Source organism: Modicisalibacter radicis (assembly GCF_900961225.1).
Classification (GTDB): domain Bacteria; phylum Pseudomonadota; class Gammaproteobacteria; order Pseudomonadales; family Halomonadaceae; genus Modicisalibacter.
Genome location: NZ_CAAHFN010000044.1, coordinates 57,415 through 113,528, shown reverse-complemented (window position 1 = coordinate 113,528; position 56,114 = coordinate 57,415). Strand labels below are relative to the sequence as shown.

Below are 56,114 nucleotides of genomic sequence, written 5' to 3'. Positions count from 1 at the left end.
AGCCGCAGCGCGGCGACGTGATGGTGTTCCGCTTCCCTGAAGACCCTTCGATCAACTTCATCAAGCGTGTGGTGGGGCTGCCGGGCGATCGCATTCGCTACGAAGGCAAGCAGCTCTACGTCAATGGCGAGGCGGTGCCCAAGGAACTGATCGACGAAAACCCCGAGAGCGCCCCCGGGGAGACCGAGTTCCGTGAATGGCTGGGTGAGCACGAACACTCGCTATACAACAACCCGCGCGATCCGGGCCCGCAGATGCGCGAGGTCGAGGTGCCGCCGGGCCATTATTTCATGATGGGCGACAATCGCGACCATTCCAACGATAGCCGTTACTGGGGCTTCGTGCCGGAGACCAACATCGTCGGCAGGGCTTTCGCCGTGTGGATGCACTGGGATGGTGGCCTGCCGAGTTTCGGCTCGGTCCGGCTGATCCATTGAACGGTCGCGTCGCAACGCCTTACAGTCCAACCGAGAGCAGCAGTTTCGTGAGCACTTCCCACAATGCCTTCAGTCGCCGCATCGGCTATCGTTTCCGCGATGCGAGCCTGCTGGAGCTGGCCCTGACCCATCGCAGCTACGGCGGGGACAACAACGAGCGCCTGGAATTCCTGGGCGATTCGATCGTCAACTTCGTCATCGGCGAGGCGCTGTTTCAGCGCTTTCCCCAGGCCCGCGAAGGTCAGCTCTCGCGGCTGCGGGCACGCCTGGTCAAGGGCCAGACGCTGGCCGAGCTGGCCCGCGAATTCGAGGTCGGTGAACAGCTCCGGCTGGGATCCGGCGAGATGAAGAGCGGCGGTTTTCGGCGCGAATCGATACTCGCCGACGCCATGGAGGCAGTGATCGGTGCCATCTATCTGGACGCCGGCATGGATGCGGTCAAGGCGCGGATTCTCGCCTGGTACGGCACCCGCCTGGAGTCGATCGATCTGCTCGACACCCAGAAGGATCCCAAGACACGCTTGCAGGAATTCCTGCAGTCGCGTCAGGCACCGCTGCCACGCTATGACGTGATCTCCGTGGAGGGCGAGGCGCATGCCCAGACCTTCACCGTGGAGTGTCACATCGACATGCTCGACGACCACACCCTGGGCGTGGGGTCGAGCCGACGCCATGCCGAGCAGGAAGCCGCGCAGAAAGCGCTGGCCCTGCTCGACCCGCGAGGAGGCCGATCATGAGCCAGCAGACCTGTGGATTCGTCGCCATCGTCGGCCGTCCCAATGTCGGCAAGTCGACACTGATGAACCGCATTCTCGGCCAGAAGATATCGATCACCTCGCGGCGCCCGCAGACCACGCGCCACCAGGTGATGGGCATCAAGACCGAGAACGATGCGCAGTTCATCTATGTCGATACGCCCGGCATGCATATCCAGTCCAGAGACCGCAACAAGGCCATCAACCGCTTCATGAATCAGGCGGCGACCCAGGCGTTGCGTGACGTCGACTGCGTGGTCTTCCTGATCGATCGCACTCGCTGGACGGAAGAGGACGACGTGGTGCTGGACAAGCTCACCCACGTCAAGGCGCCGGTGGTCCTGGCGGTCAACAAGGTCGACCGCATGGACGACAAGAGCGACCTGCTGCCCTGGCTCGAGAAACTGCAGGCCAAGCGCGAGTTCGCCGCGATCCTGCCGTTGTCGGCCAAGCACGGCAGTAACGTGCCCGAGCTGGAGAACGAGGTCGCCAAGTACCTGCCGGAAAGCATCCATTACTTCCCCGAAGACCAGATCACCGATCGCAGCCAGCGTTTCCTGGCCGCCGAGCTGGTGCGCGAAAAGGTCATGCGCCAACTCGGCGATGAGTTGCCGTACCAGATGACCGTCGAGATCGAGGAGTTTCGCGATGAGCAGCGCGTCATCCACATCAGTGCACTGATGCTGGTCGAGCGCCCGGGGCAGAAGAAGATCCTGATCGGCGAGAACGGCGAGCGCATCAAGAACATCGGCCGCGAGGCGCGCCTGGAGATGGAGCGGGCCTTCGGTGCCAAGGTGATGCTCAACCTGTGGGTCAAGGTCAAGCGCGGCTGGTCGGATGACGATCGGGCGCTCAAGAGCCTGGGCTACAATCTGGATTGAGCATGCAGCCCCAGCCGGCGTATCTGCTGCACAAGCGTCCCTACCGCGAGACCAGTGCGCTGGTCGATCTGCTCACCCTGGAACACGGCCGCGTGCGAGCCGTGGCCCAGGGCGTCCAGCGCGCCGGCAGCAAGAGCCGCTCGCGGCTGCAACCGTTCGCGCCGCTACATGTGACCTGGAGCGGCGACAACGAACTCAAGCGACTGCGATTGATGGAGTCGGGCGGCTCGGCCAGCCTGCTGGCCGGCGAGGGGCTGTTGTGCGGCCTCTACGCCAACGAGCTGTTGACCCGCCTGCTGCCGCCGCTGCTGCCCGTCGCCGAGGTGTTTGCCTTCTACACGGCCCTGCTCGGCGAACTGCCGGTACCTGCACGGCGTGCGGCGGCGCTGCGTCGGCTCGAGGTCACGCTGCTCGAGTCGCTCGACGCCGAGCCGATCTTCCGCGATCTGGATGAGCGCGAACTGGATCCTCAGGCGCGCTATGTCTACCGAGCCTCGCAACGCCACTTCCAGCGTGCCGGTGACGAGACCGGCATCGACGGCCGCACCCTGCGGCTGCTCGCCCAGGGCGACTGGGCGAGCCCGGGGCTGGCGGGCGTCGCCAAGGCGTTGACGCGGGCGGCGCTGGCGCCTCTGCTGGGGGCGAAGCCGCTACGCTCGCGGGAATTGATGCGACAGCTGGCGGCGCGTCGGCGACACTGAACGCAGACCTTCATGATCAATTCCACCAAGGAGACAAGCATGCTGCCCCCGCGGATCCTGCTCGGCGTCAACATCGATCACATCGCCACTCTTCGTCAGGCGCGCGGTACGCGCTATCCCGACCCGGTCCAGGCCGCGCTGCTCGCCGAACAGGCCGGTGCCGATGGAATCACCCTGCACCTTCGCGAGGACCGGCGTCATATCCAGGACGCCGACGTGGTGCGTCTGGCCGAGATGCTCAATACCCGCATGAACCTGGAGATGGCGGTCACCGAGGAAATGATCGCTTTCGCCGAGCGCGTACGCCCTGCGCACGTCTGCCTGGTACCCGAGAAGCGTGAGGAGTTGACCACCGAAGGCGGGCTGGACGTCGTCGGCTCCCGCGGGACGATCGCCGCCGCCTGCGAGCGGTTGACCGCCGCCGGCTGCGAAGTGTCGCTGTTCATCGATCCCGAACCGGAACAGATTCGCGCCGCGTACGAGGTCGGCGCGCCGGTGGTCGAGCTGCACACCGGCGCCTATGCCGAAGCCCGTGGCGAGACCGCGCGCATCGAGCATGCCCGTGTCGCGGCGGCCGCCGAGCTGGCCCTGGAGCTGGGCCTGGTGGTCAATGCCGGGCATGGCCTCGATTATCACAATGTCGAGGCGATCGCCGCGATACCCGGTCTCAACGAACTCAACATCGGCCATGCGATCATCGCCCGGGCGCTGTTCGTGGGTCTCAAGGAGGCCGTGGTCGAGATGAAGCGTTTGGCCATCGCCGGCTACGAGGCCGGGTTCGTGGCGTCGCTGGACGACGGCCATGAGCACGACCACGGCGAAACCCGCTAGCAAAAGCCGATCCGGGAGCCAGGCCGCGTTAGGCCGGCGTGGTTCGGCTGGCGCGCCAGTCGCGCAGGCGTTGCATCGCCTGCAACAGGGTCATGAACACGTCATCCACCGCGCCGATGCCCTGAGCGCGCAGGCGCGATTCCAGGGTTTCGGCGACCAGCGCCAGTTGCGGCACCCCGCAGTAGCGGCAGGCGCCGTTGAGATGATGCACGGCATCGAGAAAGGCCGTCGTGTCGCCGCTGGCGTAACTCTGCCGCAGTTCGGCCTCGCTGGCGTCGAGGCTCTCGAGCAACCCTTCCAGCATGCGCTCGGCCAATTCCCGGCGGCCGCCGGCGAGAGTCACGCCCAGCTCTTCATCGACCGCGGGAAGCTCGTCGTCGATGTCGGGCGTGGTGACGTCGGGCCTCGGCTGTGCCGGCAACGTCAGGCCCAGGTAATCGGTCAGCAAGTCCTCCAGGGCATCGGTATCCAGCGGTTTGGTAAGCACCTCCTGCATGCCGGCGGCGATCAGTTCCTGCGAGTCGTTGGGCATGGCGTGAGCGGTCAGCGCGACGAACGGGCAGTGGCTCCAGGCGCCGCCCAGGCGGCGTAGCGCCGCCATCGTTTCCAGTCCGCTCATGCCCGGCATGCGGATGTCCATCAACACCAGGTCGAAGCGTTGTCCGCTGGCCAGCGCCAGCGCCTCCTCGCCGCTTTCGGCGAGTACGCTGTCAACGCCGAGCTGGGCCAGCAGCTCGCCGACCAGCAGGCGGTTGGTTTCGATGTCGTCGACCGCCAATACGCGGGGCGCGTCGTGCTGCTGATCGCACGGCGCATGGGGCAGCAGGGCGGCAGGCGCATCGCCGAGCAGCGGCTTGAGCGCCTGGGCCAGGCGAGACCGGGTCAGCGGCTTGTAGAACAACCGGACGCCCTCGGGCAGGATGAGCGCTTCATCGCTGGTCTGCGGCTCGCCGTTGACCAGCAACAGCAGGCGACAGCAGGGCAAGCCGGCTAGCTTCTGGCGCAGCCGCAGTACCTGGGAGGTCAGCTCGCCGTGGCGGAGTGCCACGATGACCAGTCGGGTATCCGTGGCGAGTCCCTCGTCGGCGGGGTGGGCGGTCAGCACATCCACCTCGGCGCCCCAGCCCTGCAGCAGGTGGGCGAGGGCCTGGCGTGTCAGGGCGTGCGGCTCGTGGATAGCGATGCGCAGGCCCGCCAGGTTGATGGCCGGCGGGCGCTGCACCGCGCGCGGGGCGATCCGCAGGGGCAGCGAGACGGTAAAGGTCGTGCCCTGTTCCGGTTGCGTGGCGACCTCGATGGCGCCCCCCATCTGCTCGACCAGCTGCTTGCAGATCATCAGGCCCAGGCCGGTGCCACCGACCTGGCCGGGGCTGGCGGTCGAACTCTGGGTGAATGGCTGGAACAGCTGCTGACGGACATCGTCGGCCAGGCCGGGGCCGGTGTCGCTGATCTTGAAGCTGAGCGTGGCTTCATTGCCGCGCAATTCATCGACCTGGACGCGCACGATCACTTCGCCACGCGCGGTGAATTTCACCGCGTTGTGAACCAGGTTGGTGAGTACCTGCTTGATGCGCAGCGGATCGCCGAGCAGGGCCCGGGGCACATCGTCATAGACCAGGCTCAATAGCTGCAGGTCCTTCTGCTGGGCGTCGGGGGCCTGCAGGATGAGCACCTCGTCGACCAGGTCGGGCATGTCGAGCTCGACCGAGGCGAGCCGTAGCTTGCCGGCCTCGATCTTGGAGAAGTCGAGGATGTCGTTGATCAGTGACAGCAGGTTGGTCGAGGCCATTTCGATGTGCTTGAGCCATTCGCGCTGGTGGTCGTCGAGTTGGCTGCGCCCCAGCAGCCGGCAAAAGCCGATGATGCCGTTCAGCGGGGTGCGGATCTCGTGGCTCATGTTGGCGAGGAACTGGGACTTGACGCGGTTGGCCTCCAGCGCCCGGCGACGCGCGCCATCGAGCTCGATGTTCTGGATCTCGATGGTATCCATCGACTCGCGCAGGTCGGCGGTGGCCTGTTCGACCTGTTGGCGCATCTCCTCCTGGGCGGCCTGAAGATGCTCGCCGAGTGCGTTGATCGCGGCGCTGGTCGTCTTCAGTTCCCGTGGGCCGCCGGGCCGCAGCCGGAACGCGTAGTCGCCGGCATAGAGGCGTTGCAGGGCATCGCGCTGGTCGTCCAGGGTGGCGAACAGGCGCCCGTAGAGCCGGTAGCAGAGCCCGCCAAGCAGCAATGCCGCCGCCAGCCAGGCGAGGATGAACTGCGTCAACTGGCGGTAATAGGGCAGGGCGAGCACGCTGTCGCGTAGTGTCAAATCGAGCCACAGGGGCGACTGGGCCCCACCGCGTATCGCCAGCGGCAGTTGAAGATGCCAATGCTCGGCGCGCTGGGCGAGGCCCGCCTGCGTGGGCGTCGTCGGCGCCGGCCGCCCGGTGCCGAAATGCTGGAGTGCCCGGCCATCGTTCGTCCGAAGGGTAGCCCCGCGGACTTCGTCGAGGCTCAGCAGACCCGCTGCCAGCCTGTCGCCTTCGTTCATCGGATCCGCCGCCGCGGGGTCGCGCAGCAGGGCCAGGCTATCGGTCAGTCGCGTTGTCAGGGCAGTGCGGCGTTGTTCGGCGTCCTGCTGCAACTGCCAGGCGCCGAACAGCAAGAGCAGCAGCAGCGGCGCGACCAGCAGGGCGAGACACAGACGAAGACGCAGGGACATGGGGCTTCTCGCTGACGACATGATGCGCAGAGTATGCCACAGCGAGGCGGTCTGCCTGTCCAGTGCCGGATGGCAAGGATATAATGCAGGTAATTTTTATCGCTGAGGTCCGGGGGCGACGACTGCGCGCCCGCTGGCGATGGGCTTAAAGGAAGCGTTGATGCAATTTCCCACTCTCGAAGATACGGTCGGCAACACGCCGCTGGTGCGTCTGCAGCGCATCACCGCCGGTCGCAACAACACCCTGCTGGCCAAGCTGGAGGGCGACAATCCGGCGGGATCGGTCAAGGACCGCCCGGCATTGTCGATGATCCGCGAGGCCGAAGCCCGCGGCGAGATCCGCCCCGGCGACACGCTGATCGAGGCGACCTCGGGCAACACCGGTATCGCCCTGGCCATGGCGGCGGCGATCAAGGGCTACCGGATGGTGCTGATCATGCCCGACAACGCCTCCAGCGAGCGCAAGCAGGCGATGGCCGCCTACGGCGCCGAGCTGATCACGGTGACCAGGCAGCAGGGCATGGAGGGCGCCCGGGATCTGGCCGACAGCATGGTCGCCAAGGGCGAGGGCAAGCCGCTCGACCAGTTCGCCAATCCCGACAACCCGTTGGCGCACTATCGCGGTACCGGCCCCGAGCTGTGGCGTCAGACCGAAGGCACGCTGACCCATTTCATCAGTTCGATGGGCACCACCGGGACCATCATGGGCGTGTCGCGCTATCTCAAGGAGGTCGCCCCGCAGGTCCGGATCGTCGGCCTGCAGCCCTCCGACGGCGCGAGCATCGCCGGCATAAGGCGCTGGCCCGAGGCCTATCTGCCGAGCATTTTCGAGGCCTCGCGGGTCGACAGCGTGCTGGATATCGGCCAGCGCGAGGCCGAGGAGCACATGCGCCGCCTGGCGCGCGAGGAGGGCATCTTCGCCGGCGTCTCGTCGGGCGGCGCGCTGGCCGGGGCGCTGCGCATCGCCGAACGCCTCGAGAATGCCGTGATCGCGTTCATCGTCTGCGACCGGGGCGATCGCTACCTGTCGACGGGCCTGTTCGCGCCCGGCGTCTAGCCATGGCCATGCTGGGCAAGAAACGACCCGCGCGCGCGGCGCGGTCGCCATCGCCGAGTGTCGCCACGCCCTCCGGTGCCGGCGCCTCTGCCGAGGAGGGCGTGGTCATCGAGCGCCTTTCACACGAAGGGCGTGGCGTGGCGCATGCCGCCGACGGCAAGACGCTGTTCGTCACGGGCGCGTTGCCGGGTGAGCGCGTGGAGATCGCCGTGCATCGCCGTCGCAAGCGCTTCGACGAGGCCCATGTGCGCCGCTGGCACGAGCGCTCGCCCGAACGCGCCTCGCCGCCATGCCCGCATTATGCGCAGTGCGGCGGCTGCGATCTGCAGCATCTGGCGCTGTCGGCGCAGCGCCGACACAAGCGCGAGGTGCTCATCGAGCAGTTGGCTAGCCAGGGGATCGAGCTTGCCGAGCCACCCGCGCTGCTGGCGGGCGCCGCCCTCGGTTATCGGCGACGGGCGCGGCTCGGTGTCAAGCTCGACAGCGATGGCGGGGTGCATCTGGGGTTTCGCGCTCGGGCCAGCCATCATCTGGTGGATATCGGACGCTGTCCTATTCTGGAGGGGCGGCTCGACGCGCTGATCGCGCCGCTGCGCGAGCGGCTCGCCAGCCTCGACGCGCCGCGTCACGTCGGCCACCTAGAGCTGCTGGCCGGCGATCGGCAGCGTGTCGTGGTGGTGCGCCAGTTGCGCGACAATCCGGCCGACGCCCACGCCTGGCAGGCCTGGGGGCGGGCCCACGACGTGCACGTCGCCTGGCTGGTGGGACGCGAGGCGCCCGTCTGGCGCTGGCTCGGCGAACCGGCCGAGCTGGGTTATGGCTTGACCTGTGGCGAGCGCCGGCTAAGCCTGAATTATGCCGCTGGCGATTTCCTGCAGGTCAATGCCGAGGTCAATCGCCTGATGGTCGATACGGCGCTCGACTGGCTCGACTTGAGCGGCGAGGAGCGCGTACTCGACCTGTTCGCCGGGGTGGGCAACTTTTCGCTGCCGCTGGCCCTGCATGCCGCCGAGGTGACCGCCGTGGAGGGCAGCCCGGCGATGGTCGAGCGGCTTGCCGACAACGCCCGCCGCAATGAATTGACGAATGTCGAGGCTCGCCGGGCCGATCTGGCCGCGCCGCCGCGCTTCGAGCCGAGCCCGGACGTGGTGGTTCTCGACCCGCCGCGCGAAGGCGCCGAGGCGGTATGTCGCGCGTTGGCGGCCAGTGGCGTGGCGCGGGTACTGTACGTAGCCTGCGATCCGGCCACGCTGGCGCGCGATGCGGCGCGCCTAGTGCAGGCCGGCTACCGCATCAGTCGTGCGGCGGTCGCCGACATGTTCGTGCAGACGGCGCATCTCGAGTCGCTGGTGCTCTTCGAACGTGGCGACCGGCGCGATACGCAGCGCTAGCCGCGGCGGCACGCTGCAATAGAACAACGACGGGAGGGACCCGAGGCGATGGTCAAGGTTCGTGAAGACCAGCCGTTGACTGGTCAGGGAGGCGTGGATATCGCGCTTTGGCTGGAGCGACTGCAGGACGACGTGGCCCTGCGCGACGTCGACGACATGAAGGCGGCCTGCGAGCTGGCCGACCGACTCGCCCGGGAGGCCGAGAAACCGCACAAGGCCTGGCTCGAGGATGGTTCGAGCTTTCGCACCGGGCTCGAGATGGCCGACATCCTCGGCGAGCTGCGACTCGACCAGGAAGTGCTCGAGGCGGCCGTCCTGTACCGCGCGGTGCGCGAGGGGCTGATCGCCCTGGAGGCGATCGAGAAGCGCTTCGGGGCCGACGTCGCCAGGCTGATCGACGGCGTGCTCAACATGGCGGCGATCAGTCAGCAGCAGACGCCCAGCCAGGGGCTCTCGCAGCACAATCAGCAGGAAAACCTGCGCAAGATGCTGGTGACCATGATCGACGACGTGCGCGTCGCGCTGATCAAGATCGCCGAGCGCACCTGCGCGCTGCGTCAGGTCAAGGATGCCCCCCGCGACAAGCAGCTGCGCGTGGCCCGCGAGGTGTTCGACATCTACGCGCCGCTGGCGCACCGGCTGGGTATCGGCCATCTCAAGTGGGAGCTCGAGGACCTGTCGTTCCGCTACCTGCACGAGGTGGACTACAAGGCGATCGCCAAGCTTCTCGCCGAGAAGCGCGTCGATCGCGATCACTACATCCAGGACGTGGTCGGCACGCTCAAGTCGCTGCTCGATCAGCACGGTATCGCCCGCTACGACGTCACCGGCCGGGCCAAGCACATCTATTCGATCTGGCGCAAGATGCAGCGCAAGCACATCGACTTCTCGGAAGTCTACGACGTGCGCGCGGTGCGCATCCTGGTGCCCGAAGTCGCCGATTGCTATACCGCGCTGGGGATCGTCCACTCGCGCTGGCACCACGTGCCCAACGAGTTCGACGACTACATCGCCAACCCCAAGAAGAACGGCTACCAGTCGTTGCATACCGCGCTGATCGGCCCGCAGAACAAGGTGCTGGAGATCCAGATTCGCACCTTTGCCATGCACGAGGAGGCCGAGCTTGGCGTCTGCGCGCACTGGCGCTACAAGGGCCATGACGTCGACGGCAAGAGCCGCAGCTACGAGGAGAAGATCGCCTGGCTGCGCCAGGTGCTCGAGTGGCAGGACGAGGTCGGCGATATCGGCGATCTGCGCGAGGGGCTGTCGAGCGACGTGGCGCCGGATCGCATCTACGTGTTCACGCCGGACGGGCACGTCATCGACCTGCCGCGGGTGGCCACGCCGATCGACTTCGCCTACCGCGTGCACACCGAGATCGGCCATCGCTGTCGCGGCGCCAAGGTCAACGGGCGGATCGTGCCGTTGACCTACCGGCTCAAGACCGGCCAGCAGGTCGAGATACTCAACGCCACCAAGGGCGGGCCGAGCCGCGACTGGATCAACCCCAACCTGGGGTTCGTCAAGACCTCGCGGGCGCGCGCCAAGATCCAGTCGTGGTTCAAGCATCAGGCCCGCGACCAGAATCTCGACGAGGGTCGGGCGATCTTCGAGAAGGAGTTTCGGCGCCTCGACCTCGAGGGGTTCGACCTGCCAACCCTGGCCAAGGCGGTCAACTACCAGACGCCGGAGGACATGTACGCGGCGATCGGCGCCGGCGATCTGCGCATCGGCCAGGTATTGCACCAGGCGCAGCAACTGTTCGGCGATACCGACGACGAGGAACAGCTCGACCGGCTGCTGGCCAAGCCCAAGCGTTCGGCCAAGGCGCCGGGCGAGGGCATCACCGTGCTCGGCGTGGGCAACCTCAAGACCACCATGGCCAACTGCTGCCATCCGGTGCCGGGTGAGCAGATCATCGGTTACATCACCCAGGGGCGCGGGGTGACCATCCATCGCCAGGACTGCCCGAACATTCTGCAGTTGCGCAACGAGGAACCGGGACGCATCGTCGATGTGGAATGGGGCGACCAGGCGCGGACCCAGTATCCGGTGGTGATGCAGATCGAGGCCTGGGACCGTTCCGGTCTGCTGCGCGACGTGACCAATGTGCTGAGCAACGACAAGGTCAATGTGATGGGCGTCAACACCGCCACGGACAAGGACGACAATGTCGCCCGGATGACCATCAACCTGGAAGTCGATGGCCTCGAATCGCTGGGGCGGATCTTCTCGCGCATCCAGCAGTTGCCCAATGTCATCGACGTCAAGCGTCTGCGCAGCGGCGCTCGAGGAGCCAGGCGATGAGCCAGCGCACGCCGCCGCGTCCGCGCCATACGCTCGACGATCTGCTAGAGCTGATGGCGGTGTTGCGCGACCCGCAGTACGGCTGCCCGTGGGACGTCGCGCAGGATTGGCGGAGCATCGTCCCGCACACCCTCGAGGAAGCCTACGAGGTCGCCGACGCCATCGAGCGCCGTGCCTTCGACGAGTTGCCCGGCGAACTCGGCGATCTGTTGTTCCAGGTGGTCTATTACAGCCGTTTCGGCGTTGAAGAGGGGCGTTTCGACTTCCACGACGTGGTCGATACGCTGACCGCCAAGATGCTCGCCCGCCATCCGCATGTGTTTCCCGATGGCACCCTGGCTTCGCGGCGCAGCGGGGTGAGCGCGGCCGAGGTCGAGACCCGTCAGGTCAAGGCCAGCTGGGAAGCGCGCAAGGCCACCGAGCGCGAAGATCGAGACGCCGTCTCGGCACTGGACGACGTGCCGCTCGCATTGCCGGCGCTGTCCCGTGCCAACAAGCTGTCCAAGCGTGCGGCCCGAGTCGGCTTCGATTGGCCGGATACCCGGGGAGCGATCGCCAAGATCCGCGAGGAACTCGCCGAGGTCGAGGCGGCGATGACCGCGAACGATGACGATCACACCCGTGAAGAGGTCGGCGATCTGCTGTTCGCGGTGGTCAACCTGTCCCGCCGGCTCAAGGCCGACCCCGAGCACTCGCTGCGCGCCACCAACCGTAAATTCGAGCGGCGTTTCCGGCATGTCGAGCGCCGGCTGAGCGAGGATGGCCACGCGCCCGGCAGTGCCTCGCTGGATGAGATGAACCGGCACTGGGAAGACGCCAAACGCCGCGAAAAGAACCCGACCGAGGAGAGCCTCAATGAGTGACGACCTGCACGAATCGCTGCGCGACAACGTTCGCGTGCTGGGCGACTGTCTGGGGCATACCATCGCCGACGATCTGGGACCCGGCTTCGTCGACAAGATCGAGGCCATCCGTGGCCTGGCCAAGGGCGGCCGTCAGGGCGAGGGCGGCTCGCAGCGCGAGTTGATCGAATACCTGCGGGCATTGCCCGAGCACGACCTGCTGCCGGTGACCCGGGCCTTCAACCAGTTCCTCAATCTGGCCAACATCGCCGAGCAGCACTATCGTGCGCGGTTTCGTCGCGTCGAGGACTACAAGCCGGGCTCGCAGCCGGTGCTCGGCGAGCTGCTCGGCCGCGCCAACCGGGCCGGGTACGGCCCGCGCCAGCTGGTCGAGACGCTCGCCGGCATGCGTGTCGAGCTGGTGCTGACCGCGCACCCTACCGAGGTCATCCGGCGCACGCTGATCCAGAAATACGACGCCATCGATGGCTGTCTGACCTCGATGGAGGGAGCCATCGATTACCCCGAGAAGGCCTCGCGGATTCGCAGCCGCCTGCAGGAACTGATCAGCCAGGCCTGGCACACCGACGAGATCCGTCACGAACGGCCCACGCCGGTGGACGAGGCCAAGTGGGGCTTCGCGGTGATCGAGAACTCGCTGTGGCAGGCGGTGCCCGATTTCCACCGCGATCTCGACAACCTGCTGCTCGAATCCGCCGGCGAACGCCTGCCGCTGGATGCCGCGCCACTGCGTTTCGCCTCCTGGATGGGCGGCGATCGCGACGGCAACCCCAACGTCACTGCCAAGGTCACTCGCGAGGTGTTGCTGCTGGGACGCTGGATGGCCGCCGACCTGTACCTGCGCGATCTCGAGCAGCTGAAGGCCGAGCTGTCGATGTGGAAGGCCAACAGCGCACTCAAGGCCGAGGTCGGCGACGAGCCCGAGCCCTATCGAGCGCTGCTCAAACGGCTCACCGCCCGGGTCGAGGCGACTCGCGACTGGGCCCAGGCGTGCCTCGACGGCGTGCCCTACGACGGTGGGCCGATCATCGAGACCCGCGACCAGCTCTACGCACCGCTTTTGACCTGCTACCGCTCGCTGTGCGATGTCGGCCTCGATACCATCGCCAACGGCGTGTTGCTGGATACCCTGCGCCGCGTCGCGGTGTTCGGCGTGTCGTTGACCAAGCTCGATATCCGCCAGGAGTCGACGCGTCACTCGCAGGTCTTCGACGAGTTGACCGACTATCTGGGCCTGGGGCGCTATCAGGAGTGGGATGAGCCCCGTCGCCAGGAGTTCCTGCTCGAGGAACTGATGTCGCCGCGCCCGCTGATTCCGCGGCGCTGGGATTGCTCCGGCGAGGCCCGCGAAGTGATCGATACCTTTCGCGTGGTCGCCAACGAGCACCGCGAGGCGCTGGGTACCTATGTCATCTCGATGGCCGGCCATCCCTCCGACGTGCTGAGCGTGGCGCTGCTGATGAAGGAGGTCGGCGGTGACGTGCGCCTGCCGATCGCGCCGCTGTTCGAGACCCTCGACGACTTGAACCGTGCCGGTGAGGTCATCGACCAGCTGTTGTCGCTGCCCGGCTACCGCAGGCTCGCCGGCGACAGCCAGGAAGTCATGATCGGCTATTCCGACTCGGCCAAGGACGCCGGTCAGTTGGCCGCCGCCTGGGCCCAGTACCGCGCGCAGGAAACGCTGGTCACGGTCTGCCGTCGTCATGGCGTCGACCTGACGCTGTTCCATGGCCGCGGCGGCACCGTGGGCCGGGGTGGCGGCCCGGCTCACGCGGCGATCCTGTCGCAGCCACCCGGCTCGGTGAATGGCAGCCTGCGCGTCACCGAACAGGGCGAGATGATCCGTTTCAAGTTCGGCCAGCCCGACATCGCGCTGCGTTCGATGGAGATCTACGCCTGTGCCGTGCTCGAGGCGACACTGCTGCCGCCGCCGGACCCGCAACCGGAATGGCGCGAGGAGATGGACCGCCTGGCGGGCATCGCCCACGGCGCCTATGTCGGCGTGGTACGCGAGGATCCCGATTTCGTGCCCTATTTCCGCGCGGTCACTCCGGAAGGCGCGCTGGGCCGGCTGCCGCTGGGCTCGCGGCCGGCCAAGCGCCGTCAGGAAGGTGGTGTCGAGTCGCTGCGGGCGATTCCGTGGATCTTCGCCTGGACCCAGACCCGCTTGATGCTGCCGGCCTGGCTGGGCAGTGGCGAGGCCTTCGCGACCCGGCTCGAGGAGCCCGACGGCCTGGCCCGGTTGCGCGAGATGCGCGAGAACTGGCCGTTCTTCGGGACCTATCTGGACATGCTCGAGATGCTGCTCGCCAAGGCCGACCTGAACATCGCCGAATACTACGAACACCGCCTGGTCGACGAGCCGGCCCTTCAGGCACTGGGCGGGTCGTTGCGCGACCGGCTGCGGCGGCTGCATGGCGTATTGCTGTCGGTGCTCGACCAGGACGAGCTGCTCGAGGGTACGCCGCTGATCCGTCAGGCGATCGAAGTGCGCAACCCCTATATCGATCCGCTGCACGGCCTTCAGGCCGAGTTGCTGCAGCGTAATCGCGATGCCGACGGCGCGATCAGCCCGGCGCTGTCGCGGGCGCTGATGGTGACAATGGCGGGGATCGCCGCCGGCCTGCGCAACACCGGTTAGGGCGGGCTGCGAGCTACGGGCTTCGGGCGATCAGCCCGGCGTGTGGCGGTAGAGTTCCGTGAGTACCGGCACGTCTAGCCCGTGGCGTGTCGCGGCGTCGAGCAGCGGGGCGAGAATCGCCTCGCGCTCGGTGGGCCGCCCGGCGAGCACGTCCTGCAGCATCGAGGCGCGGTTGCCGGCCGTCGCCTCGATCACCCGCCAGACCATCGTCGCCCAGCCCGCTTCGGGGGGCGCGATTCCTTCCGCATCCATGATCGTCGCCACTTCGGCAATCACCGCTTCGACCCGTGGCCGATAAATGGGATCGCGTAGCTCGCCATTGCGAACCCGGTGGATCGACACCAGTGGATTGATCGCGGCGTTGACTGCCAGCTTGTGCCACAGGCGGCGGCGAATGTCGCCGCTCGCCTCGCAGGCCAGTCCGGCGCTGTCGAGAACGCTGGCAACCTGCGAGGCCAAGGCGCTGTGCTCGCCATCGAGATGGCCGATGAAGGTGTGGCCGTGTCCGGCGTGCACCACGCCGTCGGCGCCGTCGGTATACGCGCCTTCGCTGGTGGTGGCACAGAGTACCGGACCCGGCCAGCGTCGGGTCAGGGGCTGCTGGACCCGGTAGCCGTTCTGCCACAGCACCAGCGGGGTTGTGGCAGCGACATGCGGTGCCAGTTCGCGCAGCGCCGGCTCGACGGCATGACTCTTGGTGGTGATGTGCACCATCGCCGGCGTCGATGGCGCCTGATCGAGGCGCAGCCGGGCAATGGATTGGGCGCTCTGTGCGCCGGCCGGGTCGGTCAGCAGTAACGGCGCCGTGCTGGCCTGGCGGCCGAGCAGTGCCAGTTGGACATGACCCGCCAGCCGGCACGCCAGCAGTCGGCCCAGGGAACCGGCGCCGAGGATAAGCCAGGGAGCGGCGTTCATGACTTGCTGCGCGAGGCCGGCTTGCGCGCGGGGCGGCGTTTGCCGGTCGACCTGGCGGTGCCCGAGCCCCGGCGCCGCTTGGGCGGTGCGCCGGCGAAGCCTTCGGCGCTGCCCAGCGCCTGGCGCATGCGCTGGGCATCGGCGGCCGTCAGCAGTTGACGCACATCGTTCACCAGGGCATCGATGAACGGCGCGGGCTGGTCGTCACCCTCGGCGATCGCCCGCAGTCGCTGTTCCCAAAGCGCGGTACGTTCGGGGCGCGTGGCGGCCTCGGGCAGCGCAGCGATCAATGCCTGGCCGGTGCGGGTGGCGCGCAGCGCGCCGGCCTGACGCACCAGGTAGCCGCGGGTCAGCAGCGTCTCGATGATCCCGGCACGGGTCGCTTCGGTGCCCAGCCCGTCGGTATCGCGCAGGGTGCGCTTGACCGCCGGGTCGTCGACGTAGCGGGCGATGTTCATCATCGCCTTGATCAGACTGGCGTCGGTGAATGGCTCGGGCGGTCGGGTCAGCTTGTCGTCGATGCCCGCCTCGTCGACCGTGGTCGGCTCGCCTTCGGTGAGAGGCGGCAGCGGGGGCGCCTCGTCGCGGGTGGTGAACAGCGGCTTCCAGCCGGCGACGCGGATCTCGCGGCCCTGGGCGCGGAAGCGTTCGTCGAGCACCCGGAAGGTCGCCTTGACCTCGCGGGTCTCGAGTGCGGGATAGAACTGGGCCAGCACGTTGCGGGCGATCAAGCGGAAGACATTCGCCTCGGCGCTCGACAGCCGTGCCAGATCGGCCGGCTTGCCGGTGGGCGCCAGCGCATGGTGGGCGCCGACCTGCTTGTCGTTGAAGGCCCTGGAGCGACGGCCGAAATCGGCGCCGGCCAGCCATCCGCGCAGCGTGTCGTCGTTCTGGCAGGCGCTGCTCAAGGTGCGCCTGGCCTCGGCCCAGTGCGCCTCGGGCAGGTGGCGACAGTCGGAACGCGGGTAGGTGATCAACTGGTGACGCTCGTAGAGCGCCTGGCAGGTGTCCAGCACCTGCTTGGCGGACAACCGGTGGCGACGCGCGGCGTCGACCTGCAGCGCCGACAGCGAATAGGGCAGTGGCGCCGCCTGGCGCTTGTCCTGGCTCTCCAGGCTGTCGAGCCGGCCCGGCGCGCCGGGCAGCTTGGCTAGCAGCGCCTCGGCCGGTGAGCGCTCGAGCAGCCGGCCCTGGTCGTCGAGCGGATGATCTTCGCCGGGCTGCCACCAGCCGCGGACGGTGCCGGCGGCGACGCGGAAATCCGCCCACAGCACATGGAAGGGGCGCGGTTCGAAGGCGGCGATCTCCAGGTCGCGACGCGCCACCAGGCCGAGTACCGGGGTCTGCACCCGGCCCACCGAGAGCACCCCGTCGTGGCCGGCCTGGCGCCCGGTCAGCGTCCAGGCGCGGGTCAGGTTGATGCCGTACAGCCAGTCGGCGCGGGAGCGCGCCTCGGCGGCACGGAAAAGCGCCTGGTAGGCCCGGTTATCCTCGAGGCCGGCCAGCGCGCGCTGTACTGCCGGGCGGTTGAGGTCGCTGATCAACAGCCGCTGTACGCGGCCTCGCCAGCCGAGATGCTCGATCACTTCCTGGACCAGCAACTGGCCTTCGCGGTCGGGATCGCCGGCGTGGATCACCTCGTCGGCCTGCTTGAGCAGACCGCGCAATACCTTGAGCTGCCCGCGTGCCTTGGGGCGCGGCGTCAGCCGCCACTGCTCGGGGACGATCGGCAGATGGTCGAGGCGCCACTGCTTGAAGCGTGCCTCGTAGGCATCGGGGGCGGCCTGTTCGAGCAGGTGACCGAAACACCAGCTGACGACGTCGTCGCCGACACGCAGCGCGCCTTCCAAGCGCTGCGGGGCGCCGGGCAGGGCCTCGGCGATGGCGCGGGCCAGGCTGGGTTTCTCGGCGATGATCAGGCGCATGGCGAGGTTTCCGACGAGCCGGTGGTGGGAGTGTATCCATATACAGTCGGAGGCATTATGCCGGTTGTGCGGCGGCGAGTCATGACTTGTTCGAAGCAAGCGCCCGCTTGGCCTGAACCAGCGCGCGATACCAGTCGCGACGCGGTGGGCTGACCGCTGGTGGACGCTGGCTGAGGAAGCTGACGTTGCGAGAGTCGCGGTATTGGCTGGCCTGGTAGTTGCTCAACATGTTCAGGGTGGCCTCGCGGGCGCCGTATTGATCGATCAGGAAACGCTTCGCGGCGGGGTCGAGATCGACCCGGTAATGACGGACCAGCGCCAGTGCCAGCGATTCCGCGGTGCGCGACAGGTCGACATCGATCTCCTTGACCATTGCCGCACCCATTGCCGCCTTGGCGGCGGCCGACAGATTGGGTTCGAGCTGGCCGAAATCGGCGGCGTTGGAACCGTTGATGGCGCGTTGCACTTCCGGGCGCGACAGCTGGATGTGCGGCTCCAGCGCCAGGGCGATCTCGATGGCCAGGCGCTTGGCGGCATCGATGTCCACGGCGATTCGCGAATCGCGCTCGAGCTGGAGGCTGCGGGCACGCTGAGGCTCCTCGATGCCGGCGGCGCCGAAATGCCTGGCGAGGTGCTTGCAGACCTCGGCCTTGGCGGCGTCGTCGAGGGCGATGACGTGTTCGCGCAGGCGCAGGCCGCGGCGCCCGGGGCCCAGCCGCAGGCGGGTCTTCTCGTCCCCCATGCGGGCACTGATATGCTCCCAGCGTTCGGCACGCTTGAGCAGCAGGGCATGGCTGCGCCCGACTGCTTCGTAGGCGCTGTAGGCGGCCTTGTAGAGGCGTATGGCATTGGTCAGCTGCTCGGCCTTGTGGCGCAGCTGGCTGCGGCGTTCGGGCGGGCCGTCGGCGACCGTCGGGGCCAGGTGCTGGGTCTGCTCGGCGAGCGCGTCCATGGCCTGCAGCGAACGCTCGAGCAGCACGTCGGCGCGCAGGCCGGCGGCGGCATCCTCGATCAGCGTGCCCGATTGCTCGGCCAGATAGGCGGTCAGCGCCTTGAGCCGCGACAGGCCGGTGGCCTGGGCGATGCGATAGCGGGCGCGGGCCTCCTCGAGCCCATCGAGCGCCTGGGCCAGCCGCCAGCGGCCGCGGTACTCGAAGGTCAGCATGGGGATCTTGCGGCCACTGATCAGCTCGAAGGCGAGGATCAGCATCTCCTCGACATCCTGCAGGGTCATCAGCAGCTCGTCGTCGCGCTCGATGGCCGCCAGCACGCGCTCGATGAAGTTGGTATCGCGGGGAACGCCGTCGCGCAGGTCCGGGGCGTGCCCCTCGAAGCGCTGGCGCAGCAGCTTCATGGCCTCGGGAGCCAGCTCGGCGATCGCGGCGAACTGCGGTTCCAGCGTCTCGCCGTAGCGCGCGACCAGGTCCTGGATGCGCGCATGCAGGCCGACTCGCCGGTAGATGTCGATCTGGGCGATGACCCGTGCGCTGTCGCGATCGTCGAGCAGCTCGATGGCCGCCAGCTCGACGCCTTCCGGCGAAATATCCTGCTTGCGCAACAGCATCGCCGCGGCTTCGCGTCGCCGGGCATCGCCCTCGAGGCTTTCGACGATCAGGTTGCGGGTGACCAGCAGCAGCTCGGGCAGGCTCTTGATGACCCGCTCGATCTTGTGCGCGGTGCGTTCGGCGCGGCGTCCGCCGGTCAGGTTGTGGGCCAGGTTGGCGATGATACCCGCGGCGCCGGTGATCACCGTGTAGGAGATGAAGAAGATGTAGTTTTCGGCGGTCGGCGCCTTGCCGTAGCCGAGCAGGTAGCCGCCCCAGGCGCCGAGCAGCGTGACCGGCCCCGCGGTCCACAATATCTGCAGCAGATTGACCGTCCAGGGGACCCTTTCCACCGCCGCGGTGATGCGGCGTATTTCGTCGCGTCCCTCGCGCTCCAGGCGTACCTGCGGTGTCTCGGCGGCGGGGCGGGAGGCTCGGCGAAACGGCAAACGCAAGGGGGCGCTCCCTCATGGCTGGACGGCAGGCGCTAACCCTAGCACCGCACACGGCGGCGCGCCATAGACGCCCCCGGCCGATGGGTCGCCGATGCCCAGCCATGTTAGACTGAGACCGATTTTCCAAGGAGAAAGCCATGCTGGCGATGTGGGTGGAACAGCTGCTGGGATATGCCGGGGGCGCGCTGGCTGCCATCCGTGATCATGAGCATTATCCGTCGCTGATGGTCTGGGCGCGCCAGGAGGGCGTGAAGTATGTCGGCGACGACCTGGCGATGGCCCAGGCGCTGGCCCCCGAGTTGTGGAACCAGACCCCGCTGGAACGTCAGGGCTTCGCCTGCGAGCCGCTGGCTCGGCCGGGCCCCGGCGAGCCGTGCTGGTGCGATTCTGGGCGCAAGACCAAGGACTGCTGTGGCGCGGTGACGCTGCCCGGGGCGATTCCGTCGCACCTGATGTGGATGCTCTCGCTGCGCGACTGGAAGGGCGAGACGCTCAAGGCGGCGCTCGACAGTGGCCGGGCGCCGGCCCAGGCGCTGCTCGAGGCCGGTCTGATCGCCGCCGAGGGTGGCCAGCGCGGGCGGGCCCAGCAGGTGCTCGAGACCCTGTTCGACGCCGCCGACTGGGATCATTTGCCGGAACAGGCCGAGCCGGCCTTCGAGCTGCTCATCGATATCTATCAGGAGCGCGGGTTCCATCGCAAGAAGACCGCGTTGCTCGACGCGATCCTCGAGCGCGGCCCGCTGTTCCTGCGTGGCGTGGCGTTGGAGCGGCTGTGTCTGATGCACCTCGACAGCGACGATCTGGCCAGCGCCCGCGAGGCCTTCGTGCGCGCCCAGCAGACATTGCCCGACTCGCCGACGCTGGCCTACATCGAGGCCATGCTGCTGCTCCATGAAGGCCATCCCCGCGAGGCGCGCGAGCGGGCACGGTTCTGGTTCCGCCGGCTGGCGCGCCAGGGCGATCTGGATCCCGATCAACTGCAGTTTCTCGCCGATCTGGCCGACAACCCCGGCGCCACCCTGGCCGAGCAGATGGTCAACTCCGAGGAGGGGCTGGCCGAGCCGCTGACCAGCCTTCAGGCGCTGCTCGAGGCATTGCCCACCGCGCCGCGGCTGCATTTCGAGACCAACGCCGACGGCAACCTGGCGTATCATTCGGCGGCTCGCGAGGACACTCTGCATGCCGCCTGGCAGGCCGAGTTCAACGTCGAGATCGACGAGGACGCGGCCCTGGGCTTCAAGGACGAGCCCTGGCCGCACGCCGGTGACTGGCTCAATGCTCTCTGTGCCCACCCCGAATGGCTGGACTCGCCGCGCGTGGTGCAGGCCCTGAGCATGGCGCTGGCCAGCCGCTTCGGCAGCCTGCCGTGGATGGCCGAGAGTTTCTTCGCGCCGTTGGCGGCGCGCTTCGAACGCTGGCTCGATCAGCTCGAGGCGGTGGGTGGCCGCTTCGCCTGGGACGATGCCGACAATGCCGTGCTGCTGCGCACCGGATTGGCGCTGGTGGTGGGCATGGAGCGCGGCGATCGCGAGCGTTCGCGCCATCTCGCCGAGCGCCTGCTGGTCCTCGACGACCACGACAGCCTGGGGCTGCGCGAGCTGGTGCTCGACCAGTTGCTGCGCGAGGGGCGTGACGAGGAGGCGGTGTCGCTCAGCGATCAGCCGCCGGCCGACGAGGAATCGCCGCTGCTCGGTGTGCTGATGGGGCGTGTGCTGGCGCTGTACCGTCTCGAGCGTTTCGACGAGGCCCGCGATTCGCTGAGCGCCGTGCAGGACACCAACAGCCATGTCATCGCCATGCTGTGCGCCGAAAGGCCCAAGCCGGTGCCGCTGGCCGTCGAGGTCCCCGAGCCCGGCACCCGCGCGGAAGCCTGGCAGTACCGGGCGCTGATGCGCGATCAGTGGCTGGCCACCCGCGGCGCGCTGAAATGGCTCGACGAGCAGCGTCGCGGTGTCCGGGGCTCCTACTCGAACTGATCAATCGTCCGTCGGCCGTTGCATCCGGCCGCTGTCGATCGCCCCGGGCCGGCGGCTGAGCCACCAGGCCAGCCAGATCGCCGGCAGGCCGAGCAGTGCCGCCCACAGGAAGAACGCGCTGTAGCCCTGGCCGGCGACGATCACCCCCGAGAAGCCACCGATGAACTTGCCCGGCAGGGTCATCAGCGATGAAAACAGGGCATATTGGGTTGCCGTGTAGGCGCGCGACGTCAGACTCGACAGGAAGGCGATGAACACCGTGCTGGCCAGACCGTTGGCCAGGTTGTCGCCCATGATGGTGATCACCAGCATGGGCAGCTGGGCACCGGCCAGTGCCAGGGCGACGAACAGCAGGTTGGTGGCCGCGGCGAGCGCCGCGCCGATCACCAGCATCGTGGCGACGCCGTAGCGCACCACCAGTACCCCGCCGAGCACGCCGCCGGCGATGCTCATGGCGATGCCGAAGACCTTGGTGACGTTGGCGATCTGCGACAGCGAAAAGCCCAGGTCGATGTACAGCGGGTTGGCCATTGCCGCCATCGACAGGTCGCTGATCCGGTAGATCCCTACCAGCAGCAGCAACCACAACGCCTGGCGGCCGTAGCGGCTGAAGAAGTCGGTGAACGGACAGACGACGGCACCGATCACCCAGGCGCCGAGGCGGCGCTGCCAGCGAGGGCGGCTTTGCGCCTGGCGCAGGAAGTGTCGCACGCGGGGTTCGTGGACGAGTTGCACGGCCAGCGCGGCGCGCGGCGGCTCGGGGCGCAGCAACACGGTCAGCATGCCGACCCCGACCAGCGCGGCCATGCTCAGGTAGGCGGCGTGCCAGGAGGCCATGTCGGCGATGTACAGCGCCCCGGCGCCGGCGGCGAGCAGCCCGCCGCGATAGCCGATGATATAGGTCGAGGCCATCGCCGCCTGGACCGTTTCGCTGGCCGACTCGATGCGAAAGGCATCGATCACGATGTCCTGGGTGGCCGAGCCGAAGGCGACCAGCAGCGCGAGCACGGCCACGGCCGCCAGGCTGTCGCGTGGATCGATGCTGGCCAGCCCCACCAGGCCAGCGGCGATGACCGACTGAGCCAGTAGCATCCAGCCGCGCCGCTGGCCCAGCCAGCGTGTCAGCAGGGGTAGCGCCAGGCGATCGACCACCGGCGCCCAGAACAGCTTGATCGAATAGAGAATGCCGATCCACGAGAAGAAGCCGATCGCCGCGACCTCGACGTCGACGTCGCGCAGCCAGGCGGTGAGGGTCGAGAATACCAGCAGAAACGGCAGGCCCGCGGAAAAGCCCAGAAACAGCATGGCGATGATCGCAGGCTGGCGATAGACGGCCAGCGCGGCGCGCCAGGAACGGCGTGGGGTGGTGCGGGGCATGCAAGGGCTCTCCTGCCGGTGACAAGCGATCGCAAGGGCATCAAGGCTTGCGGGCATCGATGCTAGACTGGCTGCGGCCAGCGGCTAACTTACGGGGTTTCCGCAGGTTGGATCAATCGCCGATCGCTCTCCGGCGGCGGCCAGGACAGTGACGGTACAGCGCGAGGATGCCTGATGAGGGAACCGAATGACAGCCAAGCCACGCCCAACCCCGATGCCGTGCCGCGCTGGTATCTGATCCAGTGCAAGGGCGGCGAATCGTTTCGTGCCGCCGAGCATCTGGACAACCAGGGCTACGAGATATTCCATCCGGTACTGCAGATTCAGAAGCAGCGGCGTGGCAAGCTGTGCTGGCTCGATGAGCCGCTGTTTCCCTACTACCTGTTCATCCGCCTCGACCGGCTCGACAGCAACTGGCGACCGATCCGCTCGACCCGTGGCGTGCTCAAGCTGGTGGGGTTCGGTGACGAGCCGCTGCCCCTCGAGGACGCCCTGGTGGCGACCCTGCAGGAAAGCGCCGGCCGGCAGCCCGAGGCGCATACCGCCAACGTCTACTTTCGCGCCGGTGAAACGGTCGAGATCAGCGATGGGCCGTTCCGGGCCCTGCAGGCGGTGTTCGAAAGCCAGAAGGGCGAGGAGCGGGCGATCGTGCTGCTCAACCTGTTGCATGGCCAGCAGCGGCTGGAAATGCCGATCGGCCATCTGCGCCGCCAGTAAACCGCCAGAGTCGCGGATTGCCATGAATGACCCAGGAGAAACGATGCCGATCTCATTGCAGCAAGTGGTCAGCCTGCACTACACCCTGAACGGCTCCGATGGCCGTCTGCTCGACGATTCGCGCCGGCGCGATATGCCGCTGCGTTATCTGCATGGCCACGACAATATCGTGGCCGGCCTGGAGCGGGCGCTGGACGGCCGTGAACCGGGCGACCGGTTGAGGGTCGAGCTTCCCCCGAGGGAGGCCTACGGCGAACGCGACGAGGCATTGATTCAGGATGTGGCACGCAGCGCCTTCGGCGAGAACCGTGAGCTTTCACCGGGCATGCGCTTCCAGGCCCAGGGCCCGGACGGCCCGCGGGCGGTAACGATCGTCGCCGTCGGCGATAGCCGGGTCACCGTCGACGCCAACCATCCGCTGGCGGGGCAGACGCTGCGCTACGAACTCGAGGTGCTGGATGTGCGCGGGGCCACGCGCGCGGAACTCGCCAAGGGCCACCCGTTGGACGACGGAGTCGAACCCTCGCAGGTCGAGGATCGCAAGATGCCTTGAGTGGCGCCTGCCTCGCGAAGCGCTCTGGTGGCGCTTACGACGCGTTGACAGCGGGTTGCCGGCTTCATGCCTCTTCGGCGAGGCGAGCGAGGAACGTCTCCGGCGTCTCAGGACGGGCCAGGTAATAGCCCTGCAGGCGCGAAACGCCGTGGCGGTGCAGGAAGGCCAGCTGGTTCTCGGTCTCGATCCCTTCGGCGACCAGACGCAGCTTCATGGATTGTGCCAGGGCGATGATCGAACGCGCCAGCGGTGCATCGTCGCCGTTCTGCAGCGGGTCGATGAAGCTCTTGTCGAGCTTGATCTCGTTGAGCGGAAAATCCTGCAGGTAGCGTAGCGAGGAGTAGCCGGTACCGAAATCGTCGATCGCCAGTTGCACCCCGAACCGACGCAGCTGTTGCAGTGTGGCGGCAAGCTCGGGGGTCGCCAGCAGCGACTCGACGATTTCCAGCACCAGCCGCTGCGGCGCGACGCCGCCTTCGGTGACCAGGTTCTCGATACGCGCGGCGAAGGTGCTGTCGGCGAGTTGTTGAATCGACACGTTGACCGACAGCGTGAGTTCCGTGTCGGCCAGTGGACCGCCCAGCAGCGCCGCCGCCTGGTCGAGTACCCAGTCGCCGATCGGGCGCATCAGGTTGCAACGTTCGGCATCGTCGATGAAGTGCCCCGGGGCGAGCAGGCCGCGTTCGGGATGCTGCCAGCGCAGCAACAGTTCGGCACCGTACAGGGTGCCCTTGCCGGTGAACTGCGGCTGAAGGACGATGCGAAACTGCTGCTGGGCCAGGGCGCTGCGCAACTCCTGTTCGATGCGCAGGCGCTGCGCCGCCCATTCGCTGAGCTGCGGCATGTATTCGAGAAGCAGTCGCTGATCCTGTTGTCGCGCCTGCTTGAGCGCCAGTTCGGCGGCCTGCAGTACCTCGTCGAGGTTATGGCCGTCGCGGGGGTAGTGGGCGACCCCGGCGAGGAAATGCAACTGGCAAGGGTGCTCGTCGCTCAGCCAGGGGGTCTCGGTCAGGGCCGTCAGCGCTTCCTCCAGGCGCTCTAGCAGCCAGGCATCGGGACTGTCGCCGGGCAGCAGTATCGCCAGATAGTTGCCGGGCAGGCGCGCCAGGCGGGGGGTGCGGCGCTGTGGCATCAGGCGCATGCGCAGTACGCCGGCGATCTCGCCGAGGGTCCGGTTGCCGGCCTCCTGGCCGAACTGCTGGTTGATCTGACGCAGCCCGCCGATGCGCACGACGACCAGATGAAAAGCCGCCAGAGCGGCACCCTGACGCAGGATGGCGCGGGTCAGGCCGCGCAGATTGGGCAGCCCGGTGACGGGATCGAAGTGGATCTGCTGGTCGAGATCGTCCTCGACCTCGCGACGGCGAAGGGATTCGGCGAATTGCGACAGCAGGCCCGAGACGCTCATCATCGTGTTGATCTCGTCGGGCTGCCAGTCACGCGGCTGGCTGTCGCCGCAACACAGCACGCCACGCAACTCGCCGCCGACGAAGATGCCGACATCCAGCACAGCGGCGATGCCGTGCTTGCCCAGATAGCCCTCGAGTTCGCTCAGCCTCGGGTCGCCGAGCGCATGGCTGGCGGCTACGTAGGGCATGCGATGGAGGGTGTCGAAGTAATGGCTCAGTTCCTGGCGTTCCAGGCGATCGTCGATGGGCGCGTCGGGCAGGTTGCAGCGACAGGTCAGTGTCTGGCCGGCATCGTCGAAGAACCAGATGCTGATGCGCGGCGTGCCGAGCAGCGCCTTGAGCGATTCGAGCACGACCGAGAGAAAGTGTGGCTCGGGGGCGTTTTGCTGATGCAGCTCACGCAGGTGGCGCCACACCCGTTGCTGCTGATCCAGGCGCTTCCGGGGCGGCGAGGCATCGCCGCCGTCGGTGGACCTCGGGTTGCCGCCGGCAACCCGGCGCAATGCCAGAAGGACAACGATACCGAGCGGGACCAGCGCCAGCAGGAGAATGGCCAGCGCGGTCGTCAGGAAATCGTCGTCGAGCTCCGCGTCATGGTATTGCGCGGCGCCGTACAGGCTTGCCGCGGCCGCGACAAGGCTCCCCAGGAGCGACCCCAGGAATAGCCACTGGATCTTTCGGTAGTTGCATTTCGTCGCCAGCGGCCAGCGCTGCCGTTCGTTTATCATCAGCCTCAGCCTTGTCGTTCAAGGAGTTGCAAAGGCCGGTGATCGACTTCGCCATCGCTGGATGCGGTTGGCAACCGACGGACTGCCGGTGGGCGCTGAGTCGATTCGATCACCCGGATCGCCGTGTCGGCGGGGTCGATAACACTGCGCAAGTCTGCCGGGTTGCACCGTTGACGGTCAATTTCACGTTTGTCGTCAGGAACCTGCGGCGTTGTAACCCGTCGGAGCCGGATAATCGTCGAGCCAGTCGAGCACGGCGTCGGCGTCCAGGGCAGTCGAGATCAGAAAGCCCTGGGCCTGGTCGCAGCCGGCCTCGGCGAGCAGTGTCAGATGTTGCCGGCTTTCGACGCCTTCGGCGATCACCTGCAGGCCGAAGCGGTGAGCCAGGGCGATGGTCGCATCGACAATGAGTGCATCGTCGGGCTGGTTGGGCAATTCGAGCACGAAGGATTTGTCGATCTTGAGGATATCCAGCGGCAACCGGCGCAGCTGTGTCAGCGAGGAATAGCCGGTACCGAAATCGTCGATGGCGATCTGAACGCCCAGTTCACGCAATTCGCCCAGCAGCTGTGCAGCCAGGGCCGGTTCGCGCATCATCGACTGTTCGGTGACCTCGAGCATCAGCAGGTGCGGGTCGACATTGAGCTCGGCCAGCCAGCCGGCGATGCGCTGACTCAGTTGGGCGTCCTCCAGGTCCACCGCCGATAGATTGGCGGCGGTATGCTGCGGGCGCCCCTGCGCTGTCCATTCGGCCATCTGCGCGATCACCTGCTGGAGCATCCAGTCGCCGAGCAGCGCCATGTGACCGGAAGCGACCGCCAGTGGCAGGAAGGTGTCGGGCTGCAGCAGGCCGAGTTGGGGATGCCGCCACTGCAGCAGAGCCTCGAAGCCGGCAATGCTGCCATCGGCGATGTGGATCTTGGGTTGGTAAACGACCCGCAACTGATCGTCGCGGACGGCCAGCACCATGTCGCGCAGCAGTTGTCGTTCGCGGTCGTAACGGTGATCGAGGTCCTCCTGATAGGCGCGGTAGCCTTCGTGGCCTTCGCGGGCCAGCGACAGGGCGATGCCCGAGCGGCGCAACAGGCGGCGGGCCTCCTGGCCATGCTCGGGGTAATTGAGTGCCGAGAGCGACAGCGAGGGGATCAGCGACGTGCCTTCCAGCTCGAGCGGTTGGCAGAGGACCTGGCGCAGATCCTCGTGCAGCTCCGCCGGATCGGTGGGCGGGGCGGCCAGCATCAGGAATTCGTCGCCGCCGAGCCGATAGACCCGGCCCCGGTGGTAGTGCAACTGCAGCAGGCGTTGCGCCAGCGCGACCAGCAGTTGATCGCCGACGCTGTTGCCGAGGTGCTGGTTGATGGTCTTGAGATTGTTGACACTCAGGCGCAGCAGGACGAAGTTCTCGCTGCGTTCGATGAGGCGGTCGATCTCGGCGAGTGCCGCCTGGCGGGTTCCTATCCCGGTCAGGGGGTCGATGTCGGCGACCTGCAGACCGGCCCTTCGGGCCCGGAGCCAGGCTTGCAGCGTGCGTAGATGCGCGGGGGGCTGCTTGCCCGATGGCAGCTGTCGGTCCGCGTCGTTGCCACCGGCCAACAATCGATCCGCGGCCTTGCCGATGGCCAGGGCCAGCGTGAGCAGGCCCAGGCCCAGATGCCGCCCCGCGCCGGCGATGAGCGCATGAGCCGCCCCGTGAAAGGGGCGATGGAAGGGGCGGCGATCTGTGCGGCTCATGGATGTTCTCGTCGTACCGGAAGGGCGGGTGCACGTCCCTCTAAGGTACTCGATGACGGGAAAAGTTTCGCGGCCTAGCTAGCTAACAGCGCGAGCATCTCGCGCATCGTCGAAAAGGCCTGGGCGAAGAGTATTTCCAGAAAGCGCCCGTAATCCAGCATCAGCACCGCGATCAGGACAAGCCCCACGGTCAGGGTCATGGGGAAGCCGATGGAAAAGATCGTCAGCTGAGGTGCCGCGCGATTGAGAATGCCCAGCGACAAGTTGATGATCAGCAGCGCCGCGACCACCGGCAGGGCGAGCAATAGCCCGGAGGTGAAGATGGTACTGGCGTAGCGGGCGATGAACTCGAAGGCATCGGGGTTGAGCGCCTGGATGCCGATCGGCAGCGTCTGGAAGGATTCGGCGAGGATCTCGATGACCACCAGATGGGCATTGAAGGCCAGCAGCATGAGCAACGCGATCATGTACAAGAATCGCGACAGGATCATGGTGTTGGCGCCGGTATCCGGCGAGAAGAAGGTGGCGAAGGCCAGGCCCATCTGCAGGCCGATGTACTCGCCGGCCGCCATCACCACGGCCAGCGCGATGCGCATGATCAGGCCGATTGCCACGCCGATGAGGGTCTGTTCGACCATGATGCCGAGTCCCTGCCAGGAGACGATCGGCACCTCGGGAAGCGGCGGCAGCGTCGGTGCGATGATATAGGCGAGCACGGCGGCCAGGGCGATCTTGGACTGCCGGGGTACGCTGCTGTGCCCCCACAGCGGCGCCGCCATGATGAATGCGGCCAGACGCGTGAAGGGCCAGAGAAAGGCGACGATCCAGGCCTGCAACTGGTCGAAAGTGACTTCGATCATGAGCTGCCCGGCCTACCCGAGCATGTGCGGGATGTTCTGGAACAGCTCGGTGGTGAATTGGGTGATCAACTGGATCAGCCAGGGGCCTGTCAGCACCAGGGCGGCGAAGACCCCGAGAATCTTGGGGATGAACGACAGCGTCATCTCGTTGATCTGGGTGGCGGCCTGGAACAGGCTGACCAGCAGGCCGATGGCCAGTGCCGTGAGCAGCAGCGGGGCGGCCAGGTAAAGGGTCACTTTCATGCCCTGGTAGGCCATGCTCATCACCATTTCCGGCGTCATGTCGAGGCCTCCTGAAGGCGTGCGATGGCGGCTCGTGCCGAAAGGGTGAGCCGGGTAGGCAGAACATCCTGCTTCATAGGTAAAAGCTCTCGGCCAGCGAGCCGATCAGCAGTTGCCAGCCGTCGACCAGCACGAACAGCATCAGCTTGAACGGCAGCGAAATGGTCGCCGGCGGTACCATCATCATCCCCAGCGACATCAGCACGCTGGCAACCACCAGGTCGATGATCAGAAACGGGATGAAGATGGTGAAGCCGATCTGGAAGGCGGTCTTGAGCTCGCTGGTCACGAACGAGGGCAGCAGCACGCGCATCGGCACGTCCTCGGGCCCCTGAAAGGTGCCGGCGTCGGCCAGCCGCGCGAACAGGGCGATGTCCGGCTCGCGGGTCTGGGCCAGCATGAACTCGCGAAACGGCTGGCTGGCCTGCTCGATGAACACGTCGAAGTTGATCTGTTGATCCGAAAAGGGCTGCCAGGCCTGTTCGTAAACCTGCTGGAGCACCGGTGACATGATGAAGAATGTCAGGAACAGCGCAATGCCCAGCAGTACCTGATTGGGCGGTGCCGACTGCGTGCCCATGGCGGTGCGCAGCAGGCCGAGCACGATGATGATCCGGGTGAAGCTGGTCATCATCAGCAGTATCGCCGGCAGGAAGGCCATCGAGCTGAGCAGCAGCAGGGTCTGCAGGCTCAGCGACCACTGCTGGCCGCCATCCTCGAGGGGCTGGCTGGTCAGGCCGGGTACCGACTGGGCCAGCGCCGCCTGCGAGGCGAGGGCCAACAGGACCAGCAGCAGCAGGGCGGCGGTGCGACGACCGGCGCTGGCACGCCCCCGCGCGGGAGCACGGGACGGACGCAGTGCGCTCATCGCTGGTCCTCCCCATGCCCGGGGCGGCTGCCGCGTCGACCCAGCGAGCCGCGGGCATTGGCGCGTAGCGCCGTGGCGAAGCGCGCGGCGAAACCCTGCGCCTCGTCGCCAGCATGGTCGTCGCGCTCGGGTTCGTCGGGCGCGGGCAGGTCGTGCAGGCGGGTGACCTGGCCGCCCCCCACGCCCAGCACCAGCCAGGTGCCTTCGACCTCGACGATGACCACCCGTTCGCGCTGGCCGACGGCGGTGCTCGTCACGACCTTGAGATGGCGGTCGCCCCGCCCGCGTCCGGCACTGAGGCGTCGCAGCAGGTAGCTGCAGGCGAAGATCACGGCAATGACCAGCCCCAGCGCGAGCGCCGTCTTGCCGAGTACGGCGAGACCCATCAGGTCGCCTTGTGCGCTGCCGATGGTCTCGGCAGCGCCTTGGGTTGCGGAAGTCTGACTCATCGGTTGAGCTTTTGAACGCGCTCGGAGGGGGTGATGATTTCAGTGATTCGAATGCCGTACTTGTCGTCGACCACCACGACTTCACCCTGGGCGATCAGGTAGCCGTTGATCAGGATATCCATGGGCTCGCCGGCGAGACCGTCGAGCTCGATGACCGAGCCCTGGGCGAGCTCCAGCAACTGCTTGATGGTCAGGCGGGTGCGGCCCAGTTCCACGGTCAGCTTGACCGGGATGTCCATGATCATCTCGAGATCGCGCATCGAGCCGGTGGCGTCGCTCGTACCGTCCAGCGGCTTGAATACCGTGTCGCCGGCGGCCCGGGCATTGCCGGGGGCGGCCTCGGGCTCTTCCTCGACCTGATGCTCGGCTTCCTCCTGCTCGGCGAACGCCGCGGCCCAGGGATCGTCGGCGGCAGCGTCGCCTTCCGAAGCCTGCTCGGCCATGGCGCTTGCCCAATCGTCGTCGGAGTTGGTCTGGTCGGGATTCTTCGGGTCAGTCATTATCGGATTCCTTGGCTCCGGCGGTCAGGCCGGGGGCAAAAAACTTGGCGTTGGACGCCGCATGATCGATCAGGCGGCGCACGCGGAGCGCCCGCTGGCCATGCTGGCTGCCGTATTCACACTGCATGACCGGCACGCCGTCGACACGGGTGGCAACGATGTCCGGCAATTCGATGGGCAGTACATCGCCCTCCTTGAGCGACATCACGCGACCCAGGGTGGTCGTGACGTCGGCAAAGTCGGCGGTCAGCTCCACCTCGGACTGCTTGATCTCGCCGGCCATGCGCTGCCCCCACTGGCGGTCCTCCTCGGCATTGCTGTCGGTCAACGGCCCCGACAGTAGGTCGCGAATCGGCTCGATCATCGAGTAGGGCATGCAGATCTGGAAATCGCTGGACAGGTTGCCGACTTCCAGGTGGAAGCTGCTGTTGACCACGATTTCATTCGGCGAACTGGTGATGTTGGCGAAGCGCACCTGCATCTCGGAACGGATGTAGTCGATCTCAAGCGGATAGACCGATTTCCAGGCGTCGTGGTAGGCGTCGATCGCCAGCCGCAGCAGTCGCTGAATGATGCGCTGCTCGGTGTGGGTGAACTCGCGTCCCTCCGACTTGGTCAGGAAACGTCCGTCGCCACCGAACAGGTTGTCGACCACCATGAACACCAGGTTGGGCGGAAAGACCACCATGGCGGTACCGCGCAACGGCTTCATGCCGATCAGGTTGATGTTGGTGGGTACCGGGATGTGCCGCGCGAAATCGCTGTAACTCTGGTAGCGAACGCTGTCGACGGTGATGTCGGCGCTGCGCCGCAGCAGGTTGAACAGGCTCATGCGGAACTGACGGGCGAAACGCTCGTTGATGATATCCAGCGCATGCAGACGCTCGCGGATGACCCGGTGCTGGGTGGCCGGATCGTAGGGACGTACGCGCGAGCCAGCCGTCGAATCCTGGGCTGCGGTCTCTTCCTCGCCGCTGACGCCCTTGAGCAGGGCGTCGATTTCGTCCTGCGAGAGCAGATCGTCTTGAGCCATGATGTCCTATTGCACAATGAAGTCAGTGTAGAGCACGTCATCGACGTTCAATGCCGGCTGCGGTTCGCTGAAGGGCTTGTCGAACAGCGCCAGGATCTGCCGTGACAGCTTCTCCTTGCCCTGAGGCGTTATCAGGTCGTCGGCGTTCTGACTGGACAGCAGCATCAGCAGTCGGCTTCTTATCTGCGGCATATGTGTCTTGACCAGTTGGCTGGCTTCTTCGTCATCGACCTTGAGGGAAAGGCCGATATACAGCAAGCGTTGCGAATAGTCGTCGCTCTGGATATTGACGGTGAACGGTTGTACCGGCACGAAGATCGGCGGTTCCGCCTCGACAGGTGGCGCGGCTTCCGTCACCTCCTCGCTGGCGGCAGAGCGCGAGTCGAGCAGATAGTACACCCCGGCCGAACAGGCCACGGATATCAGGATGATCAGCAATCCCAGCAGCCACCAGGGCTTGCTCTTCTTGCCTTCGGTTTTCGTCTTGGCCATTGCTTACGCCGTCTTGATCGGTGATGGGAGAAGTATGCCGGCAGCAGGGCTCTCGGAGTGGCCTGAAAAGGCTGCCGATTCACGGCTATCTCGGCGTTTTGAGAAACGTGCCGTGACCCTGGGGAAGAGGGCCGAGCGCGCTGATGCCTACAGGCATATCGGCCGACGCCGGGGTTAGTGAAGGTCTTGCAGCCTGTCGGACACTACGCCGATCTGTCGCGCAGCCCGCTACTCCCGCGAGGAGCGGCCGAGTCCGACGGGCTGTCGGCATGCCGGGTTCGTCCCCGGCGCGTCGAATCAGGCGTAGAGATCCACGCCGTTGAGGGCGATGCCGCCCCTGTCCCCGAGCGGGCCATCATCGAGCGTATCGCCCGCGATGTCGTTGGTGCCAGGGGCCAGGGTTCCGGCGATGCGACCTGTCTCGGCGGTGCCGTCCGGATGCTGATCCTGGCCCTGCTGCTGATCGCCGACCATGGCTTCACCAAGCTGGATGCCGGCCTCGCCAAGCGCCTCGCGCAATTGCGGGATGGCCTGTTCCACGGCGGCACGCACATGTGGGTTGGCCGACATGAACTGGGCCTGGGCCATCTGGTCGTCGACCTTGAGATGGATCGACAACGGTCCCAGTTCCGCCGGGTGCAAGTGCAACTGGACGCGTTGGTCGCCACGCTGCTGCAGGTTGACGAGTTGCTGGCCGAGGCTCTGCTGCCATTCGGCCGAGGCCAACGGAGCGCTCAGGGTGGGTGTCTGGGCGACACTGGCACTGGCCGTGGCCGCGGACTGGCCCGCACCTGGCAGCGTGGCCGTGTGCAGGGGCAGGGCGTTCGACGTTTCCGCTGCACCCGAACGGGCGGTTGCCAGGGTTTCGCTGACGCTGCTCAGCCAGTCGCCGGCGTCGGGCTGGGTGCCGCCGGCCGCGGCGAGTGTCGAGGCGGCCTGGGTCTGCAGTTGCTGCGTCCAGTTCAGCCCGGCGTCGTTACCACCCGGGTTGGCGCCGCCTGCATTGAAGCCGGTCGAACTGGCGCCGGACGGGCCCGACTTGGCTGTGTGGCCGGCCCCGGCCAGCGTTTCACCCGCCCCGAGCAGCGTCGCCTGTGCACCGCTCGGATCAGCGCTCCTGAAGCTGCCGCCATTGGCCTGGTTAAGCAGGCTGTTTCCGATACCGCCCTGCTGGCTCGCTTGCTGGACCTGGGCGATGGCCTGGCCCAATGGATTGAGCGCGACGTCGTCGCGGAAGCGGGCGAGGGTATCCAGCCGTTCCCGAATGCCTGCCAGTTCATCGCTGCCGAGTCCCGCCGCCAGGCCGGACTCGGCGGCATCGAGATTATTCCCCGTGCTCGCCGAAGCGAGCAGCGTCGCCAGCGCCTCGGCCGAGGTGATTGGCTCACCGCCCGGGGCGCCGGCGGCGTTGGCATGGGCAGCATCCATCAGACCCCGTGTCTCGTCGCTGACCAATGCCAGATCGAGCTCGTCGGCTTTGTCGGCCTGGGCATCGGCCGGGCGATGCGTCTCGCTGCGGGAAGCGCCCTCGGCGCCGCCAGCCTTGCCGGGCTGACTGGCCTGGGCGAACAGCCGGGCGAAGCCATCGGCCGGTTGCTCGCCCTGGGCGGGTTTGCCGCCCTGGGTCCCGCTCGGCTGGCTGGAAGTAACGGCAGGCAGAGGTGACATGGCCATGTGACGGGCCTCCTTGCTTTTAACAAGTAGAGCCTAGTGGCTCGACCCGTGTCGGGATTCGTTATGCTGACGGCGCAATAGCAGGCCGTTGGCCATTTCGTCGTTCTGGCGCTGCTCGAGTCGCGAGGCGCGCTGTTGTTCGCGCTGCTCACGCCGATCCACCAGGGTGTCGTAGGCGGAAAGCTTGCGCTGTTCGTCCTGCCAATACTGCTGGCCCCGGCTGATCTGGTTCTCGCGCTCGTTCAACGACTGGCGGGCGCGCTCGATGGCATTGTCCAGCGAGGCCAGGAACTGCTGATAATTCTGCCAGCTGTCGGGGCCGATGCCATGGGCCATGGCCCCCTGCAGGCGCTCGCGATATTCCTGGCGGTAACGGAAAAGCGTATCCAGCTGGGCCTGGGCGTCGTGTCGCGCGCGTCGCAGCTCGGCCAGCTTGAGGCTGGCACTGTCGCGCGATTCGCGGGTCAGCGATATCAATGTGTCCAGTGGTGACGCTTGAGTCATGATGGTTTACCCGATTCTGGTCAGACTAGCTTTGGCCAGGATACCCGTTCAGGCGTTGACCAATCCGTCCAATACCTGCCGTGTTTCGTCGATATTCGCGCGTTCGTCGATGCGCTGCTGCAAGAAACGCTCGAGGGACGGGAACATCGAGACCGCCTGGTCGAGCTGTGGATCGTGCCCCGGGGTATAGGCGCCGACGCTGATCAGGTCGCGATTGCGCTGATAGCGCGAGACCAGTTGCTTGAACTGCTGGGCGCGGCGGTGGTGCTCATTGCTGACGATGGCGGTCATCGCCCGGCTGATCGACGCTTCGATGTCGATGGCCGGGTAGTGGCCGCCCTCGGCGAGCTGCCGCGAGAGCACGATGTGCCCGTCGAGAATCGCCCGTGCCGAGTCGGCGATCGGGTCCTGCTGGTCGTCGCCCTCGGTCAGCACGGTATAGAAGGCGGTGATCGAGCCGCCGCCCCGCGGGCCATTGCCGGCGCGCTCCACCAGGCTGGGCAGCTTGGCGAACACCGAGGGCGGATAGCCCTTGGTCGCCGGCGGCTCGCCGATCGCCAGGGCGATCTCGCGCTGGGCCATGGCGTAGCGGGTCAGCGAATCCATGATCAGCAGCACGTTGCGCCCGGCATCGCGGAAATCCTCGGCGAGGCGTGTGGCGTAGGAGGCGCCCTGCAGGCGCTGCAGCGGTGAGGTGTCGGCGGGCGCGGCGACGACCACCGCGCGGCGGCGGCCCTCCGCGCCGAGAATGTTCTCGATGAAGTCCTGGACCTCGCGACCGCGCTCGCCGATCAGCCCGACCACGATCACGTCCGCCTGGGTATAGCGGGCCATCATGCCCAGCAGCACCGACTTGCCCACCCCGGAACCGGCGAACAGCCCCATGCGCTGGCCGCGACCGACGCTCAGCAGGCCGTTGATGGCGCGAATGCCGACATCGATCTGGGTGTCGATCGGCGCCCGAGCCATGGGGTTGAAGGGCGGGGTGGCCAGCGGGGCGTGGCGCACGTCGTGCAGCTCGCCCCGACCATCCAGCGGCCGGCCGTTGCCGTCGACCACGCGGCCCAGCAGTTGATCGCCGAGCGGAAAGCGCCGTGCGCTGCTGTTGGCCTCCTGGCCGTCTCCCAGCGGCAGTACGCGCGAGCCGGGCAGCAAGCCGCTGATCTCCTCGAGCGGCATGAGGAACAGCTTTTCGCCCGAGAAGCCGACCACTTCGGCCTCGGCGTAGCGTGCCGAGGCATCGCCCGGGCCGCCCGACCGTGACGAGAGTTCGATGCGGCAGGCACTGCCCAGCGGAATGCGCAGGCCGACCGCTTCGAGCACCAGGCCGGTGGCGCGGACGATGCGTCCGCTGGCACGATAGCTGGGCAGCGCGCTGACGCGCTGATGCACGCCGCCGAGTGCGTTGCGCCAATGGCCCTGGTGGCGGTTGGCTTCGCCGACGCCGCTCATGACGACTGCCCGGTGGCGTCGACGGCGGAGTTGCGGCGACGCACTTGGTTGGCGATGCTCTCCCATCGCGACTCCAGGGTGGCGTCGAGATCGCCGTTGGCACTGGTCGCGCGACAGCCACCGCAACTGATCATGTCGTCGGGCTGCAACTGCCAGCCGGCGGCCTCGAATTCATGGCCCAACTGGGCCTTTACCAGCGTCAGGTCGGCGGGGTGCAGCCACAGCCGTGGTCGCCCTGACAGCGTCGGCTCGACATGCAGCAGTTCGCGAACGATATCCAGGATCGCCTCGGGGCGCGCTTCGAGGGCTTCGCCGGCGAGTTGGCGGCCGGTGGCCAGCGCCAGATCGACCAGATGCTCGGCGATCTCCTCGTCGAGGGTGGCAAGCGCCTCGCCGAACTGCTCGGCGAGCGGCAGCAAGGGGTCCAGCGTTTCGCGGGTCTGGCGCTGCATCTCGGCTTCGCCGGCCTCGCGACCCTCTTTCAGCCCCTCCTCGTAGCCGGCTTGCTGGCCCTGCTCGAAACCTTCCTGATAGCCGGCCTGGTAGGCTTCCTGGCGGGCCTGCTCGCGCATCGCATCGAGTTCGGCCTGGCGACGGGCGGCCTGCTGGCGCATCAGTTCGCGGCGTTCGCGCTGGCTGCGCGCCTGGTCGGGACTGCCCAGCTCATCCATTCGCCAGCGCCGCCAGGCGCCGTCGTCATGCTCGGGATTGACCAGGTAATCAGACATAGCTGTCGTCGCCTCCGCCCAGGGCTATTTCGCCGCTGTCGGCGAGTCGGCGCACGATCTGCAGAATGGTCTTCTGTTCGGCCTCGACCTGGGATACGCGAATCGGGCCGCGGGCCTCGAGATCTTCCTGCAGCATCTGCGCGGCGCGCTGCGACATGTTGGCCATGAACTTCTCGAGCAGCGCGTCGGGCGCGCCCTTGAGCGCCACCACCAGGGAGTTGGTGTCGACCTCCTTGAGGATCAACTGGATGCCGCGATCGTCGATGTCCATGAGGTTCTCGAACAGGAACATCTCGTCGATGATCTTCTGCGCCAGGTCCTCGCTGTGGGCGCGCACGGTATCGATGACGACCTCTTCCTGGGCGGAGTTCATCAGGTTGAGGATCTCGGCCGCGGTCCTCACGCCGCCCATCTTGCTGCGCTTGAGGTTCTGACCGTCGAGCATGCCGCCGAGCACTTCGGTGAGTTCCTGCAGGGCGGCCGGCTGCACGCCGCTGAACGTGGCGATACGCAACACCACGTCGTTGCGCAGCTTGTCGTCGAACAGCTCGAGAATGCTCGCCGCCTGATGCCGTTCGAGATGGACGAGGATCGTGGCGATGATCTGCGGATGCTCGTCGCGGATCATCTCGGCGACCATCGACGGCTCCATCAGGTTCAGCGAATCGATGCCCGAGGCGCTGCTGGTGCTCTCGAGGATGTCCTCGATCAGGCTCGAAGCGCGATCGCTGCCCAGCGCCTTGGTCAGCACCGAACGGATGTGGTCGCTGGAGTGCAGGTTGACGGCGGTGAACTGCTCGGCCTCGTCGTGGAATTCGGCGAGCACCTGGGTCATCTCCTCGTGGGAGACCTGGTCGAGCTTGGCCATCTCCATGCTGATCTCCTGGACCTCCTTGGCGCCCAGGAACTTGAAGATTTCGGCTGCGCTGTCTTCATCGAGGGAGAGCAGCAGGATTGCACCGCGGCGGGCGCCGGTCATTTCGATCATTTGTCGTTCATCCAGCTTCTGACGATCATGGCTACCAGCCGCGGATCCTCCTGGGCGATCTCGCGGGCATCCTTGAGGTTCTGCTCGTAGGCATTGGCGCGACGGCGGCGGCGCGGCGGTGCCTCGGCGGCTTCGTCCAGCGCGTCCTCGTCGGCATCCTCGTCCTCGCTGCCGGCGGCGGTCATGGCGCCCGGATTACGCAGGGCGGCCGACTGGTTCGCGGGCAGGGCCGCGCTCTGACGCTTGATCAGCGGGCGCAGGACCATGAACCACAGGAACAGTGCGGCCAGGGCGACCAGCAGGTAACGGCCCAGGGTCATCGCCAGCTGCAGCATCTCGGGTGTCTGCCACCAGGGGACTTCCACGACCGTCTCTTCGTTTTCGGTGAACGGGCTGTTGACCACCTCTATGGCGTCGCCACGCACTTGCGAGAAGCCGACGGCCTGACGCACCAGACGCTCGATCTGCGCCAGCTGTTCGTCGCTGAGCGGTTGCTTGACGCGCTCGCCGGCCTCGTTGACACCATCGCGGTAGTCGACCACGACCGCTATCGAGAGACGTTCGAGACCGCCGCGCTGGAACTGGGTGTGCTCGACCTGGCGATCGACCTCGTAGTTGACGGTGTCGTTGCGGTCCAGGCGACTCGGCGGCTCGTTCGCCTCGTCGGTGCCCTGGGCATCGCCGGCATTGTCAGCGCCTTCACCCTCGTCGGCGCCTTCTGCGTCCACGCCATTGTCGATCGGCGAGGCGGCGGTACCCGGCGGTGTATTGGAAAGTGCCCCGGGGATGCCGCTGGGCAGGGCATCGCCACCGGTGTACGACTCGCTCACCTGACGGCTGCGGACGGCGGCTTCGTTGGGCGGCTGATTGGGCGAGTAGCGCTCGGCGGTCTGCTCGCGCTTGGAAAAGTCGACCTGCGCCGCGACCTGGGCGCGCACGTTGTCGACGCCCAGGATCGGTGCCAGGATGCGCTCGATATTGGTCTGGTAGGCCGTCTCGATCTTCTTGACGTAGCTCAGTTGAGTGCCGTCGAGGCCGCCCAGCTGGCTGCCATTGCGTGACAGCAATCGGCCATCCTGATCGACCACGGTGACCGCTTCGGTGGCCAGTTGCGGGACGCTGCTGGAAACCATGTGCACGATGGCGTTGATCTGGCCATCGCCGAGCACCCGGCCGGGCTCGAGGGTCAGTACCACCGAGGCCTTGGCGGGTTCGCTCTCGCGCACGAACACCGAGGGCTTGGCCATTGACAGATGCACGCGGGCCTGGGAAACCGGGCCGAGTGCCTTCATCGACTGGGCGAGTTCGCCCTCGAGCGAACGCTGGAAGTTGACCTGTTCGGCGAACTGGCTGATGCCGAAGGCCTGATTGTCCATCAGCTCGAAGCCGACATCGCCGCCCTTGGGCAGGCCCTGCTCGGCGAGCTGCAGGCGCAGCGTGTGAACCTGATCGGCGGGTACCAGCAGTGCGCCGCCGCCCTCGCTGAACTGGTAGGGAATGCCACGGGCGTCGAGTTCGTTGATGATGCTTCCGCCGTCGGAGTTGCTCAGGTTGCTGTACAGCACCCGGTACTCGGGGCTGCGCGCCCACAGCAGCAGCACGGCGATCAGGGCGATCGCCGCGGCGGCGGCAATGATCAAGGGGATGCGCGGGTTCTCGCGCAACTGCTTGAGCAGCCCTTGCGCGGAAGCGCCCTGCGACGAGGCATTGGCTGCCCGGGGGTTGCTCTGCTGCGAAGAGGCGACGTCGCTCATGAGCGCCCTCCGCCAAGGGTCGGGCGCATCAGGACGGCGGTGTTAGCGTCGGCCCGCGCATATCGGGTCGGTGCAGATAGCATTTTAATATCCGGCTCCAGCATCCATCGATTCCAAGTCCCGGTTGCGCTTGTCGTGGCGATCGGTAGGCGATGTGCCTGCCGGGCTGGGCGCTTTGTTGAGGGGACGGTCGTGTGATGGAGGCCATTATCCGCAGGTGCTGTCGCCCTAAAGGCAAGAAAAGCCCCATTTTTGAAGCTCAATTGCGGCCATGATCGGCCGGCGTCGATGCTAGGCTTGCCTTCATCCACCAATGGGGCAGGAGAATCGCCATGAGCGCACCCGCCATTCAAGCGGCCTTGCAACAGATGCAGAGCCTGGCCAACCAGGCCAGCGCGACCCAGGCCGGCCGCGGCCAGCAGCTGGCGACGTCAGTGGGGCAGGGCGGCTTCGCCGATGCGTTGCAGTCGTCGATCCAGAAGATCGACCAGCTGAAGAAAAAATCCGATGCCAGCGTAAAGGCGTTCCAGGCCGGCGATCCGGATGTCGCGCTCAACGACGTGATGGTCGACATGCAGAAGGCCAGCATCGGCTTTCAGATGGGAGTGCAGGTGCGAAGCCGCCTGGTGACGGCTTACAAGGACATCATGAACATGCAGGTATAAGCGGCGAAAGCGTAGCCTTCGACTCCGTTTTCCTCCGATCCTCTCGGCGAGTGGCGTGAACGCTGCTTGTGCGGGAGCGTTGGCGTTTTCTCGCCATCACTGAGCGTTGTGCGCCAGCAGGTCGCGCGCCGGACGAGCCAGCAGATAGCCTTGGGCGCGGTTGCAGCCCAGCCGGCGCAGATAGTCGAGCTGGGCCGGCGTCTCGATGCCCTCGGCGCAGACGTTCCTGCCGAAGCCGCGGCACAGCGTGAGCAGCGACTCGACGATCGCCCGGTCCTCGGACGAGCCGGGCAGCCCGGCGATGAACGACTTGTCGATCTTGACGGTATCGAAGGGGAACTGCTTGAGATGCGAAAGCGACGAGAAGCCGGTCCCGAAATCGTCGAGGGCGATGGCGATCGATTGCCGATGCAGCGCCTCGAGTTGTTGACCGACCCAGTGCGGTGACTGGATCAGCGCCGTTTCGGTGATTTCCAGTTCCAGCGCCGAGGCGGGCAAGCCGCGACGGTTCAGCGCCTCGACCAGGTAATCGGCCAGCCGGGTATCGTCCATCAGCTGGATGGCGCTGATATTGATGCTGACGAAGAAATCGGCGGGTAACCGTGGCCGGTTCGCCGCCAGGGTATCGAGCGCCTGGTCGATGATCCAGCGACCCACCTCCACCATCAATCCGCTCTGTTCGAGAATCGGCACGAAGACATCCGGCCCGACCGTCTGCTGGTCGGGCACCTGCCAGCGTAGCAGCGCCTCGGCGCCGCACGGCCGCTCGAGCGCCTGGAGCGACCACTGTGGCTGAAAATCGAGATGGAATTCGCGCCGCTCGAACGCGCCGGCAAGACGCCGTTCGATCGCCTCGTGGCGGCTGGCTTCGTCGAGCATGCCGCTCAGGTACTGACGCACGCGGTTGCGACCATGTTGCTTGGCGCGTACCAGTGCCGCATTGGCGCGTCTCAAGAGTTCTTCGGGGGCCGTCTGGTAGAGGCTGTGTGCCGTCAGGCCGACACTGACGGTCAGCTGTAGCCCCTCGATGGCACGGAAGCGGTGGCTTTCGACCGCCTCGCGCAGGTGCTCGGCAAGCTGCGATGCCTCGCAGGCCTGCTCGAGCGGTACGCTGACGGCGAACTCGTCGCCCCCCAGCCGGCCCAGGCAGGCCTCGGCACAGGGCGCGATCAGGCTGCTCAAGTGCTGGGCCAGTTCGCAGAGGATGGCGTCGGCCTGGGTCGTGCCGTGGGCATCGTTGATGCGCTTGAAACGATCGATGCCGAACACGGCGACCAGCTGGACCCGCTTGCCCTGTTCGGAAACGTGTTCGCCGCGGGCCAGTGCGCGCAGGAAGCCGGTGCGGTTGAGCTGGTGGGTGAGGCCGTCGTGGTGGGTGATCCACTCGATCTCGCGTTGTGCCTCCAGGGTTTCGCGCAGGTCGCGGGCGACGATGATGAACCGGGCTCCCTCGAAGCGGGGCGAGGGCGCGCACTGGATCTGTGCCTGGACCGGCAGCGTTTCGCCGCTGCGACAGAGCAGGTTGGCGTTCAGGCGCAGAGCCCGCTTGCCATGGTGCGCCGCCAGACGCTCGCCGAGCGCGGTAACCGACAGCGCCTCATCGAGGGTGCCGGGGGAGAGTGCCAGTAACTCGTCGCGGGAATAGCCCAGTCGCTCGATGGCGCCCCGATTGCAATAGCTGAAGCGCCGCGTCCGCTCGTCGACGATAAGAATCAGGTCGAGAGTGGCGTCCAGCGTGGAGCGAAATTCGTCGAGCTGTGCCAGCTGGTCCTCATCGCCGTGGGCCGGCTCCAGCGCCGCGTAGGGGCGTTGCCAGCGCTCCTCGACAGCTAGCGCCGGCCGTGGTGAATCCTGCCCCGGCCGTGGTGAATCCTGCCCCGGCCGGGGGGCAGCTGCATGGTCCGGCCGCGCCCGTCGGCGGGCGGTATGGCGTTCGATTTCGAGCGTGGTCAGCCGGGCCAGGAGTTCGAGCGTCTCGCGCTCCCGGGCATCGAGCGCACGCGGCGAGGCGCCGACGATACAGAAGGCGCCCAGGGGCATCCGGCCGGGGCCGTAAATGGGCGCCCCGGCATAGAAGCGGATGTATGGCTCGCCTCGTACGTAGGGGTTGTCGGCGAAGCGTGGGTCGGCCAGCGTATCCTCTATCGCCGTTACCGTGTCGGATTCCAGGGCGTGGGTGCAGAAGGCGTGTTCGATGGGCATTTCACGCACGGCCGGGCCGCAGGCCGACTTGAGCCATTGGCGATGGGCGTCGAGCAGGCTGATCCAGGCGATCGGCGTCTCGAACAGACGGCAGGCCAGCTGTGTCAGGTCGTCGAAACGCGCCTCGCTGGGCGTGTCCAGCAACTTCGTTGCACGTAGGGCGGCAAGCCGCCGGGGCTTGGTCAGCATGGCCTTGCGCATCCGATGCTTCGAGGCAGTGCGCTGCGGTGTCATCGGTGGCCTGTCTCCTTTCTTCCTTGTTGGCTGCGTCTCCGGTGCGGGACTCGCGGGCTACCCTTCCCTCGGTGTACCCCTGGGCTGAATCAATCAGGCCTGCAGTTCGATCAAGCGGCCCTGCATCTGGGCGAGGTTTTCGGCGATGCGCAGAACCTCCTCGCTGGGTATCTGGCGAATCACTTCACCGCTTTCGCGATCCACGACACGGGTCACCACGCGGCTGTCGTACGCCTGCAGGTCGAATTCCAGGCCATAACTGCGCATCACCGTATTGATCCGCTGGAGCGGCTCGACCAGCGAGTCCTGGGTGGCATGCAATGGGCCGACGGGACCGATCTGCTCGCCGCCGATGGCGCCAGGCGGCTCGGCGAGATGCGCCAGGGCGCGTTCGAGTCGCTGTTGCGGCGTGGTTGCGGTTGTCGTCGACGTGGAAGCGGTCGTCGCAGGACCGGCGGTCGGATCGATTGAATAAGAGGTCATGGCCAAGCCTCGCGGTGCGCACCTTAAGGGTTCTTGTTGGTTAGCCCATGGGAATCCCGAGGACGCCCATAGGCAAGGTATCGGCGTGGTATCGAGAAGCTGAAGCGTTAAAGGGATGAACCTTCAACGCTTCTCGATTCGCTACCAACGGTTGGGCAGCATCGCCCGGGTGTTGCGGTCCAGCGGAATCTGCACGCTCGAGGCGCCGAGCACCACGTTGTCGCGGGTGCGCACCAGGCGCACATTCACGTACGCCGTGCTCTGGCCCTGGCCGTAGGTGCCCAGCAGGATCGCCTGGGCGTTGTGCGAGGCAGAGAGCCGGCGAATGTCCCGCGACAGGATCAGCTCGCCGGTCTGCTCCTCGATGAACAGGCTGTCGCGCATCTTGACCTCGATCAGCGTCATCCCGGCCCGGCTCAGCGACGAAGCGAACATCTCGGAGAGCGTGCGACCGAAGGTCGACGATTCGCTCAGATCGTCGATGCTGACGAAGCTCGCCGCGACGACCGGCTTGTCCGGGTCCAGCTCCCGAGTGTTGGCGAGCAGGTCGGCGGAGGTCTCGCGGACCAGTTCGAGCATGTCCACCGTGGCGTTGCCGGTGGTGATGTAACTGTCACCGCCGTTGGAGGCGCAACCGGCGCCGAGCGTCATGACCAGTGCCAGCACGAGAGGCAGCAGGAGCGACTTGATCGGTTTCATGAAAGGGGGCTCCTCACCAGGCGTCGGTCACGGGCAGTTGCTTCGGCGCTTCGTACTGGCCTGCATCCCCGCCGTTGATGTAATAGATGTTCGACGACGAATACAGGATGCGATTGCTCTCGCTGACCTGGGTGGTCACGATCACCTCCTGACTGCTGACGTCTTCCCAGCTGCCGCTGAAGGCGTCGATCAGGGCGGCGCCGGGGATCACTGCCAGTGCCGGCTCGCTCCAGTTGTTGATGGGTAGCGTGGCCACGGCGATGCCCGTGCTCAGCGCCGTCCAGGTGCCCACCGGTGCGCGCACGAAATCGCGGTCCTTGTGCTCGACCAGCTGAACGCGGTAATCGACCTGGGCGGCGTTGATCGGGTCGGTACGCACCAGCGCGCCGTTCGATACCAGCTGACTGGTGAGCAGGTCGCCGAAGCTCTGCGCGAACGTCGAATCGGCATGCGTGGGGTTGATGAACAGCGAACGCCCGCGCAGCGCGGTGCTACGCAGCATGCCTGCCGCCTCGTACTCCGCCAGCACGTCCCAGTGATGGGCCGCCTGCATTTTCTGCTGCTCACTGTAGGGGTAGGTCGTCGCCATCGGTGCCTGCGAGGTATTGGCGACGAAGCAACCGCTCAGCAGCAACGAACTGCCCAGGCCGGTGAGGAGAAGTCTGCGTACCATGAAGGATCCCTGGTTCTAGGTTTTATCGAGCCGGATTCTGCGCGCGCCCGGCTGGAGACGCGGCCGGCGCCATGCTCACGACGCAACGTTATGAATCCTATCGGCCGGTTGAAAGCAAACTTTATACATACAGTCTGCCGGCCCGGGACGGGGTTCGGGCGGTATGGGGTGGAAACGCGTTTCCGAATGATGCGCCAGGCGCCATGATCCCGGCAGCGCTCGTATCTTGATTGTGAGTCAATGCATCACCAACGGCATCATGCCTGATTGACATTCGTAACGTGACAGATTACATTGTCAGGCATGATCAAGACCTTCGCGGACAAGCGCACTCGAGAGCTTTACTCCAGGGGAAAGGCGAAGAAATTTCCTCAGGATGTTGCTCCACGAGCTGCCCGAAAGCTGGAATACGTGCATTTCGCAGAGCAACTTGAGGATTTGAAGGTACCGCCCGGTAATCGACTTCATCCGCTTTCTGGTGACAGGCAGGGTCAACATGCTATTTCAATAAACGATCAATGGCGTATTTGCTTTCGTTTTGAGGACGGCGATGCTTACGACGTGGAAGTATGCGATTACCACTGAGGAGGTGGCTAACATGAGTATTCCTAATGATGCCGGTATGCAACGTAAGCCGACTCATCCTGGTGAAATGCTGAGAGAAGACTTTATTCCGGACTATGGCCTGAGCGTCACTCGGCTGGCTGAGTCCTTGGGTGTTTCCCGTCAGTCGGTAAATGAGCTGTTGCGTGAACGTCGCGCCGTCAGCCCCGAAATGGCTCTTCGGCTTGGTCGTTTGTTCGATAATTCTCCTGAGTTTTGGCTGAATGCGCAGCGCGCCCTTGATTTGTGGAACGCAGCTCAATCGGTCAGCGATGAGGTTGCCCGAATCAAGCCATTGCATGCTGCGTGAGCAGGCCAGACACTGTAGGTGACCCAACGTAGCTATCTCGGAATGCCTGTGCCTTGGCGCATCTGAATCAGCGATCGGTCAGGCGGTCTGGATCGCCTGTACGCGCTCATATAATTGCCTGGCGTTTTCGATGGCCAAGCGCTCATGCTGGTCCAGCTGCAAGATGGCGCCCGGGCGATCGTCGGTGGCGTCGACCACCTCCTGGATCTCCCTGGCGTAGCGCTTCATCAGGTGGTCGAGATTCATACGGATCATGGTGACCTCCAGCTCGAACTCCTGGCGTTGCAGCAACCGCCGGTTGCGCTCCTCTTCGTCACCCGCCGTCTCGAGCAGGACAAGAAGCGTATCGCCGACAAGCTTTTCCATGGCTTTCAGTTTGGGGATGATAGTGTGGATGAGCTCGCGTGCGGTAATCCTGTTTTTCGCTTTTGGCATGTCATTACCTTTTATGAGTGCATTTTTTAAGGCAGGATGAAGGCGATAGCTGAGATGTTTGATGTCTCCATGCGAACACAGGCACTGCAGTCGTCTATAATAACTGCCTTGCCGGAAAATGCAGTGTTTTGACGCAATAGACATCTAGTCCAGCTCGGAACCATCGATTTTCTTAATGGGCTTTGCGGGATGGCCTGCCATTATCGTATTGGGAGGGACATCGCCTGTCACCAAGCTGCCCGCAGCAATGACTGCGTTTTCTCCTATTGTCGCTGGACCTAATACGGTCACGCCAGAGCCTAACCATACACCTTCTTTGATATGGATGTCTCGGCCACTGCTTGGCACCGCAGCCAACCTTTCCTTGCCCAGCTTTTCATAGTCGTGTGTGCCTGTTAACAACATGCAGCGGTGCCCAAAGAAACAGTCTTTCTCTATGGTTATGTGGCCGGAGCGCGTGTTCAGGAGCAAGTCGTTAATGGGTATCGTGATATTTTCCAAATGGAGGCGGTTACGGTCCCCCCAAATTTTGCATTGTCGCAAATCAGTATCGGCAAGGTACGGTGCTAAAAGCTTTGCCAGGACTTGCAAGTCGCTTTTGTCTGCTGTACGCAGGTAGCTCAGGAATTGGGACTCCTGCTTTTTTTTTCTAGTTTCATTGGCCATTTTAATTGTCCACCGTTATGGCTTTGATGTTTTTTCCGATGACTTTTTTGAAGAATAGATTTTTGTCAAAGTCTTTTTCCTTGAACATCAACCGGTAAGCTAGATCGTGGCTTCCATAAGCCTTGCTGAGTATAATGGCAAGCTTCTTGCGGCTGGATAGAGGAAGTTTTTCAATACTGTTGATGTCCTTGATATACACGGCATCCGCGGTAGTGAGCTGGTTGATTCCCTGATGAATGCCGTTGTTGATTTTCATCGGCGCATACAGGCGTTTTCTTTGCTCAAGTAGCGTGTGCAGCATGAAGCCATGTCGACGCATCCATTGATCAATTTCAGCAAACAGGGGCTGATTTTCGTAAAGGCTGATGAAGTTTACTTCTGTCTGGATGATCAAGGTGTCCTTGAGTTTTTCTTCAGCGTTCTTGAAAACGTTTAATTCTCCACCCTGTATATCGATCTTCAGCCAATCAATTTTTTCGATGGCCTCAATGTCGTCGAGTCTAACGGTGGCGATTTCTTCAATGGCTTTGACCTTCCCCCAAATGGGGTAGCCCTGGAAATGGTTGAGTACATTGTCGTTTGGCTTCAGGGTCGAAGTCATGCCCGAAGCCTGGCACAGATAAAGTTTAGACTCCTCTCCTGTGCCTACAGCATAGGGCAGGTAGGTTTCATTGGGCCCTTGCATCGATTGTAGCTTTTGCAGGGCGTCTTTCTGTGGTTCAAAGCCCACGAGCCTCACTACACCTTCATTCAATAGTCCAGCGTAAGGTGGCGTGCCATCTATGGGGTTTGCACCAATATCTGTCACATGAATGGCATCCTCCAGCTCCCATGAATTGACGGTTGTTGTAGCCTCGCTAGGCGCCTCAGCCTCAAGTGTTCTTGAAACGACGCCATTGTCGGAAACACCTTGAGCGTAAGCACTATCAGGAGAGCCAGGGTCTTGCTGCAACAGGTTGTCTATATCTTCCGATATGTTTTCGTTCATGGTATGGGAAGCCGCACGCGATACAGGCCTGTGGGTCGGTATTGCTTCAGCGTTAGTGCTCATGATGGAAGAAATGATGCTCTCTTCCCTCAGATACTCTTGAGCCTTTTCCTCCTCTACCTGACTAATCAATGCATGCGCCAGGTCCTTCACCCCATAAACCGTATGCAGGATGAATGCCAGCTTCATCCGCTGGTTATCCGACAATGCAGCCATGCGCTCTGCATTGGGGATATAAAGCGCATCGGCACTCGCAAGCTGGGTGGCTTGCTGCTGAATCAGGTCGTCGCGCTGGGGCAGATGGCTCAGGTGTTCGGGGTCGTTGAGTCGATAGAAGCGGAACCCATGGCGGGCCATCCAGTGACTTACGAGCGTCAGTTCCGGCTGGTTCTCATGGGTCGGCTGGAAATTGACCCGGGCCTGGATGAGCAGGGTATCGGCGAGTGCCTGCTCGCCATGCTCCAGTACGGCCAGACTATCGTTCATGTTGTCCAGGAGGAGCCAGTCGATCGCTTCCAGTCCCTCGATCCTGTCGAGCTGGATGGTGCTGATCGGCAATTCTGTCAGCACCCTGGGGCCTGCTTCCTTGCCGAACAGCGTCTCGATGGATTGCAACGGGCGCAGCGTGGCGCTCATCGAAGGCTCCAGGCAGGCGTACAGCGTGGCCTGATTGCCGTCACCCAACGCCACGTGTGGGTAGTGGTGGAGTTCGCCGGCTGCCTTGAGCCGTTCGGCATCGTTAACCTTGCTGGCCGGGTCGAATGCGACCATCGCGAAAGCTCCCAACTGGAGTAGCCTGTCGGCGTTGGATGTGCTGGCGAGTACGGCACCGTTATCGAGAACGGTAACGGCGCCTTCGAATTGCCATTTGAAATCGTTTCGATCGCCTTCCAGCGGTTCGGCGCGGAGAATCTCGACGGGATGATCTTCGCCCTCGAACGTTGCGACACCGTTCTTGTCCAGTGTCAACGCCGCAGGGTGCCTGTCTTCGCAATAGCGCTGCCAGATGGCGCGCATGGCCGTGGTAAAATGCTTGGCGAAACGTGACGCGTCGCATACCGGGGATTGCAGCAATACGTCACGCAGATGCCGGCGGATGGTGCTCAGACTCTCCAGATCGCTGGCAAGTTCGATGACGCGCTCGCGATATTCGGCCCAGCTGTCGACGACCAGCTCGGGCATGCCGGCATTGACGAGATGAGTGGCCGAGTGCCGCCCGGCAAAGGTAGGCCCGGGCAGGGTGACCACGGGAACGCCCATCATGAAGGCTTCGCAGGTGGTCAATCCGCCGGAGTAGGGCCAGGGATCCAGCGCGATATCCACTCGATTGTAGCTGTTCAACAGTTCTCTATGAGCGGAGGGGCCTTCGATGACAAGCCGGTCCGCTGCAATGCCTTGGCTTTCCATGAAATCACGGAATTCCCTGCAGAGTTCTTCACTGTTGTACTGCATGCCCTTGAGAAGCAGCCGGGAGTCAGGCAGTTGCTGCATGATTCTTGCCCATTCGGCCAGCGCAATGGTGTTGACCTTGGTGGGGTTGTTGAAACATCCCAGGGTGATGAAGCCATTTTCCAGGGCCGGAAGCGGTTGCGTATCGGGGCAATAACCCGGCGGCTCATAGCACACATAGTCGTCGGGAAACCTTATCAGTTTTTCGACATAAAGCGCGTCGACTCCAGGCGGGGTTTCCACGCTGTCGCTGATCAGGTAGTCAATGGTCTTGATGCCCATGGTGTTTATGAGCCCACCGACCCATTTGACGAGCAGCGGGGCAGGCTGCATTGCCATTGTCAGCATCTTGTTTCCCGAGTTGTGGCCGCTCAGGTCGATCAGTATATCGATCTTGTCGTCGCGAACGACCTGTGCGAATTCCGCGTCGGGGAGGTGCTGAACAGCCAGCCACTTGGTAGAGACTTTTTTGAGTCGATCGGTTATAGGGTCTTCTGCATTGGTTGTGCTGTAGAGATAAAACTCGACTTCAGAGGCTGCTGTGTGCTCCAGGGCGCGCGTTATCATCCAGCCTACCGGATGGCCGCGGAAGCCGTCTGAAAACATGCCGATTCTGAGACGGCGATTGGGTGCCAGATCGCTTGGTACGGGCCTTCCCGGAACGGATGCGGGGGCGAAGCGTGCATCCCACTCCTTGCAAACGCTGAAAATATCCGCTGCGCCGTAACCAGGGTGGTAATGCAGGGTGGTTATGATATTGGAAAAAGACGCTAGGGCGCCGGGATTGACTTCCAGTGCTTTGTGATAGTTATGCAGCGCCTTTTCGAGGCGGCCGGTATCCTTCATCAGGTTGCCCAGGTTATTCCAGGCAAAATATTTCCGGGGTGCGATTGCAATGGCTTTTTCCAGGGCGCTTATTGCATCGCCGTATCGGTGCAACCTGGTCAGTATGTTGCCCTGGGTGGTCAGGTATTCATGGTTCTGCGGTTCGAGTTCGCAGGCTTTATCAATATGTGGCAAGGCGCCGTGACTATCGTCCTTGTTGTACAGCAGGTAGGCCAGGTAATGGTGGGCCCTGGCGTAGTCGGGCTTGATCTCGAGCGATTTGCGCAGCAGGGCAACGGCGTCTTCAAACTTGCCTTTTTTGTGAACGGCCTTTGCCGTCAGCGCGTAAACCTCGTGGTCGTCTGGCGTGAGGTGATGGGCGCGCCCGAGCGCTGCAATAGCCTCGTCGAATAGTGCCTCATCATGCAAGCGCGCGCCCAGGGTCTTCCAGCCGTGGGCATTGTCGGGCTGACGCTGTGTCAATTTCCGGGCTTCGGACAGTGTCGCGGACCCTTGGCGGCTCTTGTGTCGAGCGGGCATGCTGGGCTGCTTGCGGTTCTTCGGCTTGCTCATGGCGGAACATACTCGGGGCTTTGACGATTCCCTCAATGCTACCTTCGTGATGAAGCGGCGAAATCTCAAATAGAGCGGGTTTAGGCGCTATTATCAAAAAAGGCTGCCTTTCGGCAGCCTTTCTCTAGCCCCACTACAGGGTGGGGGTACTGATCTTGATTAGCCCAGCAGTGACAGAACGCTCTGCGGGACCTGGTTGGCCTGTGCCAGGACCGACGTACCGGCCTGCTGCAGGATCTGCGCGCGAGTCATGTTGGAGACTTCGGTCGCGTAGTCGGCATCTTCGATGCGTGAGCGGGCCGCCGAGAGGTTGGTCTCGTTGGTCTGCAGGTTGGTGATGGCCGACTCGAAGCGGTTCTGGATCGCACCCAGGTCGGAGCGCAGGGTGTCGACGGTGCTCAGCGCGGAGTCCAGCGTCTTCAGCGGGTCGTCGGTGGCACCGGAAACCAGGCTGCTGGCGCTCAGTTCGGAACCTTCCACCGTGAAGGAAGCTGTTGCATCGGTAGTGACGTCGGCGTCCTGCGGGTCCAGGGCAACGCTGAAGGTAACGGTCGCACCGGAGGCAACGCTGATACCCTGGGCTGCCAGCGTGCGTGATTCGGCTTCGCTGGCTGCGCTGATGTCGACCTGGGCGTACCAGTTGCCGGCTTCATCGACATAGGCGTCAGCGGTGTCGGCCGCGACGGAGCCGGTAGCGATGCCCAGCTTGGTTGCCAGATCGTCGCCGAAGTCGTTGACATCACTGTCAGTGATTCCAGTGGAGTCGCCATAAGCGGCCGTGAAGTTGGCGGTAGAGGCAGCGGCAGTGGTGCCCTGCGGGCCGTTGACGTTGAAGCTGTCCAGGCCGAGGGTGCCGGAAGTGATTTCCTTCAGGCTGATCTCGATGGACTCGCCGTCGTTGGCGCCCACCTGGATGCTCAGTTTCTGGTCGTCGGCCAGGACCTTGACGCCGTTGAAGTCGGTCTGGTCGGCGATACGGTTGATTTCGTTGAGACGCTGGCCGATCTCGTTCTGGATGGAGGTCAGGTCGTCCTGGGAGTTGGTGCCGTTCTGGGCCTGAACGGTCAGCTCGCGGACACGCTGCAGGTTGTCGTTGACCTGGTTCAGCGCGCCTTCAGCGGTCTGCGCGACGGAGATACCGTCGTTGGCGTTACGCTGGGCCTGTGACAGGCCGGTGATCTGTGAAGACATGCGGTTGGCGATGGCCTGACCGGCGGCGTCGTCCTTGGCGCTGTTGATGCGCAGGCCGGAAGACAGACGCTCCATGGCGGTGGTCAGGTCGGCCTTGGATGAGTTCAGGTTCTGCTGGCCGATCATCGCGGTGATGTTGGTATTGATTACGGACATTGGGTCTTCCTTTTACTTTAGGGGCTCGAGCGGTGAGCCGGGTTTCGGGCTTTCCACCGCAACGGCACCGTGGCCGTTACCCTATTTATCGACGCTACCGGCATTTGCTTTAGGACTATCTGCAAATTTTTTTGAGGTAGCGGCCTCGGTGGGCGGTAGGGGGTTGCCGAACGACCGGAGCCTCACCCGCAGGCCCGGCGACTACCGCTGCCGTGAAGATATCGGCGGGCCCGGGCGGTGCTTGAATGCGGCGGGGTGTGTGCGGCCGCGCGCCTCGCCAGCCCTGCCGGGCTTTGCTAGGCTCTGCGCGTGCCGCCGCAGTGCGGTTTATCAATAGCAAGCCGAGGTGTCGCGATGGTCGGTCCGGATATTCGTTGGATTCAGCGTCTGCAGAATTTCAGCAAGGCCTTGGCCCAGTTGGATGAAGCCGTCACGTTGATGCGTGAACGGACGCTTTCCAACCTGGAGCGGCAAGGCGTCATCCAGGCTTTCGAGTACTCCTATGAATTGGGCTGGAACACGCTGAAAGACTATCTGGTCTGGCAGGGGATCGAGTCGATAGTCGGCTCGCGCGACACCATTCGTGAAGCGTTTGCCCTCGGGCTGGTGGAGGATGGCGACGCCTGGATGGCAATGCTGGTGGATCGCAACCGCACCTCGCACACCTATAATGAAAAGACGGCGCAGGATATCCTCGATAATATCGAGCAGTCGCACCACACCCAGCTTATGGCGCTGCTGGGTACGCTGTCAGCACTCCGGGACAAGGCATGACAGACACTGCCAGCCATGACGGTATAGGCCTGGATAAGCAGACCCAGGCGAAAATACGTGGCGTGTTCAGCAATTTCCTCGCCGTTGAGGAGGCGATTCTCTATGGCTCGCGTGCCATGGGAACGTATCGGCCCGGCTCGGACATCGATTTGACGCTGAAAGGGTGTTCGCTCAGCTGGCGGGACCTGCAGCAGGTGGAAGTGGCGTTGGACGACCTGTTATTGCCCTATCGTTTCGACCTGTCGCTTTACGATCAGATCGACAACCCCGACCTGCTGGCTCATATCGGGCGCGTCGGTATCGTGTTCTATAGCCGCGAGGGCTAGTATCCTCCGTTAACCCCGTCCGCAATGACTGCAGCGACTCGACCTCAAGACCCCATGCCCAGTATCGATGTAGTGATCGAGCTTTCCGCCGAGCAGTGCCTGGCGCACTACGCCGGCGGCGCGCAGCACGTCTATGCCCGAAGCCGGGATGGCCGGCGCGTGGTGTTCCCCGCCCAGGCACTGCGGCGCATCGTCGGGCGAGACGGCGTGCATGGCCTCTATCGGCTGACCTTTACGGCTGACGGCAAGTTCGAGTCGTTGGTCGCCTTGCGGGCTCGGTAGGAATATCGCGAACCGCTGAGGTGGATTGGCTGGCTAGTTGCTCTGTGGTGGGACAGCGGGGCTACGCGCAGAACCCCCGAAGCATGACATGCGACATTGTTTCTAGCGGGGCGTAGAAGGGCTTGCCTTGTTGTAGTTTATAAACTACGATCAATGGATGCTCGATATCAAGCAAACCAGTACCTACCGGAAGTGGGAGCGCAAGCTGAAGGACTCGCGTGCCAAAGCCATGATTGCAGCTCGCATTTTTCGACTGGCAAATGGTTTGCCGGGAGATGTAAAGCCGGTTGGCCGTGGTGTCAGCGAACTACGGATTCACCATGGTCCTGGATATCGAGTGTATTTCCAGCAACAGGGCAATGAGCTGGTTCTATTGCTTTGCGGAGGCGATAAACGAACCCAGCAGCATGATATTGAAACGGCTCAACGTCTCGCAGCCGAGTGGAGGGCTTCATGAGTGATCCCATTTACGACTACGACCCAGCTGCCGCGCTCGAAAGCGAAGAGGCCATCGCTGTTTTCCTTGCCGATGCACTGGAAACCGGCGATGCCGCTTATATCGCCAAGGCCATGGGCGTTGTTGCCCGCGCTAAGGGCATGAGCGAGTTATCCCGCGAGACAGGTTTGTCCCGTGAGCAGCTTTATCGTTCGTTCAGTGAGCAGGGCAACCCCACCCTCAAGACCATGCTTGCCGTCATGCGTGCCCTGGGCGTTGACATGACGGCACGGCCACATGAGCCAGTTGCATAACAGGTGAGGCTGTCTGCCATCAAGGTGGTAGCGGCTCCGTATCTGATTGCGCTTTGTCTGAACAATGCCTGCGCTCGTTCATACGGCGTTAAAAAACGGCTCGGGCGCGATTTCGATCAAAATGCTCCCACGAAAACCGCTGCGGTGAGCTGGATAAGCTTCCTCACCAGAACCGCGCCTGCTTCGCCGAGTCAGCGCTCGCCGACCAGCGACGTCAAAAATCGCTGGCGTCGCTCGGCGTCGCTCAGCGGCTGGGCAAGTAGATGCACGAGCTTGGTCATCACCGCTTCGGGGGTCATGGCATCGGCGGGGAGCACGCCGGCGTCGATCAGCCCCCGGCCGGCTGCGTAGGTCTCCATGGATACCGGCCCGTGGGGGCACTGGCTGATCGCGGCGATCAGCTTGCCTTCGCCGCTGGCCTGGGCGAGCAGGCCGATCAGCGCCGGGTCGCCCGGGATGTTGCCGCTCCCCCAGACTTCCAACAACGCGCCTTGAACGCTGTCATCGAGCAGCCAGGCTTCCAGCAGGCGGGTGGAAAGGCCGGGCCAGAGGGCGATGCGCACCACGGGCGACTCCTTGGTTGCAGCGTAGTCGGCGAGCTCGAAGCGCGGCAGGCCGCGCTGGTGGGCGTCCAGCCCACGGGCGGTGTAGAGCACCGGCTGGCCGTCGACCAGTTCACCGAGCAGCGGGTAGTTGGGGCTGGCGAAGCCGTCGAAGGCGTGGGTGTCCCACTTGCGGGTGCGCGCACCGCGCAGCAACTTGCCGGCGAAGCACACGGCGACTTCCTGGAGTTCCCGACAGGCGGCGAAGCGCAGCGCGGCCTCGATGTTGCCCGGCGCGTCGCTGCCCTCGGCTTCCAGGGGCAGCTGGGCGCCGGTGACCACCACCGGGCGGTCGATGCCCTGCAGCTGGTAGGCCAGGCTCGAGGCCGTCCAGGCCAGCGTGTCGGTGCCGTGCAGCACGACGAAGCCGCTATAGTGTGGCGACCCCGCATCCGTCGTTGAATAGCCCTCGGCGATATCCCGCGCCAGACGCTGCCAGTCGGCGGGAGTGGCGGCGCTGGAGTCGATGGGCGCGGCATACTCCAGCACCTCGAAGGCGGGCAGCGATGCCTGACGGGCCGGCGGCAGTGCGGCAAATGCCGTGCGCAGGCGGCTTTCTATGTCGTTGCCGGGGACCAGGCCGCGGGCGCTTTCCAGCATGCCCAGGGTGCCGCCGGTGTAGATGATCAGGATGGGTGCGTCGTGCATTCGATACGGCCTCGAGAAGTGCTCGGTCGGGGCCGATTCTATCATCGCTTATAGCCGGAGTTGGCGGGTACGCCGGTATCCTGGGCCTCATCGCCCGCTCATCGCCTGCGGCAGATAGGTGGCCATCGACGGAAAGAGCGTGATCAAGGCGACGCCGAGCGCCATCAGGAAGAAGAACGGCAATGCGGCGCGGGCGATGCTGAGGATGTTCTTGCCGGTCATGCCCTGCAGCACGAACAGGTTGAAGCCCACCGGCGGGGTGATCTGCGACATCTCGACGACGATCACCAGATAGATGCCGAACCAGATCAGGTCGATGCCGGCGGCCTCGACCATCGGCAGCAGGATCGAGGTGGTCAGCACCACCACCGAGATACCGTCGAGGAAACAGCCGAGCACGATGAAGAACAGCGTCAGTGCGAACAGCAGCATGTAGGGCGACAGGTCCTGCGCGGCGATCCACGCCGCCAGGTCGCTGGGCAGGCCGGTGAAGCCCATCGCCGCGGTGAGGAACGAGGCCCCGGCGAGGATGAAGGCGATCATCGTGGCGGTGCGCACCGCGCCCAGGGTGGCCTCGACGAAGGTCGCCCAGGGCATTTCGCCCTGCACCCGCGCCAGCACCAGCGAAAGCAGCACGCCCACCGCAGCGGCTTCGGTGGGCGAGGCCAGCCCGGCGTAGATCGAGCCGATCACGCCGACGATCAGCGCCAGCATGGGGATCAGGCGCCGCGAGCGGCGCAGTTTCTCGCCCAGCGTGGTGGGCGGCTCGGCGGCCGGGATGCGCTCGGGAAAGCGCCACGCCCAGAGCATCAGGTAGCCGGCGAACAGGGTGATCAGCATGACTCCGGGCAGGATGCCGGCGATGAACAGCCGGGCGATCGACTGGTCGGTGGCCACGGCGTAGACGATCAGGATGATCGACGGCGGGATCAGCAGGCCGAGCGTCGCCGAGCCGGCGAGGGTGCCGATCACCAGGCGCTCGTCGTAGCCGCGCCGGGTCAGTTCGGGGAGCGACATCTTGCCCATGGTCGCGCAGGTCGCCGCGGAGGAGCCCGACACGGCGGCGAACAGGCCGCAGCCGACCACGTTGGTGTGCAG

Annotated in this window: 51 protein-coding genes (2 of these 51 only partly in view); 21 read left to right on the top strand and 30 right to left on the bottom strand. The window is 65.0% G+C overall.

Features of this window, described 5'->3' with window-relative positions:
• The 5 genes in view from lepB to pdxJ are tightly spaced (at most 47 nt apart) and all read left to right on the top strand, a layout consistent with a single transcriptional unit that may run on beyond the window.
• Positions 1-437: the 3' portion of a signal peptidase I gene (gene lepB / locus HR9077_RS02755; protein ID WP_136064895.1), read on the top strand. It extends 367 nt beyond the left edge of the window; the window shows 437 of its 804 coding nt (coding positions 368-804); its start codon lies off the left edge, out of view; the stop codon is at positions 435-437.
• A gap of 47 nt (positions 438-484) precedes the next feature.
• Entirely contained in the window at positions 485-1,174 is a 690-nt protein-coding gene (rnc, locus tag HR9077_RS02750; protein ID WP_136064893.1) for a ribonuclease III, read from the top strand.
• The gene (era, locus tag HR9077_RS02745; protein WP_136064891.1) at positions 1,171-2,073 is read left to right on the top strand and encodes a GTPase Era; all 903 of its coding nucleotides are present in this window, start codon (positions 1,171-1,173) and stop codon (positions 2,071-2,073) included. The genes rnc and era overlap by 4 nt, the downstream gene beginning before the upstream one ends.
• A 2-nt stretch (positions 2,074-2,075) precedes the next feature.
• On the top strand, positions 2,076-2,774 hold the full coding sequence (gene recO, locus HR9077_RS02740; protein ID WP_136064889.1) for a DNA repair protein RecO: 699 nt from the start codon (positions 2,076-2,078) through the stop codon (positions 2,772-2,774).
• Between the two features lie 39 nt (positions 2,775-2,813).
• The gene (gene pdxJ / locus HR9077_RS02735; protein ID WP_136064887.1) at positions 2,814-3,605 is read left to right on the top strand and encodes a pyridoxine 5'-phosphate synthase; all 792 of its coding nucleotides are present in this window, start codon (positions 2,814-2,816) and stop codon (positions 3,603-3,605) included.
• Positions 3,606-3,633: 28 nt separating this feature from the next.
• Here the strand turns inward: pdxJ and HR9077_RS02730 are convergent, their stop codons facing one another.
• Positions 3,634-6,309 (bottom strand): ATP-binding protein, encoded by a 2,676-nt coding sequence (locus tag HR9077_RS02730; protein WP_136064885.1) that lies wholly within the window; start codon positions 6,307-6,309, stop codon positions 3,634-3,636.
• A gap of 160 nt (positions 6,310-6,469) precedes the next feature.
• Between HR9077_RS02730 and cysM the strand changes: the two genes are divergently transcribed.
• From cysM to ppc, 5 genes are read left to right on the top strand one after another with little or no spacing between them, the layout of a single operon-like run.
• Entirely contained in the window at positions 6,470-7,366 is an 897-nt protein-coding gene (gene cysM / locus HR9077_RS02725) for a cysteine synthase CysM (protein WP_136064883.1), read from the top strand.
• A gap of 2 nt (positions 7,367-7,368) precedes the next feature.
• Complete coding sequence (locus tag HR9077_RS02720) at positions 7,369-8,757, top strand: methyltransferase domain-containing protein (RefSeq protein WP_136064881.1); 1,389 nt, start codon at positions 7,369-7,371, stop codon at positions 8,755-8,757.
• Positions 8,758-8,805: 48 nt separating this feature from the next.
• Complete coding sequence (relA, locus tag HR9077_RS02715) at positions 8,806-11,064, top strand: GTP diphosphokinase (RefSeq protein WP_136064879.1); 2,259 nt, start codon at positions 8,806-8,808, stop codon at positions 11,062-11,064.
• A complete protein-coding gene (gene mazG / locus HR9077_RS02710) occupies positions 11,061-11,927 on the top strand; it encodes a nucleoside triphosphate pyrophosphohydrolase (RefSeq protein ID WP_136064877.1) in 867 nt (288 codons plus the stop codon). Before relA ends, mazG begins: the two co-directional genes overlap by 4 nt.
• A complete protein-coding gene (ppc, locus tag HR9077_RS02705; RefSeq protein ID WP_136064875.1) occupies positions 11,920-14,568 on the top strand; it encodes a phosphoenolpyruvate carboxylase in 2,649 nt (882 codons plus the stop codon). Before mazG ends, ppc begins: the two co-directional genes overlap by 8 nt.
• A gap of 30 nt (positions 14,569-14,598) precedes the next feature.
• Here the strand turns inward: ppc and HR9077_RS02700 are convergent, their stop codons facing one another.
• From HR9077_RS02700 to HR9077_RS02690, 3 genes are all read right to left on the bottom strand, one after another.
• Complete coding sequence (locus HR9077_RS02700; protein WP_136064873.1) at positions 14,599-15,483, bottom strand: ketopantoate reductase family protein; 885 nt, start codon at positions 15,481-15,483, stop codon at positions 14,599-14,601.
• Positions 15,480-17,408, bottom strand: coding sequence for a DNA topoisomerase III (locus tag HR9077_RS02695; protein WP_136064871.1), 1,929 nt, complete (start codon positions 17,406-17,408; stop codon positions 15,480-15,482). The genes HR9077_RS02700 and HR9077_RS02695 overlap by 4 nt, the downstream gene beginning before the upstream one ends.
• A gap of 79 nt (positions 17,409-17,487) precedes the next feature.
• Positions 17,488-19,407 (bottom strand): hypothetical protein, encoded by a 1,920-nt coding sequence (locus tag HR9077_RS02690; protein WP_136064869.1) that lies wholly within the window; start codon positions 19,405-19,407, stop codon positions 17,488-17,490.
• A gap of 137 nt (positions 19,408-19,544) precedes the next feature.
• Between HR9077_RS02690 and HR9077_RS02685 the strand changes: the two genes are divergently transcribed.
• On the top strand, positions 19,545-21,383 hold the full coding sequence (locus HR9077_RS02685; protein ID WP_136064867.1) for an SEC-C domain-containing protein: 1,839 nt from the start codon (positions 19,545-19,547) through the stop codon (positions 21,381-21,383).
• Here the strand turns inward: HR9077_RS02685 and HR9077_RS02680 are convergent, their stop codons facing one another.
• The gene (locus tag HR9077_RS02680) at positions 21,384-22,760 is read right to left on the bottom strand and encodes an AmpG family muropeptide MFS transporter (protein WP_136064864.1); all 1,377 of its coding nucleotides are present in this window, start codon (positions 22,758-22,760) and stop codon (positions 21,384-21,386) included.
• A 174-nt stretch (positions 22,761-22,934) separates the two neighbouring features.
• On the opposite strand from HR9077_RS02680, the gene rfaH reads away from it, so the two are divergent.
• Both rfaH and HR9077_RS02670 read left to right on the top strand, forming a co-directional pair.
• On the top strand, positions 22,935-23,477 hold the full coding sequence (gene rfaH / locus HR9077_RS02675; protein ID WP_136064862.1) for a transcription/translation regulatory transformer protein RfaH: 543 nt from the start codon (positions 22,935-22,937) through the stop codon (positions 23,475-23,477).
• 43 nt (positions 23,478-23,520) lie between these two features.
• A complete protein-coding gene (locus HR9077_RS02670; protein ID WP_136064860.1) occupies positions 23,521-24,030 on the top strand; it encodes an FKBP-type peptidyl-prolyl cis-trans isomerase in 510 nt (169 codons plus the stop codon).
• A 64-nt stretch (positions 24,031-24,094) separates the two neighbouring features.
• Here the strand turns inward: HR9077_RS02670 and HR9077_RS02665 are convergent, their stop codons facing one another.
• The 15 genes from HR9077_RS02665 to fliF all read right to left on the bottom strand — a co-directional run bounded on the left by HR9077_RS02665 (position 24,095) and on the right by fliF (position 39,482).
• A complete protein-coding gene (locus HR9077_RS02665) occupies positions 24,095-26,167 on the bottom strand; it encodes a putative bifunctional diguanylate cyclase/phosphodiesterase (protein ID WP_136064858.1) in 2,073 nt (690 codons plus the stop codon).
• 195 nt (positions 26,168-26,362) lie between these two features.
• Complete coding sequence (locus HR9077_RS02660) at positions 26,363-27,898, bottom strand: putative bifunctional diguanylate cyclase/phosphodiesterase (RefSeq protein WP_136064856.1); 1,536 nt, start codon at positions 27,896-27,898, stop codon at positions 26,363-26,365.
• Positions 27,899-27,972: 74 nt separating this feature from the next.
• Positions 27,973-28,758, bottom strand: coding sequence for a flagellar biosynthetic protein FliR (gene fliR, locus HR9077_RS02655; protein WP_136064854.1), 786 nt, complete (start codon positions 28,756-28,758; stop codon positions 27,973-27,975).
• Positions 28,759-28,770: 12 nt separating this feature from the next.
• Complete coding sequence (gene fliQ / locus HR9077_RS02650) at positions 28,771-29,040, bottom strand: flagellar biosynthesis protein FliQ (RefSeq protein WP_136064852.1); 270 nt, start codon at positions 29,038-29,040, stop codon at positions 28,771-28,773.
• 73 nt (positions 29,041-29,113) lie between these two features.
• On the bottom strand, positions 29,114-29,908 hold the full coding sequence (gene fliP / locus HR9077_RS02645; RefSeq protein WP_244612989.1) for a flagellar type III secretion system pore protein FliP: 795 nt from the start codon (positions 29,906-29,908) through the stop codon (positions 29,114-29,116).
• On the bottom strand, positions 29,905-30,357 hold the full coding sequence (fliO, locus tag HR9077_RS02640) for a flagellar biosynthetic protein FliO (RefSeq protein ID WP_136064850.1): 453 nt from the start codon (positions 30,355-30,357) through the stop codon (positions 29,905-29,907). Before fliO ends, fliP begins: the two co-directional genes overlap by 4 nt.
• Positions 30,354-30,857, bottom strand: coding sequence for a flagellar motor switch protein FliN (fliN, locus tag HR9077_RS02635; protein ID WP_136064848.1), 504 nt, complete (start codon positions 30,855-30,857; stop codon positions 30,354-30,356). Before fliN ends, fliO begins: the two co-directional genes overlap by 4 nt.
• Positions 30,850-31,890, bottom strand: a complete 1,041-nt coding sequence (gene fliM, locus HR9077_RS02630) for a flagellar motor switch protein FliM (protein ID WP_136064846.1) — start codon at positions 31,888-31,890, stop codon at positions 30,850-30,852. The genes fliN and fliM overlap by 8 nt, the downstream gene beginning before the upstream one ends.
• A gap of 6 nt (positions 31,891-31,896) precedes the next feature.
• Positions 31,897-32,382, bottom strand: coding sequence for a flagellar basal body-associated protein FliL (fliL, locus tag HR9077_RS02625; protein WP_136064845.1), 486 nt, complete (start codon positions 32,380-32,382; stop codon positions 31,897-31,899).
• A 297-nt stretch (positions 32,383-32,679) separates the two neighbouring features.
• A complete protein-coding gene (locus HR9077_RS02620; RefSeq protein WP_136064843.1) occupies positions 32,680-34,056 on the bottom strand; it encodes a flagellar hook-length control protein FliK in 1,377 nt (458 codons plus the stop codon).
• Positions 34,057-34,089: 33 nt separating this feature from the next.
• Entirely contained in the window at positions 34,090-34,560 is a 471-nt protein-coding gene (fliJ, locus tag HR9077_RS02615) for a flagellar export protein FliJ (RefSeq protein ID WP_136064841.1), read from the bottom strand.
• A 48-nt stretch (positions 34,561-34,608) separates the two neighbouring features.
• The gene (fliI, locus tag HR9077_RS02610; protein WP_136064839.1) at positions 34,609-36,012 is read right to left on the bottom strand and encodes a flagellar protein export ATPase FliI; all 1,404 of its coding nucleotides are present in this window, start codon (positions 36,010-36,012) and stop codon (positions 34,609-34,611) included.
• Positions 36,009-36,740 carry a flagellar assembly protein FliH gene (gene fliH / locus HR9077_RS02605; protein WP_136064836.1) on the bottom strand — a complete coding sequence of 244 codons (732 nt, stop codon included), beginning with the start codon at positions 36,738-36,740 and terminating at the stop codon, positions 36,009-36,011. Before fliH ends, fliI begins: the two co-directional genes overlap by 4 nt.
• Complete coding sequence (fliG, locus tag HR9077_RS02600) at positions 36,733-37,719, bottom strand: flagellar motor switch protein FliG (protein ID WP_458692903.1); 987 nt, start codon at positions 37,717-37,719, stop codon at positions 36,733-36,735. Before fliG ends, fliH begins: the two co-directional genes overlap by 8 nt.
• Positions 37,720-37,724: 5 nt before the next feature.
• Positions 37,725-39,482: a flagellar basal-body MS-ring/collar protein FliF gene (fliF, locus tag HR9077_RS02595; protein WP_136064833.1), complete on the bottom strand. Its 1,758-nt coding sequence runs from the start codon at positions 39,480-39,482 to the stop codon at positions 37,725-37,727.
• A gap of 332 nt (positions 39,483-39,814) precedes the next feature.
• Between fliF and fliE the strand changes: the two genes are divergently transcribed.
• Positions 39,815-40,147: a flagellar hook-basal body complex protein FliE gene (gene fliE, locus HR9077_RS02590; protein ID WP_136064831.1), complete on the top strand. Its 333-nt coding sequence runs from the start codon at positions 39,815-39,817 to the stop codon at positions 40,145-40,147.
• Between the two features lie 96 nt (positions 40,148-40,243).
• On the opposite strand, the gene HR9077_RS02585 is transcribed toward fliE, so the two are convergent.
• From HR9077_RS02585 to HR9077_RS02570, 4 genes are all read right to left on the bottom strand, one after another.
• On the bottom strand, positions 40,244-42,583 hold the full coding sequence (locus HR9077_RS02585) for a sensor domain-containing phosphodiesterase (protein WP_136064829.1): 2,340 nt from the start codon (positions 42,581-42,583) through the stop codon (positions 40,244-40,246).
• Positions 42,584-42,676: 93 nt separating this feature from the next.
• A complete protein-coding gene (locus HR9077_RS02580; protein ID WP_136064827.1) occupies positions 42,677-43,066 on the bottom strand; it encodes a flagellar protein FlaG in 390 nt (129 codons plus the stop codon).
• Between the two features lie 141 nt (positions 43,067-43,207).
• The gene (locus HR9077_RS02575; RefSeq protein ID WP_136064825.1) at positions 43,208-43,765 is read right to left on the bottom strand and encodes a FlgO family outer membrane protein; all 558 of its coding nucleotides are present in this window, start codon (positions 43,763-43,765) and stop codon (positions 43,208-43,210) included.
• Between the two features lie 13 nt (positions 43,766-43,778).
• On the bottom strand, positions 43,779-44,438 hold the full coding sequence (locus HR9077_RS02570; protein ID WP_136064823.1) for a hypothetical protein: 660 nt from the start codon (positions 44,436-44,438) through the stop codon (positions 43,779-43,781).
• Between the two features lie 303 nt (positions 44,439-44,741).
• On the opposite strand from HR9077_RS02570, the gene HR9077_RS02565 reads away from it, so the two are divergent.
• The gene (locus HR9077_RS02565) at positions 44,742-45,023 is read left to right on the top strand and encodes a type II toxin-antitoxin system RelE/ParE family toxin (RefSeq protein WP_136064821.1); all 282 of its coding nucleotides are present in this window, start codon (positions 44,742-44,744) and stop codon (positions 45,021-45,023) included.
• Positions 45,024-45,036: 13 nt separating this feature from the next.
• Entirely contained in the window at positions 45,037-45,351 is a 315-nt protein-coding gene (locus tag HR9077_RS02560) for a HigA family addiction module antitoxin (RefSeq protein WP_136064819.1), read from the top strand.
• 78 nt (positions 45,352-45,429) lie between these two features.
• Here HR9077_RS02560 and HR9077_RS02555 read toward each other — a convergent pair whose 3' ends face one another.
• From HR9077_RS02555 to HR9077_RS02540, 4 genes are all read right to left on the bottom strand, one after another.
• Entirely contained in the window at positions 45,430-45,786 is a 357-nt protein-coding gene (locus HR9077_RS02555) for a hypothetical protein (protein ID WP_136064817.1), read from the bottom strand.
• Positions 45,787-45,930: 144 nt separating this feature from the next.
• Complete coding sequence (locus HR9077_RS02550; protein ID WP_136064815.1) at positions 45,931-46,452, bottom strand: acyltransferase; 522 nt, start codon at positions 46,450-46,452, stop codon at positions 45,931-45,933.
• 1 nt (position 46,453) lies between these two features.
• Positions 46,454-50,287, bottom strand: coding sequence for an FkbM family methyltransferase (locus HR9077_RS02545; protein WP_136064813.1), 3,834 nt, complete (start codon positions 50,285-50,287; stop codon positions 46,454-46,456).
• Positions 50,288-50,446: 159 nt separating this feature from the next.
• Complete coding sequence (locus tag HR9077_RS02540; protein WP_136064811.1) at positions 50,447-51,634, bottom strand: FliC/FljB family flagellin; 1,188 nt, start codon at positions 51,632-51,634, stop codon at positions 50,447-50,449.
• A 354-nt stretch (positions 51,635-51,988) separates the two neighbouring features.
• On the opposite strand from HR9077_RS02540, the gene HR9077_RS02535 reads away from it, so the two are divergent.
• The 5 genes from HR9077_RS02535 (at position 51,989) to HR9077_RS02515 (ending at position 53,766) form a co-directional block, all read left to right on the top strand.
• Entirely contained in the window at positions 51,989-52,408 is a 420-nt protein-coding gene (locus HR9077_RS02535) for a nucleotidyltransferase substrate binding protein (RefSeq protein WP_136064809.1), read from the top strand.
• On the top strand, positions 52,405-52,734 hold the full coding sequence (locus HR9077_RS02530) for a nucleotidyltransferase domain-containing protein (protein WP_136064807.1): 330 nt from the start codon (positions 52,405-52,407) through the stop codon (positions 52,732-52,734). The genes HR9077_RS02535 and HR9077_RS02530 overlap by 4 nt, the downstream gene beginning before the upstream one ends.
• Before the next feature lie 54 nt (positions 52,735-52,788).
• Positions 52,789-53,016 (top strand): DUF2835 family protein, encoded by a 228-nt coding sequence (locus HR9077_RS02525; RefSeq protein ID WP_136064805.1) that lies wholly within the window; start codon positions 52,789-52,791, stop codon positions 53,014-53,016.
• A gap of 157 nt (positions 53,017-53,173) precedes the next feature.
• On the top strand, positions 53,174-53,473 hold the full coding sequence (locus HR9077_RS02520; protein ID WP_136064803.1) for a type II toxin-antitoxin system RelE/ParE family toxin: 300 nt from the start codon (positions 53,174-53,176) through the stop codon (positions 53,471-53,473).
• Positions 53,470-53,766, top strand: a complete 297-nt coding sequence (locus HR9077_RS02515; RefSeq protein WP_136064801.1) for an addiction module antidote protein — start codon at positions 53,470-53,472, stop codon at positions 53,764-53,766. The genes HR9077_RS02520 and HR9077_RS02515 overlap by 4 nt, the downstream gene beginning before the upstream one ends.
• Before the next feature lie 191 nt (positions 53,767-53,957).
• Here HR9077_RS02515 and HR9077_RS02510 read toward each other — a convergent pair whose 3' ends face one another.
• Positions 53,958-55,016 carry an asparaginase gene (locus HR9077_RS02510; RefSeq protein WP_136064799.1) on the bottom strand — a complete coding sequence of 353 codons (1,059 nt, stop codon included), beginning with the start codon at positions 55,014-55,016 and terminating at the stop codon, positions 53,958-53,960.
• A gap of 87 nt (positions 55,017-55,103) precedes the next feature.
• Positions 55,104-56,114, bottom strand: the 3' portion of a protein-coding gene (locus tag HR9077_RS02505) for a TRAP transporter large permease (RefSeq protein ID WP_136064797.1). It continues 288 nt past the right edge of the window; 1,011 of the gene's 1,299 nt are visible here — the last part of the coding sequence; the start codon falls outside the window, past its right edge; it ends in the stop codon at positions 55,104-55,106.

What these genes read in the sequence shown, in the direction of transcription:
- era (WP_136064891.1), top strand. Translation starts at nt 1,171, where the DNA reads ATGAGCCAGCAGACCTGTGGATTCGTCGCCATCGTCGGCCGTCCCAAT.
- recO (WP_136064889.1), top strand. Translation starts at nt 2,076, where the DNA reads ATGCAGCCCCAGCCGGCGTATCTGCTGCACAAGCGTCCCTACCGCGAG.
- pdxJ (WP_136064887.1), top strand. Translation starts at nt 2,814, where the DNA reads ATGCTGCCCCCGCGGATCCTGCTCGGCGTCAACATCGATCACATCGCC.
- HR9077_RS02730 (WP_136064885.1), bottom strand. Translation starts at nt 6,309, where the DNA reads ATGTCCCTGCGTCTTCGTCTGTGTCTCGCCCTGCTGGTCGCGCCGCTG.
- cysM (WP_136064883.1), top strand. Translation starts at nt 6,470, where the DNA reads ATGCAATTTCCCACTCTCGAAGATACGGTCGGCAACACGCCGCTGGTG.
- HR9077_RS02720 (WP_136064881.1), top strand. Translation starts at nt 7,369, where the DNA reads ATGGCCATGCTGGGCAAGAAACGACCCGCGCGCGCGGCGCGGTCGCCA.
- relA (WP_136064879.1), top strand. Translation starts at nt 8,806, where the DNA reads ATGGTCAAGGTTCGTGAAGACCAGCCGTTGACTGGTCAGGGAGGCGTG.
- mazG (WP_136064877.1), top strand. Translation starts at nt 11,061, where the DNA reads ATGAGCCAGCGCACGCCGCCGCGTCCGCGCCATACGCTCGACGATCTG.
- ppc (WP_136064875.1), top strand. Translation starts at nt 11,920, where the DNA reads ATGAGTGACGACCTGCACGAATCGCTGCGCGACAACGTTCGCGTGCTG.
- HR9077_RS02700 (WP_136064873.1), bottom strand. Translation starts at nt 15,483, where the DNA reads ATGAACGCCGCTCCCTGGCTTATCCTCGGCGCCGGTTCCCTGGGCCGA.
- HR9077_RS02695 (WP_136064871.1), bottom strand. Translation starts at nt 17,408, where the DNA reads ATGCGCCTGATCATCGCCGAGAAACCCAGCCTGGCCCGCGCCATCGCC.
- HR9077_RS02685 (WP_136064867.1), top strand. Translation starts at nt 19,545, where the DNA reads ATGCTGGCGATGTGGGTGGAACAGCTGCTGGGATATGCCGGGGGCGCG.
- HR9077_RS02680 (WP_136064864.1), bottom strand. Translation starts at nt 22,760, where the DNA reads ATGCCCCGCACCACCCCACGCCGTTCCTGGCGCGCCGCGCTGGCCGTC.
- rfaH (WP_136064862.1), top strand. Translation starts at nt 22,935, where the DNA reads ATGAGGGAACCGAATGACAGCCAAGCCACGCCCAACCCCGATGCCGTG.
- HR9077_RS02670 (WP_136064860.1), top strand. Translation starts at nt 23,521, where the DNA reads ATGCCGATCTCATTGCAGCAAGTGGTCAGCCTGCACTACACCCTGAAC.
- HR9077_RS02665 (WP_136064858.1), bottom strand. Translation starts at nt 26,167, where the DNA reads ATGATAAACGAACGGCAGCGCTGGCCGCTGGCGACGAAATGCAACTAC.
- HR9077_RS02660 (WP_136064856.1), bottom strand. Translation starts at nt 27,898, where the DNA reads ATGAGCCGCACAGATCGCCGCCCCTTCCATCGCCCCTTTCACGGGGCG.
- fliR (WP_136064854.1), bottom strand. Translation starts at nt 28,758, where the DNA reads ATGATCGAAGTCACTTTCGACCAGTTGCAGGCCTGGATCGTCGCCTTT.
- fliQ (WP_136064852.1), bottom strand. Translation starts at nt 29,040, where the DNA reads ATGACGCCGGAAATGGTGATGAGCATGGCCTACCAGGGCATGAAAGTG.
- fliP (WP_244612989.1), bottom strand. Translation starts at nt 29,908, where the DNA reads ATGAGCGCACTGCGTCCGTCCCGTGCTCCCGCGCGGGGGCGTGCCAGC.
- fliO (WP_136064850.1), bottom strand. Translation starts at nt 30,357, where the DNA reads ATGAGTCAGACTTCCGCAACCCAAGGCGCTGCCGAGACCATCGGCAGC.
- fliN (WP_136064848.1), bottom strand. Translation starts at nt 30,857, where the DNA reads ATGACTGACCCGAAGAATCCCGACCAGACCAACTCCGACGACGATTGG.
- fliM (WP_136064846.1), bottom strand. Translation starts at nt 31,890, where the DNA reads ATGGCTCAAGACGATCTGCTCTCGCAGGACGAAATCGACGCCCTGCTC.
- fliL (WP_136064845.1), bottom strand. Translation starts at nt 32,382, where the DNA reads ATGGCCAAGACGAAAACCGAAGGCAAGAAGAGCAAGCCCTGGTGGCTG.
- HR9077_RS02620 (WP_136064843.1), bottom strand. Translation starts at nt 34,056, where the DNA reads ATGGCCATGTCACCTCTGCCTGCCGTTACTTCCAGCCAGCCGAGCGGG.
- fliJ (WP_136064841.1), bottom strand. Translation starts at nt 34,560, where the DNA reads ATGACTCAAGCGTCACCACTGGACACATTGATATCGCTGACCCGCGAA.
- fliI (WP_136064839.1), bottom strand. Translation starts at nt 36,012, where the DNA reads ATGAGCGGCGTCGGCGAAGCCAACCGCCACCAGGGCCATTGGCGCAAC.
- fliH (WP_136064836.1), bottom strand. Translation starts at nt 36,740, where the DNA reads ATGTCTGATTACCTGGTCAATCCCGAGCATGACGACGGCGCCTGGCGG.
- fliG (WP_458692903.1), bottom strand. Translation starts at nt 37,719, where the DNA reads ATGACCGGCGCCCGCCGCGGTGCAATCCTGCTGCTCTCCCTCGATGAA.
- fliF (WP_136064833.1), bottom strand. Translation starts at nt 39,482, where the DNA reads ATGAGCGACGTCGCCTCTTCGCAGCAGAGCAACCCCCGGGCAGCCAAT.
- fliE (WP_136064831.1), top strand. Translation starts at nt 39,815, where the DNA reads ATGAGCGCACCCGCCATTCAAGCGGCCTTGCAACAGATGCAGAGCCTG.
- HR9077_RS02585 (WP_136064829.1), bottom strand. Translation starts at nt 42,583, where the DNA reads ATGACACCGCAGCGCACTGCCTCGAAGCATCGGATGCGCAAGGCCATG.
- HR9077_RS02580 (WP_136064827.1), bottom strand. Translation starts at nt 43,066, where the DNA reads ATGACCTCTTATTCAATCGATCCGACCGCCGGTCCTGCGACGACCGCT.
- HR9077_RS02575 (WP_136064825.1), bottom strand. Translation starts at nt 43,765, where the DNA reads ATGAAACCGATCAAGTCGCTCCTGCTGCCTCTCGTGCTGGCACTGGTC.
- HR9077_RS02570 (WP_136064823.1), bottom strand. Translation starts at nt 44,438, where the DNA reads ATGGTACGCAGACTTCTCCTCACCGGCCTGGGCAGTTCGTTGCTGCTG.
- HR9077_RS02565 (WP_136064821.1), top strand. Translation starts at nt 44,742, where the DNA reads ATGATCAAGACCTTCGCGGACAAGCGCACTCGAGAGCTTTACTCCAGG.
- HR9077_RS02560 (WP_136064819.1), top strand. Translation starts at nt 45,037, where the DNA reads ATGAGTATTCCTAATGATGCCGGTATGCAACGTAAGCCGACTCATCCT.
- HR9077_RS02555 (WP_136064817.1), bottom strand. Translation starts at nt 45,786, where the DNA reads ATGCCAAAAGCGAAAAACAGGATTACCGCACGCGAGCTCATCCACACT.
- HR9077_RS02550 (WP_136064815.1), bottom strand. Translation starts at nt 46,452, where the DNA reads ATGGCCAATGAAACTAGAAAAAAAAAGCAGGAGTCCCAATTCCTGAGC.
- HR9077_RS02545 (WP_136064813.1), bottom strand. Translation starts at nt 50,287, where the DNA reads ATGAGCAAGCCGAAGAACCGCAAGCAGCCCAGCATGCCCGCTCGACAC.
- HR9077_RS02540 (WP_136064811.1), bottom strand. Translation starts at nt 51,634, where the DNA reads ATGTCCGTAATCAATACCAACATCACCGCGATGATCGGCCAGCAGAAC.
- HR9077_RS02535 (WP_136064809.1), top strand. Translation starts at nt 51,989, where the DNA reads ATGGTCGGTCCGGATATTCGTTGGATTCAGCGTCTGCAGAATTTCAGC.
- HR9077_RS02530 (WP_136064807.1), top strand. Translation starts at nt 52,405, where the DNA reads ATGACAGACACTGCCAGCCATGACGGTATAGGCCTGGATAAGCAGACC.
- HR9077_RS02525 (WP_136064805.1), top strand. Translation starts at nt 52,789, where the DNA reads ATGCCCAGTATCGATGTAGTGATCGAGCTTTCCGCCGAGCAGTGCCTG.
- HR9077_RS02520 (WP_136064803.1), top strand. Translation starts at nt 53,174, where the DNA reads ATGCTCGATATCAAGCAAACCAGTACCTACCGGAAGTGGGAGCGCAAG.
- HR9077_RS02515 (WP_136064801.1), top strand. Translation starts at nt 53,470, where the DNA reads ATGAGTGATCCCATTTACGACTACGACCCAGCTGCCGCGCTCGAAAGC.
- HR9077_RS02510 (WP_136064799.1), bottom strand. Translation starts at nt 55,016, where the DNA reads ATGCACGACGCACCCATCCTGATCATCTACACCGGCGGCACCCTGGGC.